Here is a 52,036-nt window from a genome sequence, read left to right on the forward strand (position 1 = left end):
AGGGCAAAACGCTTCCCGGCGACCACCGAGGGCAGCTCCACGGGATCGCCCGCGGGTCCGAGCGGCACCGGAAGCATCCTGAACCGGAGGGGTGCCTGAGCCCGTTCGGGAAGGGCCGCCCGACCGACCGCCGAAGACCCGGCGAGCGACGAAGCCGCACCGGCAGGCGCACCGGCAGCCCCACCGGCAGGCGCACCGGCAGGCGCACCGGCAGCCGCAGGCGGGGGCGAGGGAGCCGGTGGCTCGGCCGGGGCGGTCAGCCGGGCGGTCAGCCACCCGCTCACCTCGGCCGCCGTCCGCGCCCTGGACAGCTCCTCCAACTCCCCGTCGCCGAGCCCGGCAGCGCCCATGTCGCTCCCGACACCGAGCCGTGCGGCCAGCTCACCGGCGATCTCCGCCCGCTTGATGGAGTCGATGCTCAGATCGGCCTCCAGGTCCAGATCGGGTTCGATCATGTCGACGGGATAGCCGGTCCGTTCACCGATGATCTCCAGCACGGACCGCAGCACATCCGCCTGCGTGACCGCGGCGGGAGCCACGGGCGCCGTGTCGGCGCCGGACGGCCGCGCGGCTGCCGCCGCCTCTCCCGCAAGGCCCGGTGAGGAGGACTCGACCGGCGACGCCGGGAGGGACTCGACCGGCAGCGGCCTCGTCCGCTCGCCGACCTCCACCACCGGGGGCGAACCGGTGCCGGAGTCCGGGGCGGCACCCAAGTAGGTGAGCAGGACGTCCCGTTGGGCCGCCACCATCTCCCGGCCGGTCCGCAGGAACTCCGAGACCAGCGCCTCGCGGTCGGCCCGGCCGCCGTCCGAGGGGTGGGAACGGACCACGTCAGCCTCCGCGATGCGTCGGGCCGGCGCGAGCGCGCCGGGCAGGAGTCGGCCGTCCGCGGTGCGGACGAGATGTCCGTCCACGGTCCATCCGGGGGTGCTGGGCCGCGCCGCGCGGCTCGCGTCCACCGTGTCGCGCCCCCGGAACATCCAGGCGGTGCGCACGGGGACCCCGGAGACGGCCAGGTGGGCGAGGGCGTCCAGGAAGCCGCGAAGCCCGCTGCCGGGACGTGGCTCACAGGCGGCGGCGCGGTGCGGGCGGTCGCCGAGCACCGACTCGACCAGCCGGGTGAGCACCGTGCCCGGTCCGGCCTCGACGAACACTCGGGCGCCGGCCCGGTACATCGCCTCGATCTGCTCGGCGAAGCGGACCGGTGCGCCGATCTGGGCGGCGAGTTCCGCGCGGACCGCGTCGGGCTCCCGCGGGTACACCTCCGCGGTGCGGTTGGACCACACGGGCACCTCGGGTGTCCGCACGGGCGTGGTGCGCAGCGCCTTTGCGAATCGCCCGCCCGCCCCCGAGACCAGGGGGCTGTGGAAGGCGCAGGCGACGGGCAGCCGTTTCGCCCCGTACCCGGCGGCACGCAGCACCCGTACCGCCTCGTCGAGGGCTTCGGTGGGTCCGGACAGGACGTTCTGGAGCGGTGCGTTGCGGTTCGCCAGCACGACCCGACCGTCCAGGTCCGCCTCGCGCAGCGCTCGTTCGATGTCCTCGGCGCCGGCCGGCACCGCTGCCATGGCCCCCGGGTCACGACCGGTGGCGCCCAGGATCGCCTCGGCGCGTTCCGCGCTCAGTTCCAGCAGGCTCCGCGGACCGATGGCGCCCGCCGCGCACAGCGCGACCAGTTCGCCGTAGCTGTGCCCGGCCGCCAGGTCCGGCCGCACACCGGCCCTCACCAGCAGGTCGTGGACGGCGAGCCCGACCATGCCCAGGGCGGGCTGGGCCACCCGGGTGTCCATGATCCGGGAGCGCTGCTCGTCCTGCCCCGAGGAGCCGAACGCGGCCGGAGGGTGGAGCGCCTCGGCGCAGGCGCCGCCGAGTTCGAGGTAGTGCTGGAGCTCGGGGAAGGCGACGAAGTACTCCGCGAGCATGCCGGGGCGCTGGCTGCCCTGGCCGGGGAAGAGGAAGGCGATCCCGCCTTCACCGGGACGGAAGGCGTCGCCCGCCGCCGCAGGGCCCGCGAGGTGAACGCCCGAGCCGGGGTCGTGCTCGCCCGCGAGCGCCTGGCGCAGCCGGCGGCCGAGCCCTTCCAGGTCCCCCGCGACCACGGCCGCCTGCACCGGATGCCGACCTGTACCGCCGTCGCAGGAGGCCGCGTGGGCGAGGTCGCGCAGCCGCCAGGGGGTCGCGCCGGTCCCGTCGGCCTCCAGGAGCGCCAGCGTCTTCTCCATGGACCGTCGGGCCGCGGCGTGGTCGGCGCCGCGGAAGAGGAACAGCTCGGCGGGCCATTCGTCGAACCCGTGCGGCACCGGGGCCGCCTTGTCGTGGGCGGCGAGCACCACATGGAAGTTGGTGCCGCCGAAGCCGAACGCGCTGACCCCGGCGACCCGTTGGGCGGGGGGAGCCGCCCACGGACTGGCCTCGGTGTGGAAGGCGAACGGGCTCGTCCGCGGCCGCCATGCCGGGTTGGGCTGCCGCAACTGGGAGGTCGGCGGTTTCACCCCGGTGTGCAGCGCCATGGCCGTTCTGATCAGGCCCGCCAGGCCAGCGGCGCATTTGGTGTGGCCGATCTGCGACTTGACCGAACCGAGGGCGCAGCCGCCCGCCGCGGCCCCGGCCTCGGTGAACACCTCGGTGAGGACGGCGAGTTCGGTGCGGTCCCCGACGACCGTTCCGGTGCCGTGGGCCTCGACCAGCCCCACGTCGGCGGGGCAGACACCGGCGTTGCGGTACGCCCGCTCCAGGGCCGCTCGCTGGCCCCGGGGACTCGGTGCGGTCAGACCGAGGGAGCGGCCGTCGCTGGAGCTGCCGACTCCCTTGATGACGCCGTAGATTCGGTCGCCGTCGCGCTCGGCGTCCGCCAGCCGTTTGAGTACGACGCAGGCGACGCCTTCGCCCAGGGCGATCCCGTCCGCCTCGCTGTCGAAGGCGCGGCAGCGGCCCGTCGGGGAGAGCGCGTGCACGGAGGAGAAGAGGACGTAGTCGTTGATCCCGTTGTGCAGGTCGGCGCCTCCGCACAGCACCAGATCGCTGGTGCCGGCGGTGAGTTCCTTGCAGGCGACGTCGACGGCGGCGAGCGAGGACGCGCAGGCGGCGTCAACGGTGTAGTTGGCTCCACCGAGGTCGAGGCGGTTGGCGATCCGCCCGGAGATCACATTGGCCAGCATGCCGGGGAAGGAGTCCTCGGTGAGCGTCGGCAACTGCTCGTCCAGGCCCTCGGGCACCCGGCCGAAGTAGGAGCGAAGCGCGGGCCGCAGCCCGGTGGCCTGGGACAGGTCGCTGCCCGCCTCGGCGCCGAAGACGACGGATGTCCGGGAGCGGTCGAACCCCGCGGCGCAGCCGCCGTGCCCGGCGTCCTCGAGAGCCCTCCGGGCGACCTCCAGGGCGAGGAGCTGGACGGGTTCGATACTTCCCAGGGATGCGGGCGGGATGCCGTAGCGCAAGGGGTCGAAGGCGATCCCGGGGAGGAAGCCGCCCCACTTCGACGCGGTGGCGCCGCCGCCCTCGGCCGACCAGTGGACGGCGGGATCCCAGCGTTCGGCGGGTACCTCGGTGATCGTGTCGGTGCCGCGCAGGGTGTTGGCCCAGAACTCGGCGAGGTCCGCGGCCTGCGGGAAGACGCACGCCATGCCGACCACCGCGACATCGAGCGCGGCGGGGGCCTCGGCATCGTCGGCCGGCGCGGCGGGGCGGATGCCCCACTGCTCGCGCAGCGCGGCCGCGCGTTGGCCGAAGTGGTCGGCGGCACCCGGGGCCGCCGACCGGTGCAGATCGCGGATGGTGGTGGTGGCGGAGCGCAGCACCGCCACGTCACCGGCCATGAACATCCCCTCGGCGAGCCGGCGGCCCTCGTCGACGCCCACCAGTTCCTCACCGCGCCGCTCGACGCCCTTGCTGGCGATCCGCAGCCGGCCGACATTGAGCCGCTCCAGGCCCTCCCAGAGCTCGCGGCCGGTCAGCCCCCTGCCCCGCATTTCCTCGCGCACCCTCGGGAAGGCGTCGGTGAAGGGGCTGGGCACACAGCGGGTGGCGTGTCCGGGAGCGGTCTCGAGCAGGGCGGTACTCGTCGCCCTCATCACCTGGCTCTGGAACCGAGCGGTCACGGCCGCGTGCTCCACGGCCTCCCGGGTGAACAGGTAGGCGGTCCCCATGAGGACACCGACGGCGGCACCGCGCGCGGTCAGCGGAGCGGCCAGAGCGGCCACCATGGCGGAGGAGCGCTCGTCATGGATACCACCCGCGAAGAACACCTCGAGGCGGTCGGCCGTGCCCTCGTCCGCCGAGTCGAGGAAGTCCTCCAGCACCGCCGACTGGGCCTCCCACAGCGTAAAGCTCGTCCTGGGGCCCACATGGCCACCGCATTCGGAGCCCTCGAAGACGAACCTCCTGGCCCCGGCGTTCAGGAACTGCCGCAGCAGGCCCGGTGAGGGGACATGCAGGAACGTCCTGACACCCACCCGGTCCAGGGCCTCGGCCTGCGACGGACGTCCGCCGGCGATGATGGCGTGGGAGGGCCTCAGCTCGCGGACGGCTTCGAGCTGGGCGCTCCTGGTCTCCTCTGGTGCGAACCCCAGCACGCCCACGCCCCAGGGCCTTTCACCGAGAGCGGCTCGGGTCTGCTCCAGCATCGAGCGGGTCTGCTCGGGGCCGGCGAGCGCGAGCGCGATGAACGGCAGGGCGCCCTCCTCGGCGACCGCGGCGGCGAACCGCGCCTGGTCGCTGACCCTGGTCATCGGACCCTGGGCGATGGGCAGCCGGGTGCCGAGGGCGCGGCTCATCGGTGATCCGGAGCGCAGGGCACGGGCGGCCGAGTCGTCGACGATCGCGTTCCGCACGGCGGTCCGCACACCTCGCACGGCGCGGGCCGTATCGCCCCACAGTTCGGCGAACCGGGCCGCGAGGAAGCCGTCCTGGCCCACCGGCAACGACTGGGCGGGGGAGTCCTCGGCGCCCGGCGTGTGCGGGCCGCGGTTCATCAGCACCCGGTGCCCGGCCACGAGGACCGTCTCGGAGCCGTCCATCGGCCGGATCGCCGCCGCTGTCTCCTCCGCGAGGTCGGACTCGGCGAGAAGCGCCAACTGGGTGTCCAGGACAACCCCGGCCGCCCCGCCGACCACGGCCGCGGCCGCTGTCCGGGGACCGATGCCTCCGCAGGCCCAGACCGGCACCGTGACGCCGGGGTCGGCGAGGAGCCGCTGCACCAGCACGAAGGTGCTGAGGTCGCCGACCCGGCCACCGCTCTCGCAACCGCGGGCAACGAGGCCGTGGGCGCCCGCCTCGACCGCTTCCAGCGCCTCGTCCGGGCCGGTCACCTCCACCAGCACCCGGTGGGGCGCGGCGACTTCGCCGACCCGCCAGGCCGAGCCGACGCCGAGCATCACGGTGCTCGGGCCGCCATGGGAGGGCGCCGGCAGGCAATCGGGGGCGAGCAGCCGGCAGCGGGAGGAGACGCGGACGCCGAACGGGCCGGTCGACCATCGGCGCAAACGTTCCAGCGCCTCGCGCGCCCGGCGGTCACCGGCGCCGAGGTCGAGTACGCCGAGTCCGCCCGCACGGCTCACAGCGGTGGCGAGCCGGGCGTCCGGCTCGCCGAACGGACTGATACCCATGATGAGATCGACGATTTGCCCGGGCGATGTCATGATTCTCCGAAGAAATCGATGACGCAGAGTGGGGGGAATTGCGGGCACGCCTGTGACGCATCGACTTACGGGACTTGCGGGGAGTTGAGTTTCGTCGCGCGGCCGGTACGGAGACCGGCGGGAAGGTGATGAAGTTAGCAGTGAGGTTACCGGTCGGTCAACGGTGGCGGTGCCGAGGGCGGAACGGGAATCCCCGTGTCGGGTGACCTGTACGCCGGTGCGCGGAAAAGACGGATGATATTCATGCCGAAGGCGCGCGGAATGAATAGTCGGACCCTTGGGCGCTGTCCGACCGTTTCACTCCGCGCTCATGGCGCGGAGCGCATGGAGTACTTCCGCGAGGAGTATTTCAATGCGGCTTCCTGGCGGTATGTCCAGTTCAATGGCTCTTGATGATGTGGGGGGCATATGTCGCCACCCCCAACCAGCCGCGGGCATGGGGCGGCGCGGTACCCGCCCGGGGGGCGGAAACCGTTCTGACGCTATGTCAAATCATGTTGCCGCAGAAATCAAGAGCCGGTCGTGATGCCGTTCGCCCGACGCCGGGCTCGCGCGTCCGTGCGGGGACACTTGAGGGCGACGCCACGGGACGTCACGCCTCCGTGTAGGTCATGAGGACGACCACCGCTGCCGGGACCGCGATCACGAAGGCGGGCGAGTCGCGCGCGTCCGCCGGCCGTGGACCGGTGTGCGGGAACGGCCCGTCGACCCCCACCCGCGCGCCCGACACCTCGCGCCGGGGGATGCCGCCGGGGATCCGGATCAGTGTCTCTTTGAGTTGCAGGCAATCGATTTCCAGCCAGTCCGGCGCCCTCGCGGCACGAGCGAGCCTGGCCCGCCGCGGGGCGCCTTGGCGTTCCTGGACGCGTGAGGGTCACCTGCCTGGCGGCGTCGTTTCAGCTCCCTGGTGCGGTGGGGCGGCCGCCCGGGGCGGCCGCGGAGCAGGCGCCGAGGCACGGGCCCGAACCGCGTGGGCAGCCGGGCGCCGGCGGTGGCGCCCCGCGGGCCGGGACGGGGCGCGACCTCGCCGCCTCGGAAAGGCCCGAGCTGGTGACGGCGGGTCACCCGCGTCGGTCGGCTCGGGTTCATCGCGCGGCTCGAGCCGCCGTGCCCGGGGGTTGATTCGTTATGTGCGGGGTGGCTTCCGCGCCCCCTGTTTCCTTTCGTTCGGATGTTTGAACGGCGTGCGTCCGCTCTGATCAGGCCGGAATGCGGGTGCTTTCGTAAGGCCCTTCCTATTCCTCTTCCCAGACCCGCGTATTCACGATGATCATACAAGTTTCTTTCTGAAGACTGATAATCCGTCAGCTACCTATTGGGGCATTGTGGGTCGAGTGTCGTGCTTTTACCTTTTAGTCAGGTGGGCCCCGCGACCTGGCCGGCAGGCCGTTCGGGTCAGATACGGCACTCCGAAAGGGAACTCTCATGGCATCGCCTATTCTCCTGGCTCTAGTGCCCTCGCAGGGCCCGACCGCCGGAGGCAATACGGTCACCATCATCGGAATTGGCCTCTCGGGGGCCACCTCGGTGCTTTTCGGGGGCACCCCCGCAATCACCTACACCGTCCAATTCGACGGGGCCATCATCGCCACCGTCCCCGCGGGGACGGGGACCGTGCCCGTCACGGTGACCACGCCGGGCGGCACCAGCAACTCGCTCAACTACACCTACCAGGCTGCGGTGGCGCCGGTGATCCTGGCGCTCGTCCCGCCGTTCGGCCTGGGTGTGGGCGGCGTTCCGGTGCTGATCGTCGGCAACCACCTGACCTCGGCCACGGCGGTACTGTTCGGCTCCACCCCGGCGACCAGCTTCACCGTCCTCGGTGACGGCGCCATTTTGGCGACCTCGCCGCCCGGATCGGGCACGGTGTCGGTCACCGTGGTCTCACCCGCCGGTGTCAGCAACCCGGCCGCCTTCACCTACATCTAGGGGAGTCCGGCCACGCACCGTCCGAGCTCCAACCGGCTCCGCGCCGGTTGGAGCTCGTTGCGCGCACACCGGGTTCAAGGGCGCCGGGTTCAAGCGCGCCGGGTTCAGGGGAGCCGGGTTCAGGGGTGCGGGTTCGAGCGTGCCGGGTTCGAGCGTGCCGGGTTCATGGGCGCCGGGGCCCAGGGCGCTCGGGGTCCTTGGCGCAGCTCAGCTCAGCGAGGGGGTGATCGGCACCGCCGCCCAGACCGCGCAGCTGCCGTCGGTCCCGAACTGCGTGCCCCACCCCTGCACGGACTCGGCGATCAACGCGAGCCCGCGGCCGTGATCGGCGTCCCTGTCGGCGCTGTTCAGTCGTGGCACGGACGAAGTCCTTGCCTGGTCACGGACCTCGACGAGCACCAGTCCGCCCGACTTCCACAGGGAGCCGGTGATACGGGTGCTTTCGGAGTGCCTGATCGCGTTGGTCAACAGCTCCGACAGGACGAGCAGGGTCAGATACCGCGCGCCCTCGTCGTGCACCTGCTCCGCGTCGAGCCATGCCCGCGCGAGTCGGCGGCATATGGGGACCGCCCGGTCCACCGGGGGTGTGGAGAAGGAGGTGGGACCACCCGCCGGCCAGCCTCCCGCGAGATCGAGCGAGTGCTCCCCGTCGAGCCACTCGTCGAGCTTCCGGGGCGTCGGGTCCATTCCTGACCGCGCTGTCGTCGGGGTTGACATGGCTACCTCTCCCATTGGCTGGGGAACACGGTGTCGGCCCTTTCCGGGACAGGTCTCACTTTTCCCTATTGGACCCGAAAATACGTTCCTTGAGGAAGGCGCGAAAAGGTAGCGAATGAATGAGCCGGAGCTTAGCGGATCATAGTAAGAGCGCTGCTGAAGAAATCCCGTGGACAATGTATCAACGTTTTCCGCCCCGTGGGTGCGCCTTTGTCGGAATGCGTTCCGTCGTAAATCCGTGCCCGCGTCGGCCGAGACGCCGTTCACACCGTCGTGCCAAGGCATCGGCTCACGCGGCGGTACCAGGACGCCGGCCTACGCCGTCGGTTCAAGGCCCATGCGCTGGGCCAGCCCTTCGACGAGGGCCGCCACCGTGGGGTGCTTCAGCAGGAAGTCGGCCGTGAGTTCGACTCCCAGCGCGGATTCGAGGCGCCCGCGCAGTTCCATGGCCGCCAGTGAGCCGAAATCCAGAGCCTTCAGCGGCGTCGCCGGATCCGGGGCGGCGCTTTTCCATCCCAGCACGGCACGGATCTGGGCGCACAGAAATGCCTCCAGGGCTGCGCGGCGGGCCGCTCCCGCGGGAAGGGAACGCAGACGCGCGCGGATGCCGGAAGTCCCCGCGGACCCTTCATCGGCCGGCGCGCCACCGGGCAGGAGGAGAGCGAAGAACGACGAGTGCCGACCGGAAGGAGGGACCCACGCGCTCGGCTCCCCGGGAATCACCCCGGTCTGCACACGCCGGTGCGCCAGCAGGGTGCCGAGCGCCCGCAGCCCCTGGGCGGTGGAGATCGTCCCGTGGCCGCGCCCCGGGACGCCGGTGGCGGCGCCGGTGCGGGCCCAGGGCCCCCAGTTGACGGCGAGGGTGGGCAGTCCGCGCGCGGAGCGCCAGGCGGCGAAGGCGTCGAGCCAGGAGTTCGCGGCGGCGTAGCAGCCCTGGCCGGGATTGCCCAGCAGTGAGGCGGTCGAGGAGAACACGGCGAACCAGTCGAGCGCGTACCCGGCGGTGGCGTGGTGCAACTGCCAGGCTCCGTCGACCTTGGGCGCCCACACCCGTTCCAGCTGCCCGTCGCGGATGTCGGCGATCGCCGCGTCCTCGAGGACCATGGCGCTGTGCAGGACACCGCACAGCGGTGTCTGGTCGGCGGTGGCGGTGGACACCAGGCGTTCGGCGACCCCCGGTTCGGCGACGTCGCCGAGGACGACCGTGATCCGGGTGCCGCCGCAGGACAGCTCCCCCAGGGCCTGCGAGGTGGCGGGGGAGGGGGAGGTGCGTCCGTTGACGACGAGGTGCCCGGCACCCTCGGAGGCCAGCCGCCGGGCGGTCTCGAGACCGAGGCCGCGCAGGCCGCCGGTGATGATGTAGGCGCCCCCCGTACGAACGGTCAGCGGTCCCTCGGGCAGCACCGCGGCGGTCCTGCCGTGGTCCGGGACGGTGAGCACCAGTTTGCCGATGTGGCCCGCGCCTGCCATGAGGCGGAGGACGTCTGCGGCCTCGGACAGCGGGTACGTCGTGCAGTGCAGCGGTTTGAGGCGGCCCTCCGCGAACTCGTCGAGCACCTCGCGCAGCATCGCGGCGAACACCCGCGGCCTGTCCGACTGGAGTTCGGCGAGGTCGACGGCGCTCATGGTGATGTTGTGCCGCAGCGGCGACAGTCCCAGGGGCGCGTCGGAGAGGATGTCGCGCACCCCCAGTTCGACGAAGCGTCCGAAGGGGCGCAGGGTCCGCAGTCCGGCGCGGATCGCGGCCCCGGGCAGGGAGTTGAGAACGACGTCGACTCCCTCACCCCCGGTCGCCTCCAGGGTCCGCTCGGTGAAGTCCAGGGACCGGGAGTCCATGACATGGGTGATCCCCATGCCGTGCAGATAGCGGCGCTTGTCCTCGCTGCCGACGGTGGCCAGCACCTCGGCGCCCAGCCGCCGGGCGACCGCGACGGCGGCCAGGCCCGTGCCGCCGGTCGCCGAATGGATGAGCACCCTTTCCCCCGCGGTGAGCCGCCCTATGTGGCGCAGGGCGTACCAGGCGGTGAGGAACGCGATCGGCAGCCCCGCCGCCGCGACGGGGCCGAGTCCGGCCGGGACCGGTGCGACGGCGGCCGCGGGCACGGTGGTGAACGAGCCGAAGGCACCGCCTCGGAGGTCGACCGCCAGAACGAGGTCGCCCTCGCGGACGTGGTCGACGCCGGGGCCGACCGCGGTGACCGCACCGGCGCACTCGCAGCCGATCCGGTGGCCGCTCCCCTCCTGGGCACCGGGCAGGAGTCCCATCGCGGTGAGCACGTCGCGGAAGTTCACGCCCGCGGCCTCGACACGCAGTTCGACCTCGCCCGCCGCGGGGGTGCGCCGACCGGTTGCGGCCATCTCCAGGCTTCCCAGGTCGCCGGGACGGCCCACCCGCAGCCGGAACCCGTCCGTGCCGTAGCGCACGGTGCAGGCGGTGGCGGCGGCCCGCTCCGAACGCGACAGCGGGGCGTGGGCCAGCCGGGCGACATGGCGGTCGCCGCCGCGCAGGGCGACCTCGTCGTCACCGCCGTCGCACAGCAGTTCCTCGGCGACGTCGTTCAGATCCGCGTCGCCTGGATCGGCGTCCACCAGCGTGGCGCGCAGCCCGGGGTGCTCCAGCGTCAGGACACGGACGACGCCCCGCAGCGAGCTCTGTCCCAGGTCCACGGCGTCGCCGTCCTCCACGGCGCGGGCGCCTCGGGTGACCGCGTAAAGACGCGGCGGCTCGGTGGAGCCCGCCGAGAGCGCCTGGGCGACACCGAGCAGCCGTCGGGTCCGCCGCAGCGCGTCCACCGTCGGATCCCCGCCCGCGTCCGTCGCCGGGTCCCCGCTCGTGGACGGCCCCGCACCGCACAGCAGGACGACGGCCCGAGGGGTCGCCGAGGGCACCGCGAGGCGGTCGGCGAGACGGTCCCTGAGCGTGCCGAGCCGGACGTCGCGCACCGGCTCGTCCCACACCTCCGTCCTCGCGCCGGCCGAGTGCAGGGCGCCGGCCAGAGCACGGGCCGAGCCGTCGGACTCACCTATGACCAGCCAGACCCCCGACGCGTCCTCCCGCGGCGGCCGGGGCCGCGGGGCACGGTGCCAGCCGATGTCGAGGAACCACGCGTCGGCCTCGTCGTCGTCACGCCGGCGGTGCCGTGCGAACCGCAGGCCGTCGATCGACAGCACCGGCCTGCCCGTCTCGTCCAGCAGGCGCACATGGCCCACGATGGCCTCGGCCGTCGTCCCCGTCACCCGGGCATGGCAGTACACCGCCGCCGTGGGATCCCCCAGGACGCGGACCGACTCCATGTGCACGGGCAGGACGGGGCCGCGGCCCGACTCCTGGATCAGCCCCGCGACGACGACTTGCGCGCACAGGTCGACCAGGACCGGATGGACCCGCAGCGCATGCCCCGGAGCACGCGCCGCCGCCGGGACCTCCACACGGGCCCAGAAGCTGTCACCCAGGCGTGACGCGTGCAGGTCCAGCACCCCCTGGAACGCCGGACCGTGCTCCAGGCCGCGGGCGCTCAGGGTGTCGTACAGCGCGGCCGGGCCGAGGGTGAGCGGATGGCGCAGCGTGAGGGTCTGCACCGGAGCCGAGTGGGGGTCGGAGGGCAGGGGGAGAAGGCGCAGCACGCAGGTGGAAAGGCGGGTCCAGGAGCCGTCGTCGCCGCGCCCGAGGATCTCGCACTCGGCGCTGTCGGGGGCGATCAGGGTCACCGTGGTGCTGATCTCGGTCCGCTCTCCGAGCCGCAGCGGCTCCAGGAACCGTATGCCGGTGACCTCGACGGACCTCGGGGAGGCGTCGAAGACCTGGCAGGCGGCGGTCAGCGCGACGGCGTGGTGGACCGCCCCCGCGAGGACCGGTGCGCCGTGCACCCGGTGGTCGGCCAGCCACGGCAGGGCGGCCGTGCCGGCGTCCGCGCGCCAGCAGTGCCGGACGGGTTCGCCGGGCACCTCCACATGGCTGCCCGACAGCGCACCCCCGCGCCGGCCCGGCCCGGCTCCTGGTGCCTTCGGCTCGACGGCGGCGGCCTCGACCCAGTGGGGCTTGCGGTCGAAGGCGATGGTGGGTACGTCGGCGAGGTCCCCGTCCCCGTACAGCACCGACCAGTCGACGGCCGCCCCCGCGCAGTGCAGCGCGGCCAGCTGCCCGCGGAAGGTGGCCGGTTCGTCCTCGTCACGGCGCAGTGTCGGCAGGACCACCGCGTCGTCCACCAGATCGCGCAGGCCGCGGACGACCGAGTGCGTGACGACCGGGTGCGGTGAGACCTCCACGTACACCAGGTGACCGTCCCGCGCGGCGGCGGCCACCGCCGTGGTGAACCGGACCGGCGCCCGCAGATTGGCGCACCAGTAGTCGGCGTCGAAGGCGGGCACGCCACGGGGATCGTCCAGCACCGTGGAGTAGAACGGCACCTCGGGCCGACGCGGCGCGATTGCCTCGAGCGAGTCGCGCAGAGGCGCCAGCAGGGGCTCGACCTGCGGGGAGTGCGAGGCCACGTCGACGGCGACCAGCGATGTCGGGACACCGCAGGACTGCCATGCGCAGACCAGCCGCTCCACCTGCGCGGTCTCACCCGCCACGACCGTGGAGTCGGGCGCGGACAGGACCGCGAGCCCCACCGACCCCGAGGCGCCGGAGGCGGCGAGTTCGGCCTCGACCGCCGCCGCGTCCAGTGCGACGCTCGCCATCGTGCCCTCGCCGGCGATCCGCGTCATCAGCGCCGAGCGGCGGCAGATCACCCTGACGCCGTCGGCGGGCGACAGGGCCCCCGCCACCACCGCCGCCGCCACCTCGCCCATGGAGTGGCCGATGACCGCCGCGGGTTCGACACCGTGGGCGCGCCAGGTCGCGGCCAGGGCGATCTGCAGGGCGAACAGCACCGGCTGCACGCGCGCGCATCCCCGCACCCGCTCACCACCGCGCACGACCTCGAGCACGGAGAACCCGGCCTCCCGAGCGATCAGTGGATCGAGTGCGGCCAGAGCCGACGCGAAGGCGCTCTCGCACGCCAGCATCGCCCGCCCCATGCCCGCCCACTGCGAACCCTGCCCCGAGAACACCCACACCGGCCGGCTCGGGACCGCGGAGCGCACCTCCCCGGTGACCACCGTCCCGGACTCGGCCCGCCGCGCCGCGAACGCCCGCAGAGCGCGGCTGAGTTCGCCGTGCGAGCGGGCGGTCACCGCGAGGCGGCCGCGACCCGGGCTGCGCCGTAGCGCGAGGGTGTGCGCGATGTCGCGCAGCGGGACGGCCGCGCCGTCGTTCTCGACCCACTCGGCCAGCCGCACGGCGGCGGACGGGAGCGCCGCGGAGGAACCCGCGGGAACGAGGAACACCTCGGGCGCCACGGGCGCCGGCTGCCGCTGCCTCGGCACACGCCGGCTCATCCGCCCCGGGGGCGCCTGCTCCAGCACCACATGCGCATGGGTCCCCGCGGATCCGAAGGAGGAGACCGCGGCCAGCCGCGACCTCGTCCGCAGCGGCCACCGGGTGGGCTCGGTCGGCACGAACAGGCGGGTCCCCACGGCGGTGATGGCCGGATTCCAGCGGTTGAAGTGGAGATTGGGCGGGACGATCGCGTGCTGGAGGCACATGACGGCCTTGATCAGGCCGGTGACGCCGGCCGCCGGCTCCAGATGGCCCACGTTGGTCTTCACCGACGTCAGGGCGCAGCGGCCGGGGCCGCTGCCGTAGACCCGGGCGAGACCGGCGAACTCCACCGGGTCCGCATCCGGGGCGCCGGTGCCGTGCGCCTCCACCATCGCGACGTCGCGAGGATCGCATCCGGCGCGGGCGAGGGCCTGCTCGAGCAGGGCCCGCTGGGCGGAGGCGCAAGGGGCGGCCGATCCGTGGCGGCGGCGCCCCTCCTGGTTCACCGCCGATCCGCGGACGACCGCGAGCACGCGGTCGCGGTCCCGCACCGCGTCCTCGAGGCGTTTGAGCACGACCGCCGCGCAGCCCTCGCCTCGTACGAAGCCGTCGGCCGCCGCGTCGAAGGCGCGGCAGCGCCCGGTGGGGGAGAGCGGGCCGGCCCCGGACAAGGGCTGCGCGGTCCTGTCCCGGAGCATCAGGGTGACCCCGGCGGCCAGAGCGAGCCCGCACTCGCCCGCCCGCAGCGACTGGCAGGCCAGATGGAGCGCCACCAGGGACGACGAGCCCCCGGTGTCCACCGCCATGGAGGGACCGCGCAGCCCCAGCAGACGGGAGATCCGTCCGACCGCGGCGCTCCGCTCGTTGGCCGGGACGGCCCCGTCGAACTCCTGGAGCCGTTCGGTGAGGCGGTCGTTGTAGTCGCCGCGGCCGAGGCCGGCGAACACGCCCGTCGGGGTGCCGTCGAGCCGTTCGGGCGGCAGCCCGGCGTGCTCCAGCGCCTCCCAGACCACCTCGAGGAGCAAGCGGTGCTGAGGGTCGAGTGCGTCCGCCTCGGGCCCGGGCACTGCGAAGAAGTCGGCGTCGAAGCCCGACACATCGTCCAGGTATCCGCCCCATCGCGGTGCCTCGCCGTCCGGCCGTCCCGGTGCGATGCCGGGCCCCGACCCGGTCCGCTCGGGCGGGGGACGGCCGACCGCGTCCCGGCCGTCGACCAGCAGTCGCCACAGCGCCGCCGGGCAGTCCACGCCGCCGGGAAGCCGGCATCCCATGCCGACCACCGCTACCGCTCCGGTGGCGCCCGATGCGTGCAGGTGTTGGCTCATCACCGTCTCCATGACGTTCCGCGGCCCGCGCGGCCGCATGGGTGGTCGTGCTGAAAGGGCGCCCCCCGGGAGGGTGCAGAGAACGACCGTGAATTCCGAATGATTCAACGTCGACCATGTTGTCCACTCCGCGATGAATGCGCGGTGGCGTCATCGGTGGACGGGCAGGAGCTCTCTGTTGAATTCGGTGCACTCCCGAGTGAATTCAAGGCGCTCGTGCCCATTGTGCCGGGGGATATCGGGCGGGCCACCGGCAGGGAAATGAAATTGATCGGGGCATGACATCATCTCTGCGCTTGGAGCGGCAAGGTCCATGAGCGCCGACAGGCCTTCACCGCGCAAAGAACCCTACGCGGGCAATGATGCATGCGAAAGGTGGTGAAATGTCCGAAAGTAGTGATGGGTGTGCCCGGAGGCGCACTTTTCGAGGGGGCGCGCACATGGTGCGGCGGAGTGCTTCCGGGTTTCATCCCGCAAACGGGTGGCGGGGTCGCTCCATTGGTAGTTTCACATTATATAATGCTTGGTACTGATAGCCATTTTCAAGCGGTTTCCCTGGGTAAAAGTACCGTGCCCCTGCTTCACGGGGAAGGGTATGTCCGCGAGGTGTGAAGGGAATACGGGACAGGCGCTCCCGGGTGGTGGCGGCCACGGGATCGCCGACGCCGGTCCGACGGCCTCCGGGGCGTCGGCACCCGCTCCGACCGGCCCGAAGGCGCCGACGGTGGCCTCGCCGCCGAACGCCTCCGGGCGCGCCGGACGAGGAGGACCCGCTGAACCCGCTCGCGGTGACCTCCTCGAGGGCGTGCGGCCCTCGGTCCGAAGGGTGACGAACTCCAAGGGGCCACACCAGCCGGCACCGACGAGCGGCACCGGCTGGCGGATCCAACTCCTTTACCGGGGGCGCCCATTGCGGCTCACGGCCGCACCGCCGATCAGACTCTCAGGTGGGTCAGCGGGTAGGCCGGTTGCCACAACCCCCGGAAAGGATGGGCAGCCCACCGGTTGGATGCGACCAGTAACGCACCCAAGCGAATATGCCGACAACAACTCTGGCGGGAAGTCACCCGAATGGCAGAGCGCACGGGAATTGTGCTGTTTTACGCACCACGCTGTGTGCGAGCCCCCGGTGTTGCGTCGCGCCCCTTGCCCATGAACCGCTCTTTGGCAGAGCAATGCGCATACTACCGGCCTCTTGCATGGTTATCCCAAAGATGCCGTGAATCGTTCCTGCGGAAGAGGTGGTGATGAGTGCCACTCGTCGGTGGATGGAACGGCCCGTTCTCCCGGCGGTTCGTCAAATACCGCTATTTCACGGTGAGTTGGCAAGCGGCTCATAGGGGCTCACGGAGGCGGTGGTACATGGTGGCATCGCATTCAGAATGCGCGCTCCGCCGTTCGGGTGACTTATCCCAGGCATCTGTTGCCCGCATATCCATTCGGTGAGTGACTGTCTCTATCCAACCGGTGGGCCGCCCATCCCTCTCCGGGGAGTGGCAGCGGGCCCAACGTGCCGACTCGGTGGGCCCGGCCCGCCGCGGTCGGGTCTCGGTGCCACTACGAGCGCCCCCGTTGAGGAACTGGATCCACCAGCCGGTGCCGCACCTCGGCGCCGGCTGGTGCGGCCCCGGCTCACGCCGTCTCGCCCCGTTGCCGCCCGGAGCGGGCTCACGGCCGCGGGCCCCACCGACCGCCCACCCGGGTAGGCGCCCCCTCTCCGTACTGCCCGGGTGGGCTTCCGCTCCCGCGCCGGTGGCCCGCGCCTCGGGGTCCTTGCCTCGCGGGTCCTTGCCCCTCGTGGCGCCTCCTCACGCCTCGGGCGCGCTCACGCCTTGCGCAGGAAGGCACGCAGCCGCGTCAGCGGCCAGGTGTTGATCACATCGTCCTTTGTGAGCCAGCCGCGCTGGGCCGTGCCCACCCCGTAGCGCATGTAGGCCAGGTGGGTGACGGAGTGGGCGTCGCTGTCGATGGCGAACTTCACCCCGTGCCGCTTGGCGCGCAGGATGTTCTCGTCCGACAGGTCCAAGCGGTCCGGATGGGAGTTGACCTCGAGCGCCGTCCCCGTGCGGGCGCACGCCGCGAACACGGCGTCGAGGTCCAGGTCCAGGGGCGGACGCTTGCCGATGATGCGCGTCGTCGGATGGCCGATGACATTGACGCGCGGATGCTCGCACGCCTTCACCAGCCTGCGGGTCTGCGCCTCGGGGGACTGGTTGAAGTGCGAGTGCACCGAGGCCACGCAGATGTCGAAGCCCTCGAGGAAGCCCTCCGGCCAGTCCACGCCGCCGTCCGGGCCGATGTTGAGCTCGGTGCCGTGGAGCAGGCGCATACCGTGGTATTCGCGGTCGAGCGCGCGCACCCGCTCGCGCTGGGCGAGCGCCTTCTCGTCCGTCATCCTCTGCATATAGAGGTCGGGCGCGTGGTCGGTGACGGCGTAGTACGTGTAGCCGAGCTCCGCGGCCGTGCGGACCATGTCCTCCAGCGGGGACAGACCGTCCGTCAGATCGGTGTGGGTGTGCAGGTCGCCGCGGATGTCCTTCTCGCCGACGAGGTGGGGCAGTTCACCCCGCGCACCCGCGCGCACCTCTCCCCGGTCCTCCCTGAGCGTCGGGGGGATCCACGGCAGTCCGAGCCGCGCGTACACCTCCTCCTCGGACTTGGAGACGACCTTCTCCCCGGTCTCGGTGTCGAACAGGCCGTACTCGGAGAGCTTGAGCCTGTTGTGCACGGCCAGCTCCCGCGTGCGGATGTTGTGCGCCCTCGACCCGGTGAAGTACTGCAGCCCGGCTCCCCAGGAATCGGGAGGGACCACCCGCAGATCGACCTGGAGCCCCTCGGCGGTGCGGACAGAGGTCTTCTTCGCGCCGCCCACGACGATCTCCGCGGTGTGCGGAAGGCGGGTGAACGCCTCCATGAACGGCGCGGAGTCGTCGGCGGCCACCAGGATGTCGATGTCCCCGATGGTCTCGCGCATGCGGCGGAGCGATCCCGCGTAGGCGCACCGCTCGCAGCCGGTGACGGCCGACAGGTCGGCGACGATGTCCTCGGCGAGCTCCATGGCGGCGTTGAGGGGGACCCGGTCCCCGGCCGCCCGCATCAGGGCGATGCCGTGGCGGATGTTGTCCTCTGTCTTCGGCCCGAACCCCTTCATGTCCCGCAGCCGCCCCTCGTCGAGCGCGGCGACCAGCTCGGTCAGCGAGGAGATGTGCAGCTCCTCGTACAGGGCGACGGCCTTCTTCGGGCCGAGGGTGGGGATGGCCATGAGTTCGCGGACACCGGCGGGGATCCGGTCGCGCACGTCCTCCACCGCCGCCATCTGCCCGGTGCGCAGATACTCGACGACCTTGTCGGCTATGGACTTGCCGACGTTGGGGATCTCGCGCAGGCCCTCGGCGTCGAGTCCGGCGACGTCGGCGTGGTGGCCGCCGATGGCGCGAGCGGCCTTTTCGTAGGCGCGTGCCTTGAACGCGTCTCCGCCGGTGATGAGGACGAGGTCGGCGTACTCCTGGAGCAGAGCCTCGACTTCCTTGTTCCGTCGAGCCACACCACCGAGTCTAGAACGGGGCGGGCGCCACCGCCCTGGTGGAGGCATGGAGGTGCCCGATGACCGGACCCGATCCCGAGGAGCACGCGCGGCGGCTGGCGGCCGAGTCGCTGTCCGCCGACGATCCCACGGGGTGGTTCGAGCGCCTGTACGCCGAGGCGGAGCAGGGCGAGGCGGTGGTGCCGTGGGACCGGGGCGCGCCGCACCGGATGCTGGTGGAGTGGGCACGGGCGGCGGGCCTGGACGGCCATGGGCGCACCGCCCTCGTGATCGGCAGCGGCCTGGGCGAGGACGCCGAATTCTTCTCGGGGCTGGGCTTTCGCACCGTGGCCTTCGATGTCTCGGCCACGGCCGTCCGGGCCGCCCGTCGGCGCTTTCCCGATTCCACGGTGCGCTATCTCACGGCCGACCTGCTGGACACGCCGGACGACTGGGAGAAAGTGTTCGACCTGGTGGTCGAGAGCCTCACGGTCCAGGCGCTGCCGCGCTCGGTGCGGCTGGAGGCCGTCGCCCGGGTCGCGGGCACGGTGGGCCCCGGGGGAACGCTCATCGTCGTGGCGGCGGCGCGCGACAAACGGGACGACCCCGACCAGGGACCGCCGTGGCCGCTCACCCGCGCCGAGGTGGAGTCCTTCGCGACGGGTGACCTGCGGCCGGTGCGGATCGAGGCGGTCCGCGATGCCCAGCAGCCCGGAGTGCGCCGCTGGAGGGCGCAGTTCCACCGGGATCGCCCCCGGCACTAGCCGCGTCGCGGGCCATGGGGTGCTCCATGTCCGAATCGGAGGCGGTGGGCGGCGGGAAGTGGAGCACCGCCCGGTCCCCCAGCGGCCGGTAGCCCAGGCGCTGGTACAGGGCATTGCTCGTGGGGTTCGCCAGGTCGGCGAAGAGCACGACCTCCCGTGCGCCCGCCGCGAGCGCGGCCCTGCCGACCTCGGCGGTCGCGGCGCCCGCGTAGCCGCGCCGGCGCTCCTCGGCAGGGGTGTAGACGGGGCCGACGCGCACCGTTCCCGCCACCATGCGTGTCGTCCCGGCCAGTGCGACGGGCCGTGAGTCCACCTCCCACAGGGTGAGCCCGCCGTGGCCGACACGGTCGTCGACCGCTCCCGCGGGAGTTCCGGCGAGGGTTCCCGTCTCGCGGCCGAACGCCTCGTACCAGCGGATCAGCAGGTCCCGGTCCTTGGGCGTGGCCACCCGGGCGCGCCCCGCCGGCACGGGCCGTGGCCGTGCCGGCGCGGCCAGCCGGTACTGGCGGTGGCGCTGGTGGACCCGGTGGCCGGCGCCCGTGTGCCGCCGCCAGGCGGCGGCGAAGGCGTCGACCACGTCGTTCGCGCCATCGACGCCGGGGACGTCGGCGCAGCCGTCGGCGGCCAGTGCCTCCACCAGCGGCTCAACGGCCTCTCGCGGCAGGCGGGTCAGGAGGACGGGATACGGGGGAGTCTGGAGGAGGGCCCCCTCGACATCGCCGCCGTTCCCCCGCCACCAGCCGAAGCGCGGACCGGTGCCGCCGAACGCGGTCGTGCCGCGCACTCTCAGCGACTCGGCGACGGTCAGGAGCACCGTGTTCTCCGCCGGCCGGGCCCGCAGGAAATCCCCCGCGTGGGCCTGGAATTCGTCGAGTTCTTCCGTGGTCGTCCAAGTCATGCCCCAGGATCCCGGAGGCACATGGCGCCGCGCATCGGGATTTCGCTTCGTGTGCGCGAGCCCCGTCGTGCTTCCCTCGGGGCGCCGGTCGGTCAACAGCCGTATGGGCGGCGGCACTCACGCGGGGTGCCGCCGCCCACAAGGCCGGCGCGGAATCGGATCCGTTCGCTCAGTACGCGGAGTTCACGTTGTCGATCGAGCCGTAGACGTGGGCCGCGTAATTGCAGGCCGCGGTGATGTTGGCCACCGGGTCGTAGATGTTCCACGAGGTGCCGCTGACGTGGTACGCGTTGAAGGTGGGCTGGATCACCTGCATCAGGCCCTTGGACGGGATGCCGGCGGCGGCGTTCGAGTCCCAGAGGTTGATGGCGTACTGGTTTCCGCTGGACTCGCGCATCAGGTTCTTGTAGATGCCGTAGTACGAGCCCGGGATGCCCTTGGCGTTCATGACGTTGAGGGAGCTCTTGATCCAGGTGTCGACGTTCCCCGTGGTCGCGGAGGGAGCGGCGGAGGCGGTCGGGGCGGTGGCGAGGGTCGCGGCCATGACCGCGACACCGGCGGCGGCGACGCCACCCATGGAGAAAAGACGGGACTTGGCCAGGCGGCCGCTCTTCAGCAACTTGGTGAACTGCATGCTGGGGTTCCTCTTCCGTTCGGGACCCCGGAATTGTTAGCAGGACATCAGCGCCGGACAAAGCAGGGCGATTACTAGGAAACCTCGTACCCGATTACGGCAGTGGAAGGGAAAACCGGTCCCCGCCCGCTCAAATCGGACTGTTTCCTACTAGCGAACCTCATACATGACCTAAGTCCTATCGCTCACATCACATGCGCTCGGCCCGAACTCGACGTGGAGCTATCGCGGTGTCGCTTCGAGTGATGGCCCGCAAACCCGCTCCATCGCGCCGAGTTGACTTCTACTCGAATCGGTCGAAATGGGACATTCGACTCACTGTTGGCGAGGTGGCGCCGTCGGGCGGGTCCGCCTCGCGCGCGAAGGGTGCCCCTCGCGCTCCCGTGGGTCCACCTCGCACCCCGGCGATCCGCCCCCCTTGACCGCGAGACCGTCCCGGACCGATGCTGCCGTTGCGATTACAGAGATGCGTTTCGCAGTCTGCAACACTTGAGGAGAAGCTCATGGCTCACCAGGTCAGTGCTGTCGTCGCTCGCGCGAAGGGTGCGCCCGTCTCCCTGGAGACGATCGTCGTGCCCGACCCCGGACCGGGGGAAGCGCTGGTGAAGGTCGAGGCGTGCGGAGTCTGCCACACCGACCTGCACTACCGGGAGGGCGGCATCAACGACGAGTTCCCCTTCCTCCTCGGGCATGAGGCGGCGGGCGTGGTCGAGGCGGTGGGCCCGGGTGTCACCGAGGTCGAGCCCGGTGACTTCGTCATCCTGAACTGGCGTGCCGTCTGCGGCCAGTGCCGGGCCTGCCGCAAGGGCAAGCCGTGGTACTGCTTCTCCACCCACAACGCCACCCAGCGGATGACCCTGCTCGACGGCACACCGCTCTCCCCGGCCCTGGGTATCGGGGCCTTCGCCGAGAAGACCCTCGTGGCCGCCGGGCAGTGCACCAAGGTGGACCCCGCCGCCCCGGCCACCGCGGCCGGACTGCTCGGCTGCGGAGTCATGGCGGGCTTCGGTGCCGCGGTGAACACCGGTGGCGTCGGCCGCGGGGACTCCGTCGCCGTCATCGGGTGCGGCGGCGTCGGGATGGCGGCTGTCGCCGGGTCGGTGCTCGCCGGGGCCGCCACGGTCGTGGCCGTCGACGTCGACCGGCGCAAGCTGGAGCGGGCCAGGTCCATGGGGGCCACCCACACCGTGGACGCGAGTTCCGGCGATGTCGTCGAGGCGATCCGTGAGCTGACCGGAGGGTTCGGCGCGGACGTGGTCGTCGAGGCCGTCGGCCGCCCCGAGACGTACCGGCAGGCCTTCTATGCCCGCGACCTCGCGGGCACGGTGGTCCTCGTCGGCGTGCCGACCCCGCAGATGACCCTCGAGCTGCCCCTGCTGGATGTGTTCGGCCGCGGCGGCGCCCTCAAGTCCAGCTGGTACGGCGACTGCCTGCCCTCACGTGACTTCCCGGCTCTGATCGACCTCTATCTCCAGGGCCGCTTCGACCTCGACGCCTTCGTCTCGGAGACGATCGGCCTCAGCGACGTGGAGAAGGCCTTCGAGCGGATGCACGCCGGTGACGTGCTGCGCTCCGTGGTGGTGCTGTGATGGCGGGTGGGGCACGCGTCGAGCACCTCGTCACCAGTGGCACGTTCAGCCTCGACGGCGGGACGTGGGAGGTGGACAACAACGTCTGGCTCATCGGTGACGACGACGAGGTCGTGGTCGTGGACGCCGCGCACGACGCGGGGGCGATCCTGGCCGCCGTGGGGGACCGCCGCCTGACCGCCGTGGTGTGCACGCACGCGCACAACGATCATGTCAATGCCGCCCCCGCGGTCGCGGACGCCAAGGGCGCGCCGATCCTGCTCCATCCCGCGGACGACGTGCTGTGGAAGATGACGCATCCGCGCCGTCGGCCCGACTGCGACCTGGCCGACGGGGACGAGGTGGCGGCGGCGGGCACCGTGCTGCGGGTCCTGCACACGCCCGGCCATGCTCCCGGCGCGGTGTGCCTGTACGCGCCCGACCTCGGTGTCCTCTTCAGCGGCGACACGCTGTTCGCGGGAGGGCCGGGCGCCACGGGCCGCTCCCACAGCGACTTCGGCGTGATCATCTCCTCGATCGGCGGCCGACTGCTGACCCTGCCGGGCGAGACCGTCGTGCACACCGGGCACGGCGGCAGCACCACCGTGGCCGCGGAGGCTCCCCACCTGGAGGAATGGGCCGCCCGGGGCTGGTAGCGGGCCGCCGCGACGAGCCCGGCCGGCCCCGAGGGGCCCGTGGTGAAGCCCGGAGAAGCTGGGTGAAGCCCGGTGAAGCTGGGTGGAGCCCGGTGGAGCCCGGAGAAGGCCGTCCCAGGACGGCCCCCGACGCGTTGGCGCGGGGGCCGTCCGAGGGCGGCCTTCCGGTGCTTCCCGGCCTCGGTCGTGGGTTGCACCTCTTCCCCAACTGTTGCCTATCGCGCTGTTTAATGCGCATTGAGCAACGCCTGTCCACCCCTCGCCGTCCCGAACGAATCCTTGACAAGGCATGGGGGCGCCCTCAGACTGGCGTTGCGTTAATCGCAATCCGTTTCGCTATACGCACCGAGGTGTCATGATGATTCCCGTGTGCCGTCTCGCCGATCTCCCGCGAGGCGAGGCCTACCGGCTCGAGTCCGACCCCCCAGTCGCGGTGTTCCACACCGACGATGGCGAGGTCTTCGCCATCGACGACACCTGCACCCACCAGGACGCCTCGCTGTCCGACGGCTGGCTGGAGGGGTGCGAGGTCGAGTGCCCCCTGCACGCGTCGAGGTTCGACCTGCGCACCGGCAGTGTCGACGCGCCCCCGGCAAGGCTCCCCGTGCGCACCCACCAGGTCCTCGTGGAGGACGGCATGATCTATCTCGCCCTCTCCGAGGCCCCGCCGAACCTGCCGCCCTGCGGCGTCGCCCGTCTTTGCGGGGGAGCCGCGTGAGGACGGTGGCCGTCGTCGGCGCTTCGCTGGCCGGCCTCTCGGCCGCGCGCTCGCTGCGCAAGCAGGGATTCGACGGCCGCCTCGTCCTCATCGGCGACGAGCCGCACCGCCCCTACGACCGGCCTCCGCTGTCGAAGGAGTTCCTCTCCGGCGCGGTCGGCGAGGCCGACCTCGCGCTGGAGGGGGACGACGAGGACCTGGACGCCGAGTGGGTGCTCGGCTCCGGTGCCGTGGCCCTCGACCGCGGCGACCGCTCGGTGCGGCTCGCCGACGGCCGGTCGGTCAGGGCCGACGGGCTCGTGATCGCCACCGGGGCCGCCGCGCGCACCCTGCCGGGCAGTGAGGGTCTGGAGGGCGTGCATGTGCTGCGCACCCTCGAGGACGCCCGCGCCCTGCGGGACGAACTCGCGAGCGGTGGCCGGCTGGTGGTCATCGGCGGCGGATTCATCGGCGCCGAGGTCGCCTCCACCGCCCGCGGCCTCGGGCTCGAGGTGACGGTCGTCGAGGCCGCCGCCGCGCCGCTGGCGGGTCCGCTCGGTGTCCGCATGGGCGGCGTCGTCTCCTCCCTGCACGCCCTGCACGGCGTCACGCTGCTGTGCGGGGTGGGAGTGAAGGCGCTGAGCGGTCGGCGGCGGGTCGAGGCGGTCCTGCTCGAGGACGGCCGCAGCCTCCCGGCGGACGCCGTCGTCGTGGGGGTGGGCGCCCGGCCGTGCGTCGACTGGCTCGAGGGCTCCGGGATCACCCTGGACAACGGGGTGCGGTGCGGCGCCGACGGCAGCACCGATGTCCCCGAGGTCGTCGCGGTCGGCGACTGCGCGGCGTGGTACGACCCCGCCGCCGGGGGCCACCGGCGGGTCGAGCACTGGACAGGCGCACGCGAGCGACCGGCCCTGGCCGTCACCGCGCTGCTCTCGGGAGGCACGGCGGCGCAGCAGCCGCCCCGTCCGCCCTACTTCTGGTCCGACCAGTACGGGGTGCGGATCCAGTTCGCCGGGCACGCGGCCTTGGCCGACAGCGTCACCGTCGAGGAGGGCACGGAGGCCGACCGGAGCTTCCTCGCCGTCTACCGCAGGTCCGGCGTTCCGGTGGCGGTGCTCGGCGTGGACAGGCCCGGTCCCTTCACCCGCCGGCGCCGGCAGCTCTCCTCCACCGCGGCGGCCCCGCCGACCGTGGCCCCCGCCGCCCCCATGTCCTCCCACGGCCCGTGAACGGCCGATCAACGACGTTTCGCGCGAGGAGTGCGCTGTGACAACGACGAGCCTGCCGGAGAGCCTGATCGCCACGCTCCCTGGGGACTACTACACCGACCCGGACATCTTCCGGCTGGAGCAGGAGCACATCTTCGAATCGATGTGGTTCTGCGTGGCGCGCTCCAGCGACCTGGACAAGCCGGGTGCCTTCCGCACGGTCGACGTGGGGCGCGAGAGCATCCTGGTGACCCGTGCGCGGGACAAGTCCGTACGCGCGTTCTTCAATGTGTGCCGGCACCGGGGCGCCAGACTGTGCACGGAGGAGTCGGGCGAGGTCAGACGCGCCTTCCAGTGCCCGTACCACGCGTGGACGTACGACCTCGACGGCAGGCTGGTCGCGGCGCCCAACCTGACGAAGATGCCGGACATCGGCCGCACCGAGTACGGCCTGGTGAATGTGCACGTGCGCGAGTGGCTCGGCTACGTCTGGGTCTGCGTCTCGGACGACCCGCCCTCCTTCGAGGAGGAGGTCGTGGGCGACGTGGTGGCGCGCCTCGGCGACGTCGAGGCCATCGAGCGCTACGGCATCGCCGACCTCGAGGTGGGCAAGCGGATCGTCTACGACGTGAAGGCGAACTGGAAGCTCATCATCGAGAACTTCATGGAGTGCTACCACTGCGCCACGATCCACCCCGAACTCACCGAGGTGCTGCCCGAGTTCGCCGACGGCTACGCCGCGCAGTACTACGTCGGCCACGGCGCCGAGTTCGGCGAGGAGATCAAGGGCTTCACCATCGACGGCTCGGAGGGCCTGGACCCCATCCCGACGGTGTCCGAGGACCAGGACCGCCGCTACTACGCCATCACGGTGCGCCCGCAGGTCTTCATCAACCTCGTGCCCGACCATGTGATCTTCCACCGGATGTACCCCGTGGCCGCCGACCGCACGATCGTCGAGTGCGACTGGCTGTACCTCAAGGACGTGGTGGAGTCCGGCAAGGACGTCAGCCGCTCGGTGGAGCTGTTCCACCGGGTCAATGTGCAGGACTTCGACGCGTGCGAGCGCTGCCAGCCGGCGATGAGCTCGCGCCTGTACGCCAAGGGCGGGGTCCTGGTGCCCAGTGAGCACCACATCGGCGGCTTCCACGACTGGGTCCAAGCGCGTCTGGGCACACGGCAGCCGCAGTAGCCGCCCCTCCGGTCCCGCGTCCGGTCCCGCGTGCGGACGCGCGGGACCGTGCCGACCGTCGCCGGGGAGCGCGGCCTCAGCCGAGATAGCCCATGCGGACGCTGATCTCCTGAGCGCCCTTGAGCAGCATGGGTGCGAGCTCGGCCATGCGCTCCTCGGTGAACCGGTACGCCGGTCCCGACGCCGTGAGCGCGGCGACCGTCTCGCCGTCCCGTGAGTGGATCGGGGCCGCCATGGCGTTGAGGCCGGCCTCGTACTCCTCCGACGTCGTGGCGTATCCGCGCTCGCGGGCGAGGGCGAGGTTCTTCTCCAGCTCGGCCTTGGAGGTGATGGTCCGCGGCGTCAGGCGCTCCAGGCCGGCCTCGGCGAGCAGCTCGGCCCGGCGCGAGGCGGGCAGGTGGGCGAGCAGGACCTTGCCGCTGGAGGTCGCGTGCAGCGGTGTCAGCTGCCCCACCCAGTTGTGGGCGGTCACCGCGGCGGGGCCGCGGACCTGGTAGAGGTTGATCGCGTAGTGGGCCTCCAGGACGGCCACGTTCACCGTCTCACCGAGCTCCTCCGCCAGCCGCTCGCACACCGCGCGGCTCTGCTGGGTCACATCGATGCGCCCGGTGACGGCGCCGGCCAGGCGCACGATCCCGAAGCCGAGGCGGTACTTGCCGCGCTCACCCGCCTGCTCCACCAGTCCGCGCGCCTCGAGGGCGCCGAGTAGTCGGAACGCGGTGGATTTGTGGACGTCGATCTCCCCGGCCACCTCGCTGACCCCGGCTTCCCCTCGCTGGGCGAGGATCTCCAGGACGCTGATGGCGCGGTCGACGGACTGCACCCCGCCCGCGGGGGCGCCGGCCGTTTCAACCTCTGGGCTGTAGTTGCTCATGACGAAACTATAAGTGCTGTCACCAACAAGATATGCGGCAAGCGACAGCTTTGAAAGTTGCGTTGCTCGCAACCTATTGCGTATAGCGCTACTCGTATTAGCATGTCGGCACATCGACGGCGCAAGCGAGACGAGGGCCCCATGGCGTCCAAGCAGTACGACTTCGTCATCGTCGGCGGCGGCTCCGCCGGCAGCGCACTTGCCAACCGCCTCTCCGCGGATCCCGGGAACCGGGTGCTGGTGCTCGAGGCCGGGCGGTCCGACTTCCCGTGGGACGTCTTCATCCACATGCCCGCGGCGCTGACGTTCCCCATCGGCAGCCGGTTCTACGACTGGAAGTACGAGTCCGAGCCCGAACCCCATATGCGCGGGCGGCGCATCTACCACGCCCGCGGCAAGGTCCTCGGCGGTTCCAGCAGCATCAACGGGATGATCTTCCAGCGCGGCAACCCCTTGGACTACGAGCGCTGGGGCGCCGACCCGGGCATGGAGACCTGGGACTACGCGCACTGCCTGCCGTACTTCAACCGCATGGAGAACTGCCTGGCCTCCGACCCCGAGGACGAGTTCCGGGGCCGCTCGGGGCCGCTGGTCCTGGAGCGGGGCCCGGCGACCAGCCCGCTCTTCCCCGCCTTCCTGCGGGCGGTCCAGCAGGCCGGATACCCGCTCACCGACGACGTCAACGGCTACCGGCAGGAAGGCTTCGCCGCCTTCGACCGCAATGTCCACCGCGGCCGCCGCCTTTCCGCCGCGCGGGCCTATCTGCACCCCGTCATGAACCGGCCCAACCTCCAGGTGAGGACACGAGCCCTGGTGACGCGCGTCCTGTTCGAGGGCAAGCGCGCCGTCGGTGTCGAGTACCGCGTCGGGCGGGGCGCTCCCCAGCAGGTGCGCGCCGGCGAGGTGATCCTGTCCGGCGGGGCGATCAACTCCCCGCAGCTGCTCCAGCTCTCCGGCGTGGGCAACGCCGACGAACTGCGGGCGCTGGGCATCGACTCCGTGCACCACCTCCCCGGTGTGGGCGAGAACCTCCAGGACCACCTCGAGGTCTACGTCCAGCACTCGTGCACCCAGCCGGTCTCGATGCAGCCGTACCTGAAGTGGCGCTACCGGCCGTGGATCGGTTTCCAGTGGCTGTTCCAGCGCAAGGGCCCGGGGGCGACCAACCACTTCGAGGCGGGCGGCTTCGCCCGCAGCAACGAGGACGTGGACTACCCCAACCTGATGTTCCACTTCCTGCCCATCGCGGTCCGCTACGACGGCTCCTCGCCCTCGGGCGGCCACGGCTACCAGGTGCACATCGGCCCGATGTACTCCGACGCCCGCGGCACGGTGAAGATCAAGAGCAAGGACCCCCGGGTCCACCCCGCGCTGCGGTTCAACTACCTGTCGACGGAGCAGGACCGCCGCGAGTGGGTCGAGGCGATCCGGGTCTCGCGCGAGATCCTGCGCCAGTCCGCGATGGACGAGTTCAACGGCGGTGAGATCTCACCCGGACCCCAGGTCGAGACCGACGAGCAGATCCTCGACTGGGTCGCGAAGGAGGGCGAGACCGCGCTCCACCCGTCCTGCACCTGCAAGATGGGCACGGACGAGATGTCGGTGGTCGACCCTGCGGACATGCGGGTGCACGGCACGCAGGGGCTGCGGGTCGTGGACGCGTCGGTGATGCCGTACGTCACCAACGGCAATATCTACGCGCCCGTGATGATGGTCGCCGAGAAGGCCGCCGACCTCATCCTCGGCAATGAGCCGCTGCCGCCGTCGAAGGCGCGGTACTACCGGCACCGCGACGCCGAGCAGGGCCACGTCCCCGGGGCCGTCCCGGAGAGCGGGAACGCCTGAGAGAACGGGAACGCGGCTCATGCGGCGAGCGCCGTCCACCGAACGCGCCCGGCAGGCCCGCCCCGCGGCGGGCCTGCCGGAACTCCTGCGCCAGGTCCGCTACGAGGTCCTGCCCGCCAGGTCGACCGAGGAGAAGGTGCTCGGCCACGTCGGCACCGACGTCACGGTCACCGTCACCGCGTCGCCGGTCAAGGGCCTGGAGCCGACACTCGACCTCGCCACCCGCCTGGCCGGGCACGGCTACCGCGTCGTGCCGCACATACCCGCCCGGCTGATCGTGGACGAGTCCCATCTCGCGGAGGTCACCGGACGCCTGGTCGCGGCCGGGGTGGAGGATGTGTTCGTACCGGCCGGGGACGCGGATCCACCGGCCGGCAAGTACGCCGGCGCCCTGCCGGTGCTCCAGCGGCTGGGGGAGCTGGAGAGCCCGTTCGCCCGGGTCGGCATCACCGGGTACCCCGAGAGCCATCCGCGCATCGACGACGACGTGACGGTGCAGTCCATGTGGGACAAGCGCGCGCACGCCACCTACATCGTGAGCAATCTGTGCTTCGACCCGAAGGTGCTCGGCGGCTGGGTGCGGCGGGTACGCCGCAGGCAGATCACCCTGCCCCTCCACGTGGGCGTGGCCGGGCCCGTCGAGCGGACGAAGCTGCTGTCCATGGCGACGAAGATCGGGGTGGGGGAGTCGGCGCGGTTCCTGGCCCGGCACACCTCGTGGTTCCTGCGCTTCGCCGCTCCGGGCGGCTATTCGCCCGAGCGGCTGCTGACGGGCACCGCGTCCGTGCTCACCGACCCCGAGGCGTCGGTGGCGGGCCTGCACCTGTTCACGTTCAACCAGATCGCCGAGACCGAGCGGTGGCGCCGCCGGATGCTGGAGCGCCTCGGCCCCGGCTGAGAGGCTCCCGGGCGCCCGGACCTTCGGGCCCCGGGCGCGACCGCATCCGGGCGTCACCGCATCCGGGAGTGACCGCATCCGGGAGTGACCGCATCCGGGAGTGACCGCATCCGGGTGCCCCGCCATGCGCCGCGCCCTGGCCCGGCCGTGACGGACGTCCCGTTGCCGCCGCCGAATCGCCCGGCCGGGCTTTCCCGGCCGGGCGATTCGGCGCAGGGCGATTCGGATCGCCGGTGTCCCCGCCGTCAGCGGAAGATCACGGTGCGGCTGCCGTTGACCATGACCCGGCTCTCGCAGTGCCACTCGACGGCGCGGGCCAGCACCTGCGCCTCGACGTCCCGCCCGACCGTGACCAGTTCGTCGGGGTCGCGGGAGTGGTCCACGCGGACGACGTCCTGCTCGATGATCGGGCCCTCGTCCAGGTCCGGGGTCACATAGTGCGCGGTCGCGCCGACGAGCTTGACGCCGCGCTCGTGCGCCTGCACATACGGCCGGGCGCCCTTGAAGCTGGGCAGGAACGAATGGTGGATGTTGATGGCCCGGCCTTCGAGCTGCTTGCACAGGTCGTCCGAGAGGATCTGCATGTAGCGGGCGAGCACCACGAGGTCGACGTCGAGCTCGTCGACCAGCTCCAGCAGCCGCGACTCCGCCTGCTCCTTGGTCTCCCGGGTCACCGGGATGTGGTGGAAGGGGATGCCGTAGGTCCCTGCCAGGGACTCGAAGTCGCGGTGGTTGGAGACGATCGCCGGGATCTCGATGTTCAGGGCGCCGGTGCTCCTGCGGAAGAGCAGGTCGTTCAGGCAGTGCCCGAACTTCGAGACCATGATGAGCGTCCTGGTCGGCGTCGAGGCGTCCTGGAGCTTCCACGCGATCTGGTACGCCTGCGCCACGGGGCCGAAGCCGGACCGCAGCTCCTCGATGCCGATGGCCGGGTCGCCGAGATCGAAGTGCACCCGCATGAAGAAGCGGTCCTGGGACCGGTCGTCGAACTGCTGGCTCTGCAGGATGTTGCCCGAGTTCCGCACGAGAAAGCCGCTCACGGCGTGGACCAGCCCAGCGCGCTCGGGACACGAGAGAGTGAGGACGAACTCGTGGCCGGGTTCCGGTCGAGTAGCCATGTGCATCCTCCGTTGGTGCGTATTGCACAACAGGGTGAGTGATACGCAACATAGTCCAACTCGATGTCCCGTGAGGTCAAGGGTCGGCGGGTATCTGTCCGGCGCGCTCGGGCCGCCCCGTATATATGCGGCCACGATCCGCCCAGACCCCTTGACGTGTGTAACCCCTTGGGCGATGGTGTTCCCCACCAAGAAATGCGGTGCGTGATACGCAACGAAGACGCAGCGACGTCCCACTCCGAAGGGTTCCGCGCGTGGCAGATCTGTATCTCGACGGCGAATGGCGCGACGCGGTGGCAGGCGGCCACCGCGAGATTCGCTGTCCCGCGGACGGCACCCTCGTCGCGACCGTGTCCGAGGGGACGACGGCCGACGCCGAGACCGCGATCCTCGCAGCTCGGCGGGCCTTCGACGAGGGCCCCTGGCCCAGGACCCCGGAACGCGAGCGCGGAGCCCTGCTGCTGAGGGCCGCCGCCGTCATCGAGCGCGACGCGAAGCTGTTCGCCCGCGCCGAGTCCCTCGACACCGGCAAGCGCCTGGTGGAGAGCGAGTACGACATCGCCGACGTGGTGGGGTGCCTGCGCTACTACGGCGGCATCGCCGGCACCAGCGCGGGCCGGGTCGTCGACACCGGCCGCGACGACGCCATCAGCCGGGTCGAGTACGAGCCGGTGGGCGTGTGCGCACTGATCACCCCCTGGAACTACCCGCTGCTCCAGGCGTCATGGAAGGTCGCTCCCGCGCTCGTCGCGGGCAACACCCTGGTCCTCAAGCCGAGCGAGCTCACCCCCTCCACCGCGATCCTGCTGATGAGGGCGCTGGAGGAGGCCGGGCTGCCCGCCGGCGCCGCCAACCTCGTCCTGGGCACCGGCCCCGAGGTCGGCGCCCCGCTGGCCGAGCACGCGGGCGTCGACATGGTCTCGTTCACCGGCGGCCTGGAGACGGGCAGGCGGATCATGGCGACGGCCGCCGCCACGGTGAAGAAAGTGGCCCTGGAACTCGGCGGCAAGAACCCCAATGTCGTCTTCGCCGACGCCGACTTCGAGACCGCCGTCGACTTCGCCCTGACGGCCGTCTTCGTCCACTCCGGCCAGGTCTGCTCGGCCGGAGCGCGCCTGATCGTCGAGGACTCGCTGCACGACGCCTTCGTGGACGAGGTGGTGCGGCGCGCCGGGCTGATCCGGCTGGGAGGCCCGTTCGACAACGACGCCGAGACCGGCCCCCTGGTCTCCGGGGCCCACCGGTCGAAGGTCGAGTCCTACGTGGCCGCCGGGCTCGCCGAGGGCGCCGTGCTGCGATGCGGCGGCCGCAGGCCGGACGACCCCGCGCTGGAGGGCGGCTTCTACTACCTGCCGACCGTGCTGGACGGGTGCCGCGGCGACATGACCGTGGTGCGCCAGGAGTCCTTCGGCCCGGTGCTCACCGTGGAGACCTTCTCCGGCGAGGACGAGGCCGTGCGCATCGCCAACGACACGGAGTACGGGCTCGCCGGAGCGGTGTGGACGCAGGACGCGGGCAGGGCCCAGCGCGTGGCCCGGCGGCTGCGCCACGGCACGGTCTGGATCAACGACTACCACCCCTATGTGCCGCAGGCGGAGTGGGGCGGCTTCGGGCATTCGGGTGTCGGCCGCGAACTGGGGCCGACCGGCCTGGAGGAGTACCGCGAACCCAAGCACATCTGGCACAACATCCAACCCCGGCCGCAGCGCTGGTTCAGCGGCTGAGCGGCCGTGGCAGACCCCGCGGAGCACCGCGGAACCGCCCGGACCGGAGCGAGGGCCACGCCCCACCCGAAGAGAGGTCGACAGTGACCGCAGGAACCGAGAAGACACCGGTCGACCTGGCTCCAGGCCCGGCCGCAGCCAGGACAGGGACGGTGCCGCCCGCGCGGCGTGACGGGTCCGGGGACAGGGCTCCGGTGGTCTCCGTGCGCGGGTTGTGGAAGGTGTTCGGCCCGAAGGCCGATCGGGTGCCGGACACCCCGGAGCTGTGCGGGCTCTCCCGCCGCGACCTCATGGACCGCACCGGGTGCACCGCCGCGGTGCGGGATGTGAGCTTCGACGTCTCGCCCGGCGAGGTCTTCGTCGTCATGGGCCTGTCCGGCTCGGGCAAGTCGACCCTGGTGCGATGTCTGACCCGGCTGATCGAGCCGACGACCGGCGAGATCGTCTTCGAGGGCGAGGACATCCGCGCCGCCGACGAGAAGAGGCTGCGCGAGCTGCGGCGGCACAAGTTCTCCATGGTCTTCCAGCACTTCGGTCTGCTGCCCCACCGCAGGGTCCTCGACAATGTCTCCTACGGGCTCGAGATCCGCGGCACCGGCCGGGCCGAGCGCACCCGGCGCGCCCAGGAGGTCGTCGAACTCGTCGGCCTCGCCGGGTACGAGCACTCCTACCCCGACCAGCTCTCCGGGGGTATGCAGCAGCGTGTCGGCCTCGCCCGGGCGCTGGCCGGAGACCCGGACGTCCTCTTCTTCGACGAGCCGTTCTCCGCGCTCGACCCGCTGATCCGGCGGGACATGCAGAACGAGGTCATCCGGCTGCACCACGAGGTCGGCAAGACCATGGTGTTCATCACCCACGACCTCTCCGAGGCGCTCAAGCTCGGCGACCGCATCCTGATCATGCGTGACGGCCGGATGGTCCAGTGCGGTACGGGAGACGAACTGGTCGGTGCCCCCGCCGACGACTACGTCAAGGAGTTCGTGCGCGACGTCCCGCGCTCCCATGTGCTGACGCTGCGCTGGATCATGCGCCCGGTCCGGCCCGAGGACGCCCTCGACGGGCCGGAGCTCGGCCCCGACGTCGTGGTCCGCGAGGCGACGTCCGCGGTGCTCGCCGCGGACCGCCCCCTGAAGGTGGTCGAGGAAGGGAAGCTGCTGGGCATCGTCGGCAACGAGGAGATCCTCGCCGTCGTCGCCGGGACCGGCGGAGGCGAGTGATGGCCGTCCTCACCGAGCGCGCCACCGCGCGGCCGGCGCCCGTGCGCAACACCCGCCGGATCGCCGTTGCCGCCATCGTCGCCGGCTGGCTGGTCCTGTGGCTGATCCTGCGCGGCCATCAGACGCTGGAGCTGGGGACCTCCGACCTGACCTCGCTGCACCGGTGGTTCAACGACTTCAACGACGCCATCGGCGCCGACCGCAACAGCAACCCGCTGTTCCTCTACTTCTTCAACGAGATCCGGCTGGTCATCGACAACCTGGTCACCTTCTTCCAGGGGCTGATCTCCCAGCCGTCGTTCGGCCGCCCGGTCCCCGCGATCGGCTGGCTGGGCGTGGTGGCGATCGCCGGGTACGCCTCCTGGGCGCTGGGCAATCTGCGGGTCGCGGCGCTGGCCGTCGGCGGCTTTGTCTTCTTCGGGCTGCAGGGCCTGTGGCAGGAGAGCATGGACACGCTGGCGCTGACGCTGTCGGCGGTGTTCGTCTCGCTCCTCATCGGCATCCCGATCGGGGTGTGGGCGGGGCTGTCCTCGCGGGTGAACCGCCTGGTGACACCCGTGCTCGACTTCATGCAGACCATGCCGACGTTCGTCTACCTGGCGCCGCTGACACTGTTCTTCCTCATCGGTCCGGCGTCCGCGACGATCGCCACACTCATCTACGCGACACCCCCGGCGGTGCGCATCACGGCCCACGCCATCCGCTCCGTGCCGCACACGACGGTCGAGGCGGCCGAGTCCCTGGGCTCGACACGGCGTCAGACGCTCACCAAGGTGCTGCTGCCGATGGCGAAGCGGACGATCGTGCTCGGTGTGAACCAGACGATCATGGCGGCCCTGTCCATGGTCACCATCGCCGCGCTCATCGACGCCCCCGGCCTCGGCAAGACGGTCGTCAAGGCGCTGGAGACGCTGGACGTCGGTGTGGCGTTCAACGCGGGTCTGGCCATCGTGGTGATGGCCATCGTGCTCGACCGGGTGACCACGGCGGCGAGTGTGCGCGCCGAGGTGGCCGGACGCGCCTCGCGGAACTCGGTGCGGCGGCGCCGCGCGGGGCTCGTGGGCGCGGGAGTGGTCACCGCGGTGTGCGTCTGGCTGTCCTACACCTATGTATGGGCCTCGCAGTTCCCCGAGGGCGCCGGTCTCGGCGACGACATCGCCCGCACGGCGGACTCGGTGACCCGGTGGGCCCAGAGCAACCTGTCCGGTGCGACCAACGGTCTGCGCGACGCCATGACCACGGCGCTTCTCAACCCGTTCGAGGATGTGCTCACCGGCTCGCCGTGGTGGCTCGTGGGAGCGGTCCTCGTGGCCCTCGGCGCGGTGCTGGGGGGATGGCGCGCAGGAGCCACGGCGGCGGTGTGCGTGGCCCTGATCGTCGCCTCCGGCCTGTGGCGCGACAGCATGACGACGCTCGCGTCGAGCCTGGTGGCCACGGTGATCGTGATGGCCCTCGGCGTCGTGGTGGGCGTCTGGATGGGGCGAAGCGCCATGGCCGACCGGCTGATCCGGCCGGTCCTCGACGCGGGGCAGACGATGCCCGCGTTCGTCTACCTGGTGCCGTTCCTGGCCCTGTTCGGCGCGACCCGGTTCACGGCGATCGTCGCCGCGATCGTCTACGCGGCCCCGGTCACGATGAAGATCATCGCCGACGGGATACGGGGGGTGCCCGAGACAGCCGTCGAGGCCGCGACGGCGGCCGGGTCCAGCACATGGCAGACGATCACCAAGGTGCAGCTCCCGATGGCGCGCAAGTCGCTGACCCTCGCAACGAACCAGGGCCTGATCTATGTGCTGTCGATGGTCGTCGTGGGCGGCCTGGTGGGGGCGGGGGCCCTCGGCTACGACGTGGTGGCCGGGTTCTCGCAGGGCCAGTTGTACGGCAAGGGCCTGGCGGCCGGGCTGGCCATCGTCCTGCTCGGGGTCATGTTCGACCGGATCACTCAAGCTGCGGCCCAACGGGCCGCTGGAGCGCCGAGCGGGCGCTGAGCAAGGAGGGCAGGACAGGTGGTAAGACACATGGTCACAGGTCGTCGGCCGGCGGGGCGGTTCGCCGCCCTGGCGGGTGCGGCGGCGCTGGCTCTGGTGGTCAGCGGGTGCGGCGGCGCGAAGGTCGGCGGGTCCTCGGACTCCACGGGCGGCGGCAAGGGCAAGTGCGGCACATTCAACCTCGCCGTCAACCCCTGGGTGGGCTACGAGGCCAACGCGGCTGTCATCGCCTATGTCGCCGAGAAGGACCTCGGCTGCAAGGTGACGAAGAAGGACCTCAAGGAGGAGGTCGCCTGGCAGGGCTTCGGCACCGGCGAGGTGGACGCCGTCGTGGAGAACTGGGGCCACGACGATCTGAAGAAGAAGTACATCGATCAGCAGAAGACCGCCGTGTCGGCGGGTGAGACCGGCAACACGGGAGTCATCGGCTGGTACGTGCCGCCGTGGATGGCGAAGAAGTACCCGGACATCACCGATTCGAAGAACCTGAACAAGTACGCCGACCTGTTCAAGACGTCCGAGTCGAGTGGCAAGGGCCAGCTGCTGGACGGCGACCCGTCCTTCGTCACCAATGACGGCGCCCTGGTGAAGAATCTGAAGCTCGACTACAAGGTCGTCTACGCCGGCAGCGAGGCCGCGCTCATCCAGGCGTTCCGCCAGGCCGAGGCGAAGAAGACGCCGGTCATCGGCTACTTCTACGAGCCGCAGTGGCTCTTCTCGGAGCTGAAGCTCACGAAGGTCGACCTGCCGAAGTACACGGACGGCTGCGACAGCGTCCCGGACAAGGTCGCCTGCGACTACCCCGGCTATCTGCTGGACAAGGTGGTGAGCAAGAAGTTCTCCACCTCGGGCAGCCCCGCCTTCGACCTGGTGAAGAAGTTCGAGTGGACCAATGAGGACCAGAACCTGGTGGCCAAGTACATCGCCCAGGACAAGATGTCCCCCGAGGCCGCGGCGAAGAAGTGGGTCGACGCCAACCGGACGAAGGTCAAGAGCTGGCTCCCCTAGGTAGCCGTGCCCCGAGCGCGTCCGCCCACCCCGCGTCGGACCGCTGAACACGAGTGCCGCCGTGCCCGGCGGGCTGCTGCCACAGCCCGCCGGGCACGGCGTTCGCGTGTGCGCTCCCGCCCGTTCCCCACCGCCCGCTCCCGGGCTGTCTTCCGGCACGAACGCACCCCTTGACACCACCGGGGACGCCCGGCAATGTGAGTTGCGCAACCTGAATCATGTTGCGCTAACAGCAACTGGAGGTTTGGTGATGGCGGGACCGCGTGTGGTCGTCATCGGTGCGGGCGTCGTGGGTGCGGCGCTGGCCGACGAGCTGTCGACCCGAGGCTGGACCGATGTGACGGTCGTCGACCAGGGGCCGCTGCCCGCCGCCGGCGGCTCCTCGTCGCACGCCCCTGGCCTGGTCTTCCAGGCGAACGCCTCGAAGACCATGACCGAGATGGCCCGCTACACCGTCGAGAAGCTCCGCGCCCTCGACCTCGACGGGCAGCCGTGCTTCCTCCAGGTGGGAGGGCTCGAGATCGCCACGACCCCCGAGCGGCTCACCGAGCTGCGGCGCCGCCACGGCTGGGTCACCGCCTGGGGCGTCGAGGCCCGGCTGATCGGCCCGGACGAGTGCGTGGAGCTCCATCCCCTGGTGGACCGCGAGCGGGTGCTCGGGGGCCTGCTGGTGCCCACCGACGGACTCGCCAAGGCGGTCCCCGCCATCGAGGCGCAGATCCGCCGCGCCGAGGAGCGCGGGGTGCGCTTCCTGGGCCGCCACGAGGTCCTGGACATCCGCACGCAGGCCGACGGCACCCGTGACGGCTCCCGGGTCACCGCGGTCGTCACCGACCGCGGGGACATCCCGGCGGACCTCGTCGTGTGCTGCGCCGGCATCTGGGGGCCGAAGGTGGCCCGCATGGTGGGGATGAACCTGCCGCTGACGCCGCTGGGGCACCAACTCGCGTGGACCGGTCCGGTCCCCGCGCTGGCCGGGCAGACCGCCGAGGCCGTCCGCCCCATCCTGCGCCACCAGGACGCCGACCTGTACTACCGCGACCGCTACGACCGGCTCGGCATCGGCTACTACGGCCACCGCCCCATGCCGGTCCGCGCGGAGGACATCGCCTCGGTCCACGAGGCGGAGACCATGCCCTCGGTGCTGCGGTTCACCGAGGACGACTTCGCCGAGGCGTGGGCGCAGACCCAGGCGCTCCTTCCCGCGACCCGCGAGGCCAAGGTGGAGGAGGGCATCAACGGCCTGTTCTCCTTCACCACCGACGGGATGCCGCTGCTGGGCGAGTCACCCGAGGTGAAGGGCTTCTGGGTGGCCGAGGCGGTGTGGGTCACCCACTCCGCGGGCGTCGGACTCGCCATGGCCGAATGGCTGGTCGACGGCCACTGCTCGTCGTTCGACCTGCACGAGTGCGACGTCAACCGCTTCGAGCCGCACCAGCTCGCCCCCGAGTACGTGCTCGCCCGCGACTGCCAGAACTTCGTCGAGGTCTACGACATCCTCCACCCGCTCCAGCCGAGCGGGGCCCCGCGGCCGCTGCGCACCAGCCCGTTCCACGCCCGCCAGGAGGAACTGGGGGCGTTCTTCCTGGAGGCCTCCGGGTGGGAGCGTCCCCAGTGGTACGCGGCCAATGAGCCCCTGCTGGCCGGGCGCGAGATCCCCACGCCGAACGACTGGGCGGCCCGCTACTGGTCGCCCGTCGTGGGCGCCGAGGCGCAGGCCACCCGCGAAGGCGTCGCCATGTACGACATGACGGCGCTCAAGCGCATCGACGTCACCGGCCGCGGCGCGGCGTCGTTCCTCCAGTACCTGACCACGGCCAACGTCGACAAATCGACCGGCTCGGTGACCTACACCCTCATGCTGGACGTGGACGGCGGCATTCGCGGCGACGTCACGGTGGCGCGGCTCGGACGCGACCACTTCCAGGTCGGAGCCAACGGCAACCTCGACCTCGACTGGTTCACCCGGCACCTGCCTGACGACGGCTCGGTGGCCGTGCGCGACATCACCGCCGGCACCTGCTGCATCGGACTGTGGGGGCCCAAGGCCCGCGAGGTGCTCCAGCCGCTCGCCGACGAGGACTTCTCCAACGCGGGCCTGCGCTACTTCCGGGCCAGGCGCGCCCACATCGGCGCCGTCCCGGTCACCGCGATGCGCCTGTCCTACGTCGGAGAGCTCGGCTGGGAGCTGTACACCACCGCAGACATGGGACTGAAGCTGTGGGACACGCTCTGGGAGGCGGCGAGGCCGCACGGGGGCATCGCGGCGGGCCGTGGCGCGTTCAACAGCCTGCGGCTGGAGAAGGGCTACCGCTCCTTCGGCACCGACATGACCTTCGAGCACGACCCCTACGAGGCCGGTCTGGGCTTCGCCGTGAAGATGGACAAGGGCGACTTCCTCGGCCGCGACGCGCTCGAGCGCAGAGGAGCCGACGTACGCCGCCGCCTCACCTGCCTCACCATCGACGACCCGGCCTCCGTGGTGATGGGCAAGGAGCCCGTCTACGACGGCGACCGCCCGGTCGGCTACGTCACCAGCGCCGCCTACGGCTACACGATCGGCAAGGGCATCGCCTACGCCTGGCTGCCAGCGGAGCTCGCCACCCCCGGACGGCCGCTCGACATCGGCTACTTCGACCGGCGGACAGCGGCGGTCGTCGCCGAGGAGCCGCTGTTCGACCCGTCCATGAAGCGGCTGCGCGGCTAGACGCCAGGCCCCCCTTTCCACCGGCCCCACCCGCATCTGTCAGGAGACCCGCGATGAGCCCTCGCACGCCGGGCGCCGACCTCCCCGAACACCCCGAGTGGCTGTGGCGCTCCCCGGAGCCCAAGCGCTCCTACGACGTGGTGATCGTCGGCGGAGGCGGCCACGGCCTGGCCACGGCCCACTACCTCGCACGCAACCACGGCATCACCGATGTCGCGGTGCTGGAGCGGGGGTGGCTCGCCGGCGGCAACATGGCCCGCAACACCACCATCATCCGCTCCAACTACCTGTGGGACGAGAGCTCGGGGATCTACGAGCACGCGCTCAAGCTGTGGGAGGGGCTGGAGGAGGAACTCGACTACCCCATCCTGTTCAGCCAGCGCGGGGTGCTCAACCTCGCGCACAGCCTCCAGGACGTGCGCGACAGCGTGCGCCGGGTCCACGCCAACCGGCTCAACGGGGTGGACGCGCACTGGCTGGACCCCCGGGAGGTCAAGGACGTCTGCCCGATCGTCAATGTCTGCCCGGACGTGCGCTACCCCGTCATGGGAGCGACCTACCAGCCGCGGGCGGGCATCGCCAAGCACGACCACGTCGCATGGGGCCTGGCACGCTCCGCCGACGCGGCGGGCATCGACCTCATCCAGAACTGCGAGGTCACCGGCATCGACGTCCAGGACGGCCGGGTGACCGGGGTGCGGACCTCGCTCGGCCCGATCTCCGCGGGCAAGGTCGCCCTGTGCGCGGCCGGACACTCCTCGGTCCTGGCCTCGATGGCGGGATTCGACCTGCCCCTGCAGAGCCATCCGCTGCAGGCGCTGGTCTCGGAACTGCTGGAGCCGGTGCACCCCACCGTCGTGATGTCCAACGCGGTGCACGTGTACGTCAGCCAGGCGCACAAGGGCGAACTGGTGATGGGCGCCGGGATCGACGCCTACAACTCCTACACCCAGCGCGGCGCCTTCCACATCATCGAAGAGCAGATGTCCGCCGCCCTGGAGCTGTTCCCCGTCTTCGCCCGCGCCCACGTCCTGCGCACCTGGGGCGGAATCGTCGACGTCAGCCCCGACGCCTCCCCGATCGTCGGACTCACCCCCGTGGACCGCCTCTACCTCAACTGCGGCTGGGGTACCGGCGGCTTCAAGGCCACACCGGGGGTCGGCTGGGCCCTCGCCCACACGATCGCCCACGACGAGCCCCACCACCTCAACGCCCCCTTCACGCTCGACCGCTTCACCACCGGCGCGCTCGTCGACGAGCACGGCGCGGCCGCGGTGGCCCACTGAGGAGCCCGACGATGCTGCTCATCCCATGCCCCTGGTGCGGGCCTCGCGACGAGGCCGAGTTCCACTACGGCGGCCAGGCGCACGTGCCCTATCCCGAGGACCCGGCCGCCCTGACCGACGAGGAGTGGGCCCGGTACCTGTTCTTCCGTGACAACCCCAAGGGGCCCCATCCCGAGCGGTGGAGCCACGCGGACGGCTGCCGCCGCTGGTTCAACGCCGTCCGGGACACGAGTTCCAACGAGATCCTCGCCGTCTACCGGGCCGGGGAGCCAAGGCCGGTGATCGCATGACCCCGCAGGCGTTCCGACTGCCCGAGGGCGGACGGGTCTCGCGCGACGAGCCGGTGGGCTTCGTCTTCGACGGAGTGCGGTACCAGGGCTACCGGGGCGACACCCTCGCCTCCGCCCTGCTCGCCAACGGCGTCCACATGACCGGCACGAGCATCAAGCTCGGCCGCCCCCGCGGCATCTTCTCCGCCGGAGTGGAGGAGCCCAACGCCGTCGTGCAGATCGAGGCGCCCTTCCCGGAGCCGATGCTGCCCGCCACCACCGTCGAGCTCTTCGACGGGCTGGTGGCGAGCGGGCTGCCCGGGCAGGGACGGCTGTCGGCCGACCCCGACCCCGCCCGCTACGACGCCGTGCACGCGCACTGCGACGTGCTGGTCGTGGGCGCGGGCCCGGCGGGCCTGGCCGCCGCGGCGGCCGCCGCCAGGAGCGGGGCGCGCGTCGTCCTCGCCGACGACCAGCCGGAACTCGGAGGAAGCCTGCTCGGCACCCGCGAGGTGCTCGACGGCTGCCCGGCCGCCGAGTGGGCCGCCGAGGTCGGGCGCGCTCTCGAGGCGGCGCCCGAGGTGCGGGTGCTGCGCCGCACCACCGTCTTCGGCTACTACGACGACAACCACCTGGTCGCCGTGGAGCGCCGCACCAACCACCTCGGGCCGCTCGCCCCGGCCCACCTCTCCCGTGAGCGGGTCTGGCGGATCCGGGCGCGGCGGGTGGTCCTGGCGACCGGCGCGCACGAGCGCTCGCTGGCCTTCGCCGACAACGACCGCCCCGCGGTCATGCTGGCGGGCTCCGCCCGCGCCTACGTCAACCGGTACGGCGCGGTCCCCGGCCGCCGGGCGGTCGTGTTCACCACCAACGACAGCGCCTACGCGGCCGCGCTGGACCTGGCCGCGGCCGGGGTGGAGATCGCCGCGGTGGCCGACACCCGCCCCGAGCGGGGGGAGTGGGCCCGCCGCGCCGAGCAGGCCGGGATCGAGGTCCTGACCGGGCACGCGGTGGTGGGCACCGAGGGCGAGCGGCGGATCGCCTCGGTCACCGTCGCGCCTCTCGACGGGGGATCGCCGTCGGGCGCCCCGCGGGAGGTCGCCGCCGACCTCCTGCTGGTCTCCGGCGGCTGGAACCCCGTCGTGCACCTGTTCAGCCAGGCGGGCGGGCGGCTGTGGTACGACGCGGAGCTCGGCTCCTTCGTGCCGGACAGCTGCCGGCAGGCCGTGGACGTCGCCGGGTCCGCCCGGGGGGTGTTCCACCTGTCCGGGTGCCTCGCCGACGGCGCGGCGGCGGGACGGCGGGCGACCGAGGCCGAGGGCTTCGCCGTCGAGGAACCGCTCGCGCTGCCCAGGGCGGCGGAGGAGCCCCGCTCACCCGCGCTGCCGGTGTTCGTGGTGCCGGGTCCGGACGGCGCGGGCTCGGCCACGCACTTCGTGGACCTCCAGCGCGATGTCACCGTGGCCGACCTCGCCCGCGCGACAGGTGCCGGGATGTCGTCGGTGGAGCACCTCAAGCGCTACACCACAGCCGGCACGGCGAACGACCAGGGCAAGACCTCGGGTGTGCTCACGAGCGGCGCCATCGCCCACCTGCTGGGGGTCGACGTCGGCGCGCTGGGTACGACGACCTACCGGGCCCCGTACGCCCCTGTCTCCTTCGCGGCCCTCGCCGGACGCGACCGCGGGGTGCTGCACGACCCCGTGCGGGTGACCGCGCTGCACGACCGGCACGTCGCTCTCGGGGCCCTGTTCGAGAACGTCGGGCAGTGGAAGCGCCCCTGGTACTACCCGCGCGAGGGCGAGGACATGGCTGCCGCGGTGCTGCGCGAGTGCCGGGCCGCCCGGGAGGGTGTCGCCCTCATGGACGCCTCCACGCTCGGCAAGATCGAGGTGCGCGGACCGGACAGCGGGATCTTCCTCGACCTGCTCTACACGAACATGATGAGCACGCTGAAGGTGGGCATGATCCGCTACGGCGTGATGTGCCGCGCCGACGGCATGGTCTTCGACGACGGCACGGTCATCCGGCTGGCGCAGGACCGCTTCCTGATGACGACCACGACGGGCAACGCGGCCGCCGTGCTCGACTGGATGGAGGAGTGGCTCCAGACCGAGTGGCCGCACCTGCGGGTGCACTGCACGTCGGTCACCGAGCAGTGGGCGACCGTCGCCCTGGTCGGCCCCCGCTCCCGTGAGGTGCTGGGTTCGCTGGCCCCCGAACTCGCCGTGGACAATGACGCGTTCCCGTTCATGGCCTGGCGCGACACCGCCGTCGCGGGCATCGGGGCACGTGTGTGCCGCATCAGCTTCTCCGGTGAGCTGGCCTACGAGATCAACGTCCTGCCGTGGGACGCCCCCGCGCTGTGGGACGCGCTGCTCGGGGCGGGCGGCCGGCTCGGCATCACCCCGTACGGCACCGAGACCATGCACGTCCTGCGGGCCGAGAAGGGCTACCCGATCATCGGCCAGGACACGGACGGCACCGTGACCCCCCAGGACCTCGGGATGGGCTGGGCGGTGTCGAAGAAGAAGCCCGACTTCATCGGCAAGCGCTCGCACTCGCGCCCCGACACCGCGAGGCCCGACCGCAAGCATCTCGTCGGCCTGCTGCCCGACGACCCGGCGGTCCTGCTGCCCGAGGGCGCGCACCTGATCGACTCGGAAGTGCTCCCGGCGCCTCCCGTTCCAATGCTCGGGCATGTCACCTCGAGCTACCGCAGCGCGGCGCTCGGCCGGACCTTCGCGCTCGCCCTGGTGCGCGGTGGGCGCGACCGCATCGGTGAGCGGCTGTACGCACCGGTGGGCGACCACGTCGTGCCGGTGACGGTCGCGAGCCCCGTTCTCCACGACCCCGAGGGGACCCGTCGCGATGGCTGAAACCGCAACCCGCCGCAGTCCGATGGCGCATGTCCACGCCCGCTTCGCCGCCGCCACCCGGAGTTGCGGCGGAGCGCTGCGCCTGGCGGAGCTGCCCTACCTCACCCAGGTCAATGTGCGCCTCGACCCCAAGGGGCCCGCGGCCGACGCCGTACGGCTGGAGCTGGGCCTGCCACTGCCGCTCGAGCCCAACACCGCCACCCGGGGCGGGGGCCTGGCCGCCCTGTGGCTGGGGCCGGACGAGTGGCTGGTCGTCGGGCCGCCCACGGCGCGGGACACTCTCGCGTCCAGGCTGAGCGAGGCGATCGGCGACGAGCACGCGTCGGTCGTCGATGTCTCGGCGCAGCGCACCACGCTCCTGGTCGCCGGACGCCTGGCCACCGACCTGCTGGCGCACGGCTGCTCCCTGGATCTGCATCCCCGCTCGTTCGGTGCCGGGCGGTGCGCGCAGACCACGCTGGCACGGGCGCAGGTGGTCCTGGTGCCCAGGGACGAGACCAAGCCCGGGTTCTGGGTACTGGTGCGCTCGTCGTTCGCGGGCTACCTCGCCGAGTGGCTGCTCGATGCCGCGTCCGAGTACGTGGGGGAGCACTCCGCGCCCAGGACTTGACGCCCGGCCGCCCCGAGCCGAGAATCTTGCACAAACGTCCAAGTTTCTCGCCCGGACACTCGGGCCCGACTGCTCAGGGGGTGCGGCATGACGTGGCTGTTGCTGGCGTGTGCGATCGCGGCCGAGGTCACGGCAACGGTCGCACTGCGCTCCTCCGAAGGCTTCAGCAGGATCGTGCCCTCGGCCGTCGTGCTGGTCGGGTACTCCGTGTCCTTCTACCTGCTCTCCCGCGTGCTCACCAGGGGCATGGCGCTGGGCGTGGTCTACGGCATCTGGTCGGCCATCGGTGTGACGCTCGTCGCCGTCATCGGTGCGATCAGCTTCGGCGACAAGCTCACGTGGACCCAGGTCGGCGGGATCGCCCTGGTGGTGGCGGGTGTGCTCGCCCTGGAGATGGGCGGCGCGCATTGACCGCCGAGGCGGTGGACGGGCGCCGGGCGAAGGGGGAGCGGCGTCGCGCCCTCCTGCTGGAGGCCGCGCTGCGGGTCGTCGAACGCGACGGCGTGGCCGGGGTGACCCACCGTGCCGTCGCCAAGGAGGCCGGGCAGCCGCCGTCCTCGGCCACGTACTACTTCGAGAGCATCGACGACCTGCTCGTCGCGGCGCTCGTCCGGTCGGTGGACGCCTACGCGGCGCGGCTGCGCGAGGCCACCGAGAGCCCCGACCCGGTCGCGGCACTGGCCGAGACCCTCGCCGCCGAACTCGCGCGGGGGCGGGCCCCGGTCATCGCCGAGTACGAGCTGTACCTGCTGGCGGCCCGCCGCCCCGCCCTGCGCGCCACCGCCCAGCGCTGCGTGGACGACCTCGCCGCCCTGGCCCGCCGCTGCACCGGCGACCCCGTCGCGGTCAAGGCCTTCTGCGCCTGCGTCGACGGCCTGCTCCTGCAGGCACTGGTGACGGGGGCGTCCCCGGACGCGAGCGGCATCGAGGCGGTTCTGCGCCTGGCCATGGCCGGGAGCGAACCGGCGGGCGGAGTGCCCTAGAGCGAGCGCGAGGTCCTGGGCGGGCTCAGGAGGAGGGCGTCGGCGCGGCCGGAGGCCACCTTGCGGGACCAGGACGCGGGGGCGGCCCCCCGGCCGGTGGGGCACAGGACCACGACCGGGACACGGCCATGGCCACCGGAGCGGGCGACGCGCGGCGGGCGGGAGCCCTCGCCGCAACCCTGCGGACCGGGGTGGCCCGAAGCGCCGGGGAACTGGGGGTCGCCGAACAGCTTGGGTGAGGCCCACGGGCTGACGAGGACCGCGCGCAGCACCTCGAGATCACGGGCCACATCGGAGGTCCCCCGGTGGCGCAGGACCTCGCGGGACTGCTCCAGGCACTGGTCGGGGCGGCGCCGCAGGCATGCCGACGGCGCGGTCTGGCCCACTCCCCGCGGGTCGAATCCCAGGACGTCGAACCGCTCGTGCGTCGACCTGCCGAACGACGCGAAGCCGTAGGTCACCCCCTCGACCCCGGAGCTGCCGGGAGCGCCGGGATTGACCAGCAGGGTCCCGGCCCTCCTGCCGGTGCGGCTCGCGGGCCTGCGCACCAGCGCCATGTCCAGCACGTCACCGCCGGGGCGGGCGTAGTCCAGCGGCACCCTCAACCACCCGCACTGGAAGCCCGTTTCGTCCGACTCCTTGGTCCTCGGGTCGTCGGGGCAGGGGTTCCAGGCGATCCGCTGGCCGTGGAAGAAGTTGAGCGCGGGCGCCGGGACGTCCCCGGCGCCGTGCGCGGAGTCGTCCGCCGACGGCGCGGGCAGGGAACCGCACCCGGCGATCAGGGCGGCTGCCAGCGGCACCGACAGGATGCCGACGAGCACCCGTCCCACCTGGCGCTTCACTGGTCTCCGTCCCTCGACTCGGTCGTTGAGGGGAGCCTAGGACGCAGCCATCATGGAACGGATGACGGTAGTGACCGTCAGATTTCTGCCAGGGCACCGAGACGTTTGCACGGGACACCCCCCGCACCGGGGCACCCCCCGCACCGGGGCGCCGACGTGCCGGCTCAGTCGTGCGGCACCACGGCGACCGGGCAGCCGGCGTGGTGCAGTGCCGCGTGGGCGACGGGGCCGATGCGGGTGCCGACCGACGGACGGCGGGTCCTTCGGCCGACCACGAGCAGGCAGGCGTCGGCCGCCGTCCGCACCAGATGCTCCGGGGCCGGGCCGAGTTCGACCTGCTCCTCCACCTTCACATCGGGGAACCTCTCCCGCCATGGGGTGAGCGCCGCCGTGACCCCCCACTTCGCCCGGGTCTCCAACTCCGCCATGATCTCGGGGGTCATCACCCCGGCCATGTACCGGTAGGCGGCCGGGAAGTTCCAGGTGTGGACCACCCGCAGCGGCGCCCGGCGCAGGACCGCCGCCTCGAAGGCGAACCGGATGACCGGCTCGCACGGGTGGTCGACGTCCAGCCCCAGGACAACATCCCGGAAGCCGGTCGCCGTCGACGGCCGGCCGGCCGTATCCGGCAGATGCTCCTTGTCCTCCGTGGCCTCGGCCCGCACCATCACCACCGGCAGCCCGGTCCTGGCGATCACCGACAGGCCCACCGAGCCGATCAGGAACCCGGCGAGCCCGGCGAGCCCCCGGCTGCCCAGCACCAGCAACTCCGCCTCGCCGCAGGCCTCCAGGAGCGCGGGCACCGCCGTCTCGTCACTCGCCTCCGTGCTGACCTCGAGCCCCGGATACCGGGCCATCAGGGTCTCGGCGGCACCGCTGAGCACCCGCTGCGCCCAGTGGTGCTGCGGATCGCCCGGGGGAAGCGACGGCTCGGCCGACGGCTGCCACTCCCAGCCGTGCACCAGGCGTACGGGCAGCGATCGCCGCAGCGCCTCCCTCGCCGCCCAGTCCGCGGCCGAAAGGGACTCGTCGGAGCCGTCCACGCCCACGGTGATGGGTCCTTGCGTCACGTCTACCTCCGTATGGGGGACTTCCAGGCAACCACCGGCCGGCAGCCGCGCCGGCTTTCCCGTTCAGCGTGGTGGCCTGCCGAGGAACGCGGGAGAGGCCGCAGGTCCCCGCCCGGGGCCGTTCGGCCCCATACCCGCCGCGGCGGTTCGGGCGCCGAACGATCATCCAGTGGCCGCGCGGTGCCGTCAAACGGCCACCGGGGACTCCGGATCATTCCCGTCCGCCCCGGCCGATACGGTGGTGTCAGGGCGTCCGGGCCGGTCGTCGGCCTCGGGTGCGGGCTTGAGGAGGGACGTTGGCGAACGCCGAGGAAGCCCCCGTTCGGCTTCCACAGCTGAGGCTGGACGAGTTGCTGGAGGAGCTCCAGGCCCGGCTCGACGCCGCCCGAAGCACCCGGGACCGCGTGCACAGCCTGCTCGAGGCCGTGCTGTCCGTCGGGCGCGAACTCGATCTGGAGCATGTCCTGCGCCGCATCGTCGAGGCGGCCGCGGTGCTCGTGGACGCCCAGTACGGCGCCCTGGGGGTCATCGGCTGCGACGGCAGGACGCACTCGCAGTTCCTCACCGTGGGGATGACCGAGGAGGAGATCGCCGCCGTCGGACCGTTCCCCTCCGGGCACGGGATCCTGGGCGAGCTGATCCGCCGTCCGGAGGCGCTGCGGCTGCCCATCATCCGCGAGCACCCCGCCTCCTACGGCTTCCCGCCCAACCATCCGCCGATGAACACCTTCGCGGGTGTGCCGATCCGGGTGCGCGATCAGGTGTTCGGCAATCTCTACCTGACCGAGAAGCGCGGCGGAGCGGACTTCGACGCCGAGGACGAGGCGGTGCTGTCCACTCTCGCCGTGGCCGCCGGTGTCGCCATCGACAACGCCCGGCTGTACGAGGAGTCCATGCGGCGCGAGCGGTGGCTGCGGGCGAGCGCCGAGGTGACCACCGGCCTGATGTCCGGCAGCCCGACGGCGGAGGTGACCGGGCTGATCGCCGAGCTGGCCAAGGACATCACGGGCGCCGAGCTGGCCGCGGTCGCGCTTCCGCTGGCCGACGGCGCCGCGCTGACCGTGGAGTTCGCCATCGGACATCAGGCCGAAAGCCATCGAGGCCTCGTGCTGCCGGTGGACGGCAGCCTGGTCGGCCTCGCCCTCGCCGAGGGCCGGCCGGTCATGAGCGACGACGTCTGCGACGACCCCCGGATCCGCGAGGGGCAGCGGCGCCTGGCCGGGCTGGGGCCCGCGGTGGCCGCCCCGATCAAGTCCGGCGAAGCGGTGCGCGGGGTGCTGTTGCTGGTGCGCGACCGGGGCCGGCCGGCCTTCTCGCAGGACGAGGTCGAGCCGCTGCTCGGCTTCGCGGGGCAGGCCGCGGTGGCCATGGAACTGGAGGAGCGGCGCAGCGGCGCCGAGCAGATCGCCCTGCTGGAGGACCGCGACCGGATCGCCCGCGATCTGCACGACCTGGCGATCCAGCGCCTGTTCGCGACGGGGATGACACTGCAGAGCGCGGACCGCCTCATCGACCATACCGGGGCCTCGGAGCGGGTCCAGCGGGCGGTCAACGACCTGGACGAGACCATCAAGATCATCCGGTCCACCATCTTCGGTCTGCGGTCCAGGGAGACCGCCGCCCAGCACGGGCTGCGTACCCGGGCGGTCCGGACGGTCGGCGACGCCGCGGCCGTCCTCGGCTTCGCGCCGAGCCTGCGCATGGAGGGCCTGCTGGACGCACAGGTGCCCCGGGAGGTCGCCGCGGACGCGGTGGCGGTGCTGGGGGAGGCCCTCGCCAACGCGGCACGGCATTCGCACGCCGACCGCGTCGAGGTCGCCCTCGTCAGCGACGGCGGGCAGCTGACCCTGACCGTCACGGACAACGGGGTGGGCGTACCCGCGGGCGGGCGGCGCAGCGGCCTGCGCAACCTCGCGGAGCGGGCGCGACGCCACGGCGGCGAACTGCGGCTGACCACCCCGCCGGGCGGCGGCACCACCTTGGCCTGGCGGGTCCCCCTGACAATGGCGTAACCCCGCGGTCCCCTGAGCCGTGCGGCCCCATGGCTTCATGGCCTCATGGCCGCGCGGGCGCGGTGCCCCCGAGTGGCGGTGACGGGCCCCTAGCGCAAAACTGATGATGTGGCCACTCGGGGATCGCCCATATGGCACACGGCCGACCGGTTCGACCGCATGCCGTGGACGCCCGCATGACGGACCGTCGGCCACCGGCGGCCCTGTGTGCGCGGACCCCCGTCACGGCACATTCCCTGACCGCCGCTGCCCGGCCCCTCCAGGAGCCCGACAACGCGAGACAGAGCGTCGGCCGGCCGCCACGCACCGGCGACGTGACACGGAGGTAAGGGCCACGGAGGTGAGGGCCATGGAGGTGAGGGCCATGGAGGATAGGGCCGCAGAGCCAGTCGTCACCGTAGGTCTGGATGGTTCACCCGAAAGTATGATCGCTGCCCACTGGGCGGTCGGCGAGGCGCGCATGCGGCACGTCCCGCTGCGCCTGGTGCACGCGTGGGTGATGCTGCCGCCCGTCGAGCCCGGTGTTCCCGAGGAGGATGTGCAGGGCTACTGGGCCAGGCGCATCGTGCGCGACGCGGCCAAGCAACTGCGCGAGGACTACCCGGGGGTGGTCGTCGAGGAGGCCATGGTGGCCGGGGACCCCGCCGAGGCGCTGCTGGCCGAGACCGAGCGCTCGCAGGTGCTGGCCCTCGGATCACGGGGCATAGGCCCTGTCTCCCGCTTCTTCGTCGGAAGCCTCGCCCAGGACGTCGTCGCCCGGGCCGACGGGCCGACGGTCCTGGTCAGGTCCCGCAAACGGGAGGGCGACCTGCCCGTCTTCGGCGGTGACGGGGACGTCGTCGTCGCGCTGCGGCTGCACCAGCCGTGCGAGGACCTGCTCGACTTCGCCTTCGACGCCGCCCAGCGGCGCGGGTCCGTCCTGCGGGCGGTGCACTCCAGGACCCTGCCGCGGCATGCGTACGCCCCGTGGGCCGTGGACCCCCGCGCCGCCAAGGAACTGGCGGAGGAGGCGGGCGAGCAGCTGCGCGGCGCTGTCGCACCGTGGCGCAAGAAGTACCTGACCGTCCGCGTCATCGAGGATGTCGCACTGGAGAGCCCGGCCCGGGCGGTCGTCCGCGCGGCGGAGAGCGCCGAACTGCTCGTCGTGGGACGGCAGCGCAAACCCGCGGCACTGGCGCCCCACCTCGGCACGGTGGTCCACGCGGCCATCCACCACGCCCTCTGCCCGGTAGCGGTCGTCCCCCACGACTGAGCACGGCCGAGGCGCGCGGCCAAGAGGCCACCGCTCGCCCAAGGTCACCGCTCGCCCAAGAGGCCACGGCTCACCGCGGGCCGTCGTCCAGCACCTCCTGGGGGGAGCGGCGCGGAGTCGTCGGACCGCTGGGCCCGTATCCCAGACGGATCAGCATTTGCGCGTGCTCCGGGCCGTCGTGGGTGTCACGCAGCGCCCAGCGCAGATCGGGCCACTCCAGCGCCTGGTGCAGCAGCGAGGCCCGCACCCCGTTCGCCGTGGCCACGAGAAGGATCCTCTGCAGGGCCTGCCCGGAGCGCAGCCAGTCGCCGGGACCGTCGAACGCCGTGGTCAGCACCGCGATGAGCGGCCGGGGCTCGAAGACGGCGGGCGGGGGACGCCGCGGGAAGCCGGGCTCGGTGAAGCTCCGCATCGGCAGATGGGCCCCCGCGTCGAGCGGCCCCACCGCCCCGGGAGGTATCCCCGTGTCGGCTCGTTCCCTGACCCACGAGTCGCTCTCGCCGCGCCGCTCGGAGTCGGCGAGATTGCGGCGTTCGCCCTCGGCGGTCAGCTCCAGGAGGCGGCAGGTCTCGTCCGTCCCGGGGAAGTGCGCGCAGGCGCCCTCGGCACGCGCGGCCTCGATCAGCTGGTTGACCACCTCCGCCGGGAGCCGCCGGTCGGAGAACGGGAAGCGGCTGCTGTGCCGCCGCCAGATGGCCTCGTAGAGGTCGCGCCCGCCGTGGGTATCGGCGCGCGGCGGTCCGGCCAGCCGCACGGTGGCGAGCAGTGTCGGCTCGCCCGGATCCGGCAGGAGGCGGACAACGGGTTCCCAGCCCAGGTGGTCGGCGGCGACGCGCAGGTTGAACAGGGACGCCCCGGCCGAGATGCGCAGCGCCCGGCCGTTGGGGTCGGCGTGGCGTACCGCGCGCTCGGTGGCGGCGTGCAGCTCCAGTGTCCTGGTGCCCGAGTCCAGCCGGTAGCGCCAGGGCTGGGTGTTGTGCATGGACGGTGCGGCCACCGCCGCGGAGATGAGCTTCTCCAACGCGGCCGCGTCCAGGGTCCGGTCCTTCGTCTTCATCGGGGTACTCCTCACAGCCGTTGGCCTCGCCGTCTGCCTCGCTCCAGCGTTGTCCTGGAACGACGGGCCGTGCAGGGGCCGAAGGGCCCTGTGTCCGGGTCGAGCGGGGTCCCGTTCGGTGGGCCGACCGCGTGAGGAGCGCTCAGCGGCGCGGCGAGGGCCGGTCGTCGCGGAGCACGCGACCCGCGACGGCACCGTTCCGCGAGACCTGGGTGGCGAGTACGGCCGCCTGAATGCGCCGCTCGACGCCGAGTTTGGCCAGGAGGCGGGAGATGTGGTTCTTGACGG

30 protein-coding genes and 2 pseudogenes are annotated in these 52,036 nt (G+C 72.0%); 21 read left to right on the forward strand and 11 right to left on the reverse strand.

Features of this window, described 5'->3' with window-relative positions; genetic code table 11:
- Window positions 1–5,633: type I polyketide synthase (locus IEY86_RS31560; protein ID WP_189135344.1), on the reverse strand; the 5,633-nt coding region annotated here is incomplete at its 3' end.
- Between the two features lie 1,425 nt (window positions 5,634–7,058).
- Between IEY86_RS31560 and IEY86_RS31565 the strand changes: the two genes are divergently transcribed.
- Complete coding sequence (locus IEY86_RS31565) at window positions 7,059–7,562, forward strand: IPT/TIG domain-containing protein (RefSeq protein ID WP_189135345.1); 504 nt, start codon at window positions 7,059–7,061, stop codon at window positions 7,560–7,562.
- Window positions 7,563–7,769: 207 nt separating this feature from the next.
- Here IEY86_RS31565 and IEY86_RS31570 read toward each other — a convergent pair whose 3' ends face one another.
- The 3 genes from IEY86_RS31570 to polX form a co-directional block, all read right to left on the reverse strand.
- Window positions 7,770–8,249, reverse strand: coding sequence for an ATP-binding protein (locus IEY86_RS31570; RefSeq protein WP_229698936.1), 480 nt, complete (start codon window positions 8,247–8,249; stop codon window positions 7,770–7,772).
- 345 nt (window positions 8,250–8,594) lie between these two features.
- Window positions 8,595–14,969 carry a type I polyketide synthase gene (locus IEY86_RS31575; RefSeq protein ID WP_189135346.1) on the reverse strand — a complete coding sequence of 2,125 codons (6,375 nt, stop codon included), beginning with the start codon at window positions 14,967–14,969 and terminating at the stop codon, window positions 8,595–8,597.
- Between the two features lie 1,825 nt (window positions 14,970–16,794).
- The gene (polX, locus tag IEY86_RS31580; RefSeq protein WP_189135347.1) at window positions 16,795–18,513 is read right to left on the reverse strand and encodes a DNA polymerase/3'-5' exonuclease PolX; all 1,719 of its coding nucleotides are present in this window, start codon (window positions 18,511–18,513) and stop codon (window positions 16,795–16,797) included.
- A 209-nt stretch (window positions 18,514–18,722) separates the two neighbouring features.
- Here polX and IEY86_RS38530 point away from each other — a divergent pair.
- Window positions 18,723–19,055 (forward strand): annotated as a pseudogene (locus tag IEY86_RS38530) (class I SAM-dependent methyltransferase); the annotation flags it as partial.
- 67 nt (window positions 19,056–19,122) lie between these two features.
- Here the strand turns inward: IEY86_RS38530 and IEY86_RS31590 are convergent.
- Both IEY86_RS31590 and IEY86_RS31595 read right to left on the reverse strand, forming a co-directional pair.
- On the reverse strand, window positions 19,123–20,154 hold the full coding sequence (locus tag IEY86_RS31590) for a GNAT family N-acetyltransferase (protein WP_308425190.1): 1,032 nt from the start codon (window positions 20,152–20,154) through the stop codon (window positions 19,123–19,125).
- Between the two features lie 169 nt (window positions 20,155–20,323).
- Complete coding sequence (locus tag IEY86_RS31595; protein WP_189135349.1) at window positions 20,324–20,788, reverse strand: transglycosylase SLT domain-containing protein; 465 nt, start codon at window positions 20,786–20,788, stop codon at window positions 20,324–20,326.
- Window positions 20,789–21,291: 503 nt separating this feature from the next.
- Between IEY86_RS31595 and IEY86_RS31600 the strand changes: the two genes are divergently transcribed.
- From IEY86_RS31600 to IEY86_RS31620, 5 genes are all read left to right on the forward strand, one after another.
- A complete protein-coding gene (locus IEY86_RS31600; protein ID WP_189135350.1) occupies window positions 21,292–22,377 on the forward strand; it encodes an S-(hydroxymethyl)mycothiol dehydrogenase in 1,086 nt (361 codons plus the stop codon).
- Window positions 22,377–23,012 carry an MBL fold metallo-hydrolase gene (locus tag IEY86_RS31605; protein WP_189135351.1) on the forward strand — a complete coding sequence of 212 codons (636 nt, stop codon included), beginning with the start codon at window positions 22,377–22,379 and terminating at the stop codon, window positions 23,010–23,012. Before IEY86_RS31600 ends, IEY86_RS31605 begins: the two co-directional genes overlap by 1 nt.
- Before the next feature lie 355 nt (window positions 23,013–23,367).
- Window positions 23,368–23,730, forward strand: a complete 363-nt coding sequence (locus IEY86_RS31610; protein ID WP_189135352.1) for a bifunctional 3-phenylpropionate/cinnamic acid dioxygenase ferredoxin subunit — start codon at window positions 23,368–23,370, stop codon at window positions 23,728–23,730.
- Entirely contained in the window at window positions 23,727–24,938 is a 1,212-nt protein-coding gene (locus tag IEY86_RS31615; protein WP_189135353.1) for an NAD(P)/FAD-dependent oxidoreductase, read from the forward strand. Before IEY86_RS31610 ends, IEY86_RS31615 begins: the two co-directional genes overlap by 4 nt.
- A 37-nt stretch (window positions 24,939–24,975) precedes the next feature.
- Complete coding sequence (locus IEY86_RS31620; protein WP_189135354.1) at window positions 24,976–26,109, forward strand: aromatic ring-hydroxylating oxygenase subunit alpha; 1,134 nt, start codon at window positions 24,976–24,978, stop codon at window positions 26,107–26,109.
- 76 nt (window positions 26,110–26,185) lie between these two features.
- On the opposite strand, the gene IEY86_RS31625 is transcribed toward IEY86_RS31620, so the two are convergent.
- Complete coding sequence (locus IEY86_RS31625; RefSeq protein WP_189135355.1) at window positions 26,186–26,983, reverse strand: IclR family transcriptional regulator; 798 nt, start codon at window positions 26,981–26,983, stop codon at window positions 26,186–26,188.
- A gap of 141 nt (window positions 26,984–27,124) precedes the next feature.
- On the opposite strand from IEY86_RS31625, the gene betA reads away from it, so the two are divergent.
- Both betA and IEY86_RS31635 read left to right on the forward strand, forming a co-directional pair.
- Complete coding sequence (betA, locus tag IEY86_RS31630) at window positions 27,125–28,828, forward strand: choline dehydrogenase (protein WP_189135356.1); 1,704 nt, start codon at window positions 27,125–27,127, stop codon at window positions 28,826–28,828.
- Between the two features lie 19 nt (window positions 28,829–28,847).
- Window positions 28,848–29,726, forward strand: coding sequence for a methylenetetrahydrofolate reductase (locus tag IEY86_RS31635; protein WP_189135357.1), 879 nt, complete (start codon window positions 28,848–28,850; stop codon window positions 29,724–29,726).
- Window positions 29,727–29,971: 245 nt separating this feature from the next.
- Here the strand turns inward: IEY86_RS31635 and purU are convergent, their stop codons facing one another.
- A complete protein-coding gene (purU, locus tag IEY86_RS31640; RefSeq protein WP_189135358.1) occupies window positions 29,972–30,844 on the reverse strand; it encodes a formyltetrahydrofolate deformylase in 873 nt (290 codons plus the stop codon).
- Window positions 30,845–31,098: 254 nt separating this feature from the next.
- Here purU and IEY86_RS31645 point away from each other — a divergent pair, with 254 nt between their 5' ends.
- The 10 genes and pseudogenes from IEY86_RS31645 (at window position 31,099) to IEY86_RS31690 (ending at window position 45,515) form a co-directional block, all read left to right on the forward strand.
- On the forward strand, window positions 31,099–32,568 hold the full coding sequence (locus tag IEY86_RS31645; protein WP_189135359.1) for an aldehyde dehydrogenase family protein: 1,470 nt from the start codon (window positions 31,099–31,101) through the stop codon (window positions 32,566–32,568).
- Window positions 32,569–32,720: 152 nt separating this feature from the next.
- The gene (locus IEY86_RS31650) at window positions 32,721–33,785 is read left to right on the forward strand and encodes a quaternary amine ABC transporter ATP-binding protein (protein WP_189135373.1); all 1,065 of its coding nucleotides are present in this window, start codon (window positions 32,721–32,723) and stop codon (window positions 33,783–33,785) included.
- Complete coding sequence (locus IEY86_RS31655; protein WP_189135360.1) at window positions 33,785–35,773, forward strand: ABC transporter permease; 1,989 nt, start codon at window positions 33,785–33,787, stop codon at window positions 35,771–35,773. Before IEY86_RS31650 ends, IEY86_RS31655 begins: the two co-directional genes overlap by 1 nt.
- A 30-nt stretch (window positions 35,774–35,803) precedes the next feature.
- On the forward strand, window positions 35,804–36,781 hold the full coding sequence (locus IEY86_RS31660; protein WP_189135361.1) for an ABC transporter substrate-binding protein: 978 nt from the start codon (window positions 35,804–35,806) through the stop codon (window positions 36,779–36,781).
- A gap of 250 nt (window positions 36,782–37,031) precedes the next feature.
- Window positions 37,032–39,488, forward strand: a complete 2,457-nt coding sequence (locus IEY86_RS31665) for a GcvT family protein (protein WP_189135362.1) — start codon at window positions 37,032–37,034, stop codon at window positions 39,486–39,488.
- Between the two features lie 53 nt (window positions 39,489–39,541).
- Window positions 39,542–40,774 carry a sarcosine oxidase subunit beta family protein gene (locus IEY86_RS31670; RefSeq protein WP_189135363.1) on the forward strand — a complete coding sequence of 411 codons (1,233 nt, stop codon included), beginning with the start codon at window positions 39,542–39,544 and terminating at the stop codon, window positions 40,772–40,774.
- Window positions 40,775–40,785: 11 nt separating this feature from the next.
- Window positions 40,786–43,922, forward strand: a pseudogene (locus IEY86_RS31675) (sarcosine oxidase subunit alpha family protein).
- Window positions 43,915–44,532, forward strand: coding sequence for a sarcosine oxidase subunit gamma (locus IEY86_RS31680; protein ID WP_189135364.1), 618 nt, complete (start codon window positions 43,915–43,917; stop codon window positions 44,530–44,532). The pseudogene IEY86_RS31675 and the gene IEY86_RS31680 overlap by 8 nt, the downstream one beginning before the upstream one ends.
- Window positions 44,533–44,619: 87 nt before the next feature.
- Window positions 44,620–44,943 carry a DMT family transporter gene (locus IEY86_RS31685; protein ID WP_189135365.1) on the forward strand — a complete coding sequence of 108 codons (324 nt, stop codon included), beginning with the start codon at window positions 44,620–44,622 and terminating at the stop codon, window positions 44,941–44,943.
- Entirely contained in the window at window positions 44,940–45,515 is a 576-nt protein-coding gene (locus IEY86_RS31690; protein WP_189135366.1) for a TetR/AcrR family transcriptional regulator, read from the forward strand. The genes IEY86_RS31685 and IEY86_RS31690 overlap by 4 nt, the downstream gene beginning before the upstream one ends.
- On the opposite strand, the gene IEY86_RS31695 is transcribed toward IEY86_RS31690, so the two are convergent.
- Complete coding sequence (locus IEY86_RS31695) at window positions 45,512–46,357, reverse strand: alpha/beta fold hydrolase (RefSeq protein WP_189135367.1); 846 nt, start codon at window positions 46,355–46,357, stop codon at window positions 45,512–45,514. The genes IEY86_RS31690 and IEY86_RS31695 overlap by 4 nt on opposite strands.
- A 164-nt stretch (window positions 46,358–46,521) precedes the next feature.
- Complete coding sequence (locus tag IEY86_RS31700) at window positions 46,522–47,427, reverse strand: universal stress protein (protein WP_189135368.1); 906 nt, start codon at window positions 47,425–47,427, stop codon at window positions 46,522–46,524.
- Window positions 47,428–47,723: 296 nt separating this feature from the next.
- Between IEY86_RS31700 and IEY86_RS31705 the strand changes: the two genes are divergently transcribed.
- Both IEY86_RS31705 and IEY86_RS31710 read left to right on the forward strand, forming a co-directional pair.
- The gene (locus IEY86_RS31705) at window positions 47,724–49,439 is read left to right on the forward strand and encodes a GAF domain-containing sensor histidine kinase (protein ID WP_189135369.1); all 1,716 of its coding nucleotides are present in this window, start codon (window positions 47,724–47,726) and stop codon (window positions 49,437–49,439) included.
- A gap of 364 nt (window positions 49,440–49,803) precedes the next feature.
- Entirely contained in the window at window positions 49,804–50,691 is an 888-nt protein-coding gene (locus IEY86_RS31710; protein WP_189135374.1) for a universal stress protein, read from the forward strand.
- Window positions 50,692–50,761: 70 nt separating this feature from the next.
- Here IEY86_RS31710 and IEY86_RS31715 read toward each other — a convergent pair whose 3' ends face one another.
- On the reverse strand, window positions 50,762–51,748 hold the full coding sequence (locus IEY86_RS31715; RefSeq protein ID WP_189135370.1) for an Acg family FMN-binding oxidoreductase: 987 nt from the start codon (window positions 51,746–51,748) through the stop codon (window positions 50,762–50,764).
- Between the last annotated feature and the right edge of the window lie 288 nt (window positions 51,749–52,036).

This window comes from Wenjunlia tyrosinilytica, assembly GCF_014646055.1.
Lineage (GTDB): Bacteria > Actinomycetota > Actinomycetes > Streptomycetales > Streptomycetaceae > Wenjunlia > Wenjunlia tyrosinilytica.

What these genes read in the sequence shown, in the direction of transcription:
- IEY86_RS31565 (WP_189135345.1), top strand. Translation starts at nt 7,059, where the DNA reads ATGGCATCGCCTATTCTCCTGGCTCTAGTGCCCTCGCAGGGCCCGACC.
- IEY86_RS31570 (WP_229698936.1), bottom strand. Translation starts at nt 8,249, where the DNA reads ATGGACCCGACGCCCCGGAAGCTCGACGAGTGGCTCGACGGGGAGCAC.
- IEY86_RS31575 (WP_189135346.1), bottom strand. Translation starts at nt 14,969, where the DNA reads ATGAGCCAACACCTGCACGCATCGGGCGCCACCGGAGCGGTAGCGGTG.
- IEY86_RS31590 (WP_308425190.1), bottom strand. Translation starts at nt 20,154, where the DNA reads ATGACTTGGACGACCACGGAAGAACTCGACGAATTCCAGGCCCACGCG.
- IEY86_RS31595 (WP_189135349.1), bottom strand. Translation starts at nt 20,788, where the DNA reads ATGCAGTTCACCAAGTTGCTGAAGAGCGGCCGCCTGGCCAAGTCCCGT.
- IEY86_RS31600 (WP_189135350.1), top strand. Translation starts at nt 21,292, where the DNA reads ATGGCTCACCAGGTCAGTGCTGTCGTCGCTCGCGCGAAGGGTGCGCCC.
- IEY86_RS31605 (WP_189135351.1), top strand. Translation starts at nt 22,377, where the DNA reads ATGGCGGGTGGGGCACGCGTCGAGCACCTCGTCACCAGTGGCACGTTC.
- IEY86_RS31610 (WP_189135352.1), top strand. Translation starts at nt 23,368, where the DNA reads ATGATGATTCCCGTGTGCCGTCTCGCCGATCTCCCGCGAGGCGAGGCC.
- IEY86_RS31625 (WP_189135355.1), bottom strand. Translation starts at nt 26,983, where the DNA reads ATGAGCAACTACAGCCCAGAGGTTGAAACGGCCGGCGCCCCCGCGGGC.
- betA (WP_189135356.1), top strand. Translation starts at nt 27,125, where the DNA reads ATGGCGTCCAAGCAGTACGACTTCGTCATCGTCGGCGGCGGCTCCGCC.
- IEY86_RS31635 (WP_189135357.1), top strand. Translation starts at nt 28,848, where the DNA reads ATGCGGCGAGCGCCGTCCACCGAACGCGCCCGGCAGGCCCGCCCCGCG.
- purU (WP_189135358.1), bottom strand. Translation starts at nt 30,844, where the DNA reads ATGGCTACTCGACCGGAACCCGGCCACGAGTTCGTCCTCACTCTCTCG.
- IEY86_RS31655 (WP_189135360.1), top strand. Translation starts at nt 33,785, where the DNA reads ATGGCCGTCCTCACCGAGCGCGCCACCGCGCGGCCGGCGCCCGTGCGC.
- IEY86_RS31660 (WP_189135361.1), top strand. Translation starts at nt 35,804, where the DNA reads ATGGTCACAGGTCGTCGGCCGGCGGGGCGGTTCGCCGCCCTGGCGGGT.
- IEY86_RS31665 (WP_189135362.1), top strand. Translation starts at nt 37,032, where the DNA reads ATGGCGGGACCGCGTGTGGTCGTCATCGGTGCGGGCGTCGTGGGTGCG.
- IEY86_RS31670 (WP_189135363.1), top strand. Translation starts at nt 39,542, where the DNA reads ATGAGCCCTCGCACGCCGGGCGCCGACCTCCCCGAACACCCCGAGTGG.
- IEY86_RS31680 (WP_189135364.1), top strand. Translation starts at nt 43,915, where the DNA reads ATGGCTGAAACCGCAACCCGCCGCAGTCCGATGGCGCATGTCCACGCC.
- IEY86_RS31685 (WP_189135365.1), top strand. Translation starts at nt 44,620, where the DNA reads ATGACGTGGCTGTTGCTGGCGTGTGCGATCGCGGCCGAGGTCACGGCA.
- IEY86_RS31710 (WP_189135374.1), top strand. Translation starts at nt 49,804, where the DNA reads ATGGAGGATAGGGCCGCAGAGCCAGTCGTCACCGTAGGTCTGGATGGT.
- IEY86_RS31715 (WP_189135370.1), bottom strand. Translation starts at nt 51,748, where the DNA reads ATGAAGACGAAGGACCGGACCCTGGACGCGGCCGCGTTGGAGAAGCTC.